General features: G+C 72.2%; 50 protein-coding genes and 2 riboswitches (1 of these 52 only partly in view). Of the genes, 24 read left to right on the top strand and 26 right to left on the bottom strand.

The genetic code is table 11. The annotated features are described in order from the left end of the window. A protein-coding gene (locus ACIF6F_RS21580) for an FG-GAP-like repeat-containing protein (protein ID WP_399948853.1) crosses the window boundary here: on the top strand, positions 1-1427 show its 3' portion. Its footprint begins 16 nt before the window's first position; 1427 of the gene's 1443 nt are visible here — the last part of the coding sequence; its start codon lies beyond the left edge, outside the window; its stop codon occupies positions 1425-1427. Between the two features lie 84 nt (positions 1428-1511). Here the strand turns inward: ACIF6F_RS21580 and ACIF6F_RS21575 are convergent, their stop codons facing one another. Further along, entirely contained in the window at positions 1512-4892 is a 3381-nt protein-coding gene (locus tag ACIF6F_RS21575) for a S8 family peptidase (RefSeq protein WP_399948851.1), read from the bottom strand. Between the two features lie 187 nt (positions 4893-5079). Between ACIF6F_RS21575 and ACIF6F_RS21570 the strand changes: the two genes are divergently transcribed. Continuing rightward, on the top strand, positions 5080-5985 hold the full coding sequence (locus ACIF6F_RS21570; protein WP_399948849.1) for a TIGR04222 domain-containing membrane protein: 906 nt from the start codon (positions 5080-5082) through the stop codon (positions 5983-5985). A 25-nt stretch (positions 5986-6010) separates the two neighbouring features. Here the strand turns inward: ACIF6F_RS21570 and ACIF6F_RS21565 are convergent, their stop codons facing one another. Further along, a complete protein-coding gene (locus ACIF6F_RS21565; RefSeq protein WP_399948847.1) occupies positions 6011-6994 on the bottom strand; it encodes a GlxA family transcriptional regulator in 984 nt (327 codons plus the stop codon). Between the two features lie 125 nt (positions 6995-7119). On the opposite strand from ACIF6F_RS21565, the gene ACIF6F_RS21560 reads away from it, so the two are divergent. Further along, on the top strand, positions 7120-8043 hold the full coding sequence (locus tag ACIF6F_RS21560) for an NADP-dependent oxidoreductase (RefSeq protein WP_399948845.1): 924 nt from the start codon (positions 7120-7122) through the stop codon (positions 8041-8043). A gap of 8 nt (positions 8044-8051) precedes the next feature. Here the strand turns inward: ACIF6F_RS21560 and mnmA are convergent, their stop codons facing one another. Then, on the bottom strand, positions 8052-9179 hold the full coding sequence (gene mnmA / locus ACIF6F_RS21555) for a tRNA 2-thiouridine(34) synthase MnmA (protein ID WP_399948843.1): 1128 nt from the start codon (positions 9177-9179) through the stop codon (positions 8052-8054). Positions 9180-9245: 66 nt separating this feature from the next. On the opposite strand from mnmA, the gene ACIF6F_RS21550 reads away from it, so the two are divergent. Continuing rightward, complete coding sequence (locus ACIF6F_RS21550; protein ID WP_399949003.1) at positions 9246-9902, top strand: N-acetylmuramoyl-L-alanine amidase; 657 nt, start codon at positions 9246-9248, stop codon at positions 9900-9902. A 35-nt stretch (positions 9903-9937) separates the two neighbouring features. On the opposite strand, the gene ACIF6F_RS21545 is transcribed toward ACIF6F_RS21550, so the two are convergent. From ACIF6F_RS21545 to ACIF6F_RS21495, 11 genes are all read right to left on the bottom strand, one after another. Continuing rightward, positions 9938-11101 carry a cysteine desulfurase family protein gene (locus ACIF6F_RS21545; protein ID WP_399948841.1) on the bottom strand — a complete coding sequence of 388 codons (1164 nt, stop codon included), beginning with the start codon at positions 11099-11101 and terminating at the stop codon, positions 9938-9940. A 110-nt stretch (positions 11102-11211) separates the two neighbouring features. Further along, positions 11212-12069: a thioesterase family protein gene (locus ACIF6F_RS21540; RefSeq protein ID WP_399948839.1), complete on the bottom strand. Its 858-nt coding sequence runs from the start codon at positions 12067-12069 to the stop codon at positions 11212-11214. A 45-nt stretch (positions 12070-12114) separates the two neighbouring features. After that, positions 12115-12819, bottom strand: coding sequence for a trimeric intracellular cation channel family protein (locus ACIF6F_RS21535; protein ID WP_399949001.1), 705 nt, complete (start codon positions 12817-12819; stop codon positions 12115-12117). A gap of 57 nt (positions 12820-12876) precedes the next feature. Beyond that, positions 12877-13968 carry an ABC transporter ATP-binding protein gene (locus ACIF6F_RS21530; RefSeq protein WP_399948837.1) on the bottom strand — a complete coding sequence of 364 codons (1092 nt, stop codon included), beginning with the start codon at positions 13966-13968 and terminating at the stop codon, positions 12877-12879. Beyond that, a complete protein-coding gene (locus ACIF6F_RS21525; RefSeq protein ID WP_399948999.1) occupies positions 13965-15023 on the bottom strand; it encodes an ABC transporter ATP-binding protein in 1059 nt (352 codons plus the stop codon). Before ACIF6F_RS21525 ends, ACIF6F_RS21530 begins: the two co-directional genes overlap by 4 nt. Before the next feature lie 62 nt (positions 15024-15085). Continuing rightward, the gene (locus ACIF6F_RS21520) at positions 15086-16087 is read right to left on the bottom strand and encodes an ABC transporter permease (protein ID WP_399948835.1); all 1002 of its coding nucleotides are present in this window, start codon (positions 16085-16087) and stop codon (positions 15086-15088) included. Between the two features lie 117 nt (positions 16088-16204). Next, positions 16205-17971, bottom strand: coding sequence for an ABC transporter substrate-binding protein (locus tag ACIF6F_RS21515; RefSeq protein WP_399948833.1), 1767 nt, complete (start codon positions 17969-17971; stop codon positions 16205-16207). Positions 17972-18019: 48 nt separating this feature from the next. After that, positions 18020-19009, bottom strand: a complete 990-nt coding sequence (locus ACIF6F_RS21510) for an ABC transporter permease (protein ID WP_399948831.1) — start codon at positions 19007-19009, stop codon at positions 18020-18022. Positions 19010-19508: 499 nt separating this feature from the next. After that, on the bottom strand, positions 19509-20249 hold the full coding sequence (locus ACIF6F_RS21505; RefSeq protein ID WP_399948830.1) for an enhanced serine sensitivity protein SseB C-terminal domain-containing protein: 741 nt from the start codon (positions 20247-20249) through the stop codon (positions 19509-19511). Positions 20250-20347: 98 nt separating this feature from the next. Continuing rightward, positions 20348-21124 (bottom strand): enhanced serine sensitivity protein SseB, encoded by a 777-nt coding sequence (locus ACIF6F_RS21500; protein WP_399948997.1) that lies wholly within the window; start codon positions 21122-21124, stop codon positions 20348-20350. Positions 21125-21192: 68 nt separating this feature from the next. After that, entirely contained in the window at positions 21193-21879 is a 687-nt protein-coding gene (locus ACIF6F_RS21495; protein WP_399948995.1) for an AAA family ATPase, read from the bottom strand. 509 nt (positions 21880-22388) lie between these two features. Further along, positions 22389-22500: riboswitch (glycine riboswitch) on the top strand. 188 nt (positions 22501-22688) lie between these two features. On the opposite strand from ACIF6F_RS21495, the gene gcvT reads away from it, so the two are divergent. The 10 genes from gcvT to ACIF6F_RS21445 all read left to right on the top strand — a co-directional run bounded on the left by gcvT (position 22689) and on the right by ACIF6F_RS21445 (position 32673). Next, positions 22689-23804, top strand: a complete 1116-nt coding sequence (gcvT, locus tag ACIF6F_RS21490) for a glycine cleavage system aminomethyltransferase GcvT (RefSeq protein WP_399948828.1) — start codon at positions 22689-22691, stop codon at positions 23802-23804. Between the two features lie 91 nt (positions 23805-23895). Continuing rightward, positions 23896-24270: a glycine cleavage system protein GcvH gene (gene gcvH, locus ACIF6F_RS21485; protein ID WP_399948826.1), complete on the top strand. Its 375-nt coding sequence runs from the start codon at positions 23896-23898 to the stop codon at positions 24268-24270. A gap of 18 nt (positions 24271-24288) precedes the next feature. After that, positions 24289-25545 carry a serine hydroxymethyltransferase gene (gene glyA / locus ACIF6F_RS21480; protein ID WP_399948824.1) on the top strand — a complete coding sequence of 419 codons (1257 nt, stop codon included), beginning with the start codon at positions 24289-24291 and terminating at the stop codon, positions 25543-25545. A 176-nt stretch (positions 25546-25721) separates the two neighbouring features. After that, positions 25722-27383 (top strand): APC family permease, encoded by a 1662-nt coding sequence (locus ACIF6F_RS21475; protein ID WP_399948822.1) that lies wholly within the window; start codon positions 25722-25724, stop codon positions 27381-27383. Positions 27384-27505: 122 nt separating this feature from the next. Next, on the top strand, positions 27506-28888 hold the full coding sequence (locus tag ACIF6F_RS21470) for an L-serine ammonia-lyase (protein WP_399948820.1): 1383 nt from the start codon (positions 27506-27508) through the stop codon (positions 28886-28888). A 167-nt stretch (positions 28889-29055) separates the two neighbouring features. Next, positions 29056-29595 carry a hypothetical protein gene (locus tag ACIF6F_RS21465; protein ID WP_399948818.1) on the top strand — a complete coding sequence of 180 codons (540 nt, stop codon included), beginning with the start codon at positions 29056-29058 and terminating at the stop codon, positions 29593-29595. A 101-nt stretch (positions 29596-29696) separates the two neighbouring features. Beyond that, a riboswitch (cobalamin riboswitch) is annotated at positions 29697-29895 on the top strand. Positions 29896-29924: 29 nt separating this feature from the next. Next, positions 29925-30635, top strand: coding sequence for an energy-coupling factor ABC transporter permease (locus ACIF6F_RS21460; RefSeq protein WP_399948993.1), 711 nt, complete (start codon positions 29925-29927; stop codon positions 30633-30635). Beyond that, on the top strand, positions 30632-31099 hold the full coding sequence (locus tag ACIF6F_RS21455; RefSeq protein WP_399948816.1) for an energy-coupling factor ABC transporter substrate-binding protein: 468 nt from the start codon (positions 30632-30634) through the stop codon (positions 31097-31099). The genes ACIF6F_RS21460 and ACIF6F_RS21455 overlap by 4 nt, the downstream gene beginning before the upstream one ends. 3 nt (positions 31100-31102) lie before the next feature. Then, entirely contained in the window at positions 31103-31852 is a 750-nt protein-coding gene (cbiQ, locus tag ACIF6F_RS21450; protein ID WP_399948813.1) for a cobalt ECF transporter T component CbiQ, read from the top strand. Continuing rightward, complete coding sequence (locus ACIF6F_RS21445) at positions 31843-32673, top strand: energy-coupling factor ABC transporter ATP-binding protein (protein WP_399948812.1); 831 nt, start codon at positions 31843-31845, stop codon at positions 32671-32673. The genes cbiQ and ACIF6F_RS21445 overlap by 10 nt, the downstream gene beginning before the upstream one ends. Before the next feature lie 364 nt (positions 32674-33037). Here ACIF6F_RS21445 and ACIF6F_RS21440 read toward each other — a convergent pair whose 3' ends face one another. Beyond that, positions 33038-33517 (bottom strand): ATP-binding protein, encoded by a 480-nt coding sequence (locus tag ACIF6F_RS21440; RefSeq protein WP_399948810.1) that lies wholly within the window; start codon positions 33515-33517, stop codon positions 33038-33040. A gap of 130 nt (positions 33518-33647) precedes the next feature. Here ACIF6F_RS21440 and ACIF6F_RS21435 point away from each other — a divergent pair, with 130 nt between their 5' ends. From ACIF6F_RS21435 to ACIF6F_RS21425, 3 genes are read left to right on the top strand one after another with little or no spacing between them, the layout of a single operon-like run. Beyond that, a complete protein-coding gene (locus tag ACIF6F_RS21435; protein WP_399948808.1) occupies positions 33648-34484 on the top strand; it encodes a Scr1 family TA system antitoxin-like transcriptional regulator in 837 nt (278 codons plus the stop codon). Between the two features lie 5 nt (positions 34485-34489). Continuing rightward, positions 34490-34747 carry a DUF397 domain-containing protein gene (locus ACIF6F_RS21430; protein WP_399948806.1) on the top strand — a complete coding sequence of 86 codons (258 nt, stop codon included), beginning with the start codon at positions 34490-34492 and terminating at the stop codon, positions 34745-34747. Further along, positions 34747-35298, top strand: a complete 552-nt coding sequence (locus ACIF6F_RS21425; protein WP_399948804.1) for a PadR family transcriptional regulator — start codon at positions 34747-34749, stop codon at positions 35296-35298. The genes ACIF6F_RS21430 and ACIF6F_RS21425 overlap by 1 nt, the downstream gene beginning before the upstream one ends. Before the next feature lie 150 nt (positions 35299-35448). On the opposite strand, the gene ACIF6F_RS21420 is transcribed toward ACIF6F_RS21425, so the two are convergent. From ACIF6F_RS21420 to ACIF6F_RS21410, 3 genes are all read right to left on the bottom strand, one after another. Further along, a complete protein-coding gene (locus ACIF6F_RS21420) occupies positions 35449-35661 on the bottom strand; it encodes an EF-hand domain-containing protein (RefSeq protein WP_399948802.1) in 213 nt (70 codons plus the stop codon). Between the two features lie 99 nt (positions 35662-35760). Continuing rightward, the gene (locus tag ACIF6F_RS21415; protein WP_399948800.1) at positions 35761-36948 is read right to left on the bottom strand and encodes a YncE family protein; all 1188 of its coding nucleotides are present in this window, start codon (positions 36946-36948) and stop codon (positions 35761-35763) included. Next, complete coding sequence (locus tag ACIF6F_RS21410; protein ID WP_399948798.1) at positions 36945-37724, bottom strand: polysaccharide deacetylase family protein; 780 nt, start codon at positions 37722-37724, stop codon at positions 36945-36947. The genes ACIF6F_RS21415 and ACIF6F_RS21410 overlap by 4 nt, the downstream gene beginning before the upstream one ends. A gap of 416 nt (positions 37725-38140) precedes the next feature. Between ACIF6F_RS21410 and ACIF6F_RS21405 the strand changes: the two genes are divergently transcribed. Beyond that, on the top strand, positions 38141-38908 hold the full coding sequence (locus ACIF6F_RS21405) for an ATP-grasp domain-containing protein (RefSeq protein ID WP_399948796.1): 768 nt from the start codon (positions 38141-38143) through the stop codon (positions 38906-38908). 161 nt (positions 38909-39069) lie between these two features. Here ACIF6F_RS21405 and ACIF6F_RS21400 read toward each other — a convergent pair whose 3' ends face one another. The 6 genes from ACIF6F_RS21400 to ACIF6F_RS21375 form a co-directional block, all read right to left on the bottom strand. Then, entirely contained in the window at positions 39070-39582 is a 513-nt protein-coding gene (locus ACIF6F_RS21400) for an ATP-binding protein (protein ID WP_399948793.1), read from the bottom strand. A gap of 240 nt (positions 39583-39822) precedes the next feature. Beyond that, entirely contained in the window at positions 39823-40590 is a 768-nt protein-coding gene (locus ACIF6F_RS21395; protein WP_399948791.1) for an enoyl-CoA hydratase/isomerase family protein, read from the bottom strand. A gap of 50 nt (positions 40591-40640) precedes the next feature. Next, a complete protein-coding gene (locus ACIF6F_RS21390) occupies positions 40641-41885 on the bottom strand; it encodes an Ig-like domain-containing protein (RefSeq protein ID WP_399948789.1) in 1245 nt (414 codons plus the stop codon). A 161-nt stretch (positions 41886-42046) separates the two neighbouring features. Beyond that, positions 42047-42763: a L,D-transpeptidase family protein gene (locus tag ACIF6F_RS21385; protein ID WP_399948787.1), complete on the bottom strand. Its 717-nt coding sequence runs from the start codon at positions 42761-42763 to the stop codon at positions 42047-42049. 131 nt (positions 42764-42894) lie between these two features. After that, positions 42895-43587, bottom strand: a complete 693-nt coding sequence (locus ACIF6F_RS21380) for a SpaA isopeptide-forming pilin-related protein (protein WP_399948785.1) — start codon at positions 43585-43587, stop codon at positions 42895-42897. A 114-nt stretch (positions 43588-43701) separates the two neighbouring features. Further along, positions 43702-44901 carry an Ig-like domain-containing protein gene (locus tag ACIF6F_RS21375; protein WP_399948783.1) on the bottom strand — a complete coding sequence of 400 codons (1200 nt, stop codon included), beginning with the start codon at positions 44899-44901 and terminating at the stop codon, positions 43702-43704. Between the two features lie 181 nt (positions 44902-45082). Here ACIF6F_RS21375 and glgX point away from each other — a divergent pair, with 181 nt between their 5' ends. The 3 genes from glgX to ACIF6F_RS21360 are packed head-to-tail and all read left to right on the top strand — an operon-like array spanning position 45083 to position 51162. Continuing rightward, the gene (gene glgX, locus ACIF6F_RS21370) at positions 45083-47437 is read left to right on the top strand and encodes a glycogen debranching protein GlgX (RefSeq protein WP_399948780.1); all 2355 of its coding nucleotides are present in this window, start codon (positions 45083-45085) and stop codon (positions 47435-47437) included. Between the two features lie 51 nt (positions 47438-47488). After that, entirely contained in the window at positions 47489-49357 is a 1869-nt protein-coding gene (locus ACIF6F_RS21365) for an ABC transporter ATP-binding protein (protein WP_399948778.1), read from the top strand. Next, positions 49354-51162, top strand: coding sequence for an ABC transporter ATP-binding protein (locus tag ACIF6F_RS21360; protein WP_399948776.1), 1809 nt, complete (start codon positions 49354-49356; stop codon positions 51160-51162). The genes ACIF6F_RS21365 and ACIF6F_RS21360 overlap by 4 nt, the downstream gene beginning before the upstream one ends. 195 nt (positions 51163-51357) lie before the next feature. On the opposite strand, the gene ACIF6F_RS21355 is transcribed toward ACIF6F_RS21360, so the two are convergent. After that, positions 51358-52575, bottom strand: coding sequence for an RNA-guided endonuclease InsQ/TnpB family protein (locus tag ACIF6F_RS21355; RefSeq protein WP_399948774.1), 1218 nt, complete (start codon positions 52573-52575; stop codon positions 51358-51360). A gap of 116 nt (positions 52576-52691) precedes the next feature. Here ACIF6F_RS21355 and ACIF6F_RS21350 point away from each other — a divergent pair, with 116 nt between their 5' ends. After that, positions 52692-53012: an RICIN domain-containing protein gene (locus ACIF6F_RS21350; RefSeq protein ID WP_399948772.1), complete on the top strand. Its 321-nt coding sequence runs from the start codon at positions 52692-52694 to the stop codon at positions 53010-53012. A 121-nt stretch (positions 53013-53133) separates the two neighbouring features. On the opposite strand, the gene ACIF6F_RS21345 is transcribed toward ACIF6F_RS21350, so the two are convergent. After that, positions 53134-53640 carry a MarR family winged helix-turn-helix transcriptional regulator gene (locus tag ACIF6F_RS21345; protein WP_399948770.1) on the bottom strand — a complete coding sequence of 169 codons (507 nt, stop codon included), beginning with the start codon at positions 53638-53640 and terminating at the stop codon, positions 53134-53136. A 90-nt stretch (positions 53641-53730) separates the two neighbouring features. On the opposite strand from ACIF6F_RS21345, the gene ACIF6F_RS21340 reads away from it, so the two are divergent. After that, positions 53731-54942 carry an MFS transporter gene (locus ACIF6F_RS21340; RefSeq protein WP_399948768.1) on the top strand — a complete coding sequence of 404 codons (1212 nt, stop codon included), beginning with the start codon at positions 53731-53733 and terminating at the stop codon, positions 54940-54942. A 54-nt stretch (positions 54943-54996) separates the two neighbouring features. Beyond that, on the top strand, positions 54997-55728 hold the full coding sequence (locus ACIF6F_RS21335; RefSeq protein ID WP_399948766.1) for a CDP-alcohol phosphatidyltransferase family protein: 732 nt from the start codon (positions 54997-54999) through the stop codon (positions 55726-55728). The last annotated feature ends 24 nt before the right edge of the window (positions 55729-55752 follow it).

Below are 55752 nucleotides of genomic sequence, written 5' to 3'. Positions count from 1 at the left end.
CGGCACTGGCGGTCGCGGTGGCGGCGGTGGCCGGTTCCGTGGTGACGGCGGGGCCCGCCGCGGCGGCGAGTGCGTCGGGGGTGCACACGGCCGATTTCAACGGGGACGGGTACAACGACCTGGTCATCGCTGCCCCCGCGGCGACGGTCGGCGCCAAGTCGGGCGCGGGCTACGTGGCCGTCGTGCCGGGCGGCGCGAACGGTCCGGTCACGGCCCAGCGCAGGGTGATCAGCCAGGCGACGGAGGGCGTGCCGGGCGATCCGGGGAACGAGGACTGGTTCGGCTACTCGCTGGCGACCGGTGACTTCAACGCCGACGGGTTCTCCGACCTGGCGGTGGGTGCTCCGTACGACCGGACGGGCACGGTGGCCGTCAACCAGGCCCCCGGTTCGGTGACCGTGCTGTACGGCAGCCCTGCGGGCCTGGTGAAGGCGGCGCGGATCATGGGCACGACCAAGCAGTTGGGCCTCGCGGTCACCGCGGCCGACATGGACGGCAACGGCCGCCCGGAGGTCGTCGCCAGCGAGTACCGGCTCTACCCGGAGGGCGGTCTGCGTCGCTTCACGGTCGCCAAGGGCGGCACCACCCTGACGCGGACGGCCGACTACACGACCTTCGGCGTGTACGGGCTGGCGGCGGGCGACGTGGACGGCGACGGGCGCGACGAGGTGGTGGCGCAGTTCGGCAGCCTGGGCGACGTGCCGATGCTCGGCGTCTTCCACGGCGGGAAGCTGTCCGACAGCTCCGCGTGGTGGCCCGAGTCCCCCGGTGAGGGCGGCTCCGACGCCGTCGTGGGCGACCTCGACAAGGACGGCAGGGCGGAGATCGTCGTCGGCCGCCGGAACGCAGCCTGGTACGCGCCCGGCGGAGACGTGGCGATCTGGAAGGGCCGTACCGGCGGCATCGCCGACGAGCCCGACCGGGTCATCACCCAGGCCACCGCCGGTGTGCCCGGGACCGCGGAGGACGGCGACGGCTTCGGCACCTCCGTCGCGCTGGGCGACCTCGACGGCGACGGCCACCTCGACCTGGCCGTCGGGGCCGGGCGGGAGGACAACGGCACCGTGGTGGACGGCGGTTCGGTCACCGTGCTGCGCGGCAGCGCGACCGGGATCGTCACCGCGACCGGCGGTGTGGTGCTGACCCAGAACTCCACGGGCGTCCCGGGCACCACCGAGGCGCGGGACCAGTTCGGCTCGGCCGTGTCGCTGATGGACTTCACCAAGGACGGGAAGGCCGAGCTGACGGTGTCCTCGCACGGCGAGGACAACAGCGCCGCCGAGTGGCCCTACTACGGCGACGGCGTCGTCAACGTGCTGCGCGGCACGGCCACCGGGGTCGGCACGACCGGCGGGCTGTCCCTCAGGGCGGCCACCTTCGGGTCCACCCCCGGCGGCAGCCCCTTCGGCTGGGCGATCGACCGCTAGCGGCAGCACCCGGTAAAACGAGGCGGTGGCCCGCCGGGGCGTCGAGACGCTCCGGCGGGCCACCGTCGTTCCGCGGGTGGGGACTTACCGGGTGGTGTACGCCCGGAAGACCTTCACCTCGGCGGTGTTGCCCTGCTTGTCGGCGACGACGGCGCGCAGCGAGACCGCCTTGCCCTTCGCCGGGTTCTTGACGCTGACCGCGCCGTCCTTGACGGTCAGCTTCTTCCAGGTGGTGCCGTTGTCGAAGCTGACGTACACGGCCAGGGACTTGAGGTTCGAGCCCTTGGCGCTGCCCTGGACGGTGACCGGCACCCGGAGGGTGCGGCCGGCCGGGGCGGTGCTGTCGAGCGCCAGCTCCGGGGTGAAGCGGACCACCGAGGCGGGCAGCTTGGTGAACTCCGCGGTCTTCTTGGACCGGAAGGTCCAGGAGGCCTCGACCCTGCCGGTGGTGCGGGCGATGGCCTGGCCGCGGTCCAGCGTGGTGGTCAGGCGGTAGTCCGCGCTGCCGGCGGGCAGCTCGAACGGCTCCGAGTAGCCGAACGGCGCCTTGGTGCGGAAGATCTCCTTGCCGTCGCGCAGCAGGACCGTGGAGCCCTTGGTGAACGCGGTGTCGCCCTGGTGGCCGGCGCCGTCGGTCAGCAGCGGGAAGTAGCCCATCAGCTGGTTGCCGTCGCGGTAGATGCCGGTCTCGTCGCTCATGCTCGGGCCGAAGACGCCGGTGTTGAAGGTCTCGCGGTAGGTCTTGCCCGCCTTGTAAACCTTCGGCGTGCCCCACCAGCCGCCCTCGCGGATCGGGAAGCCCTGCTCGTCACGGCCGCCCAGCTGGTCGAAGTCGACCTCCCACTTGACGTCGCCGATGACGGCGAGGCGCAGGGTGGCGGTGGCCGGCAGGCGGCGCGGGATGGAGATGGAGGTGGAGCCGGAGCTGCCGGGCAGGGTGCCGAAGGCGCTGAGCGCGCCCTGCTTGCCGGGCAGCGAGGTGCCCTGGGCGACCTTCACCGTGGCGAGCTCGGAGGCCTTGATGTGCCGGGTGAAGCCGTCGGCCAGGCGCTTGACCTTGCCGCCGACCGTCATGTGGTACTCGGTCGTCGGGCCCTCGGTCCAGTGGGAGTCCCAGGTCTGGACGACCGTGGTGCCCGCCGGGACGGCGCCACCGCGGTGGGCGGTGCGGAAGCCCTTGTACGAGTCGAGCCACCAGCCGAAGCCCCAGCCGGAGTCGCCGGCGGACACCTCGAAGCCGGGGGCGGCGAACTCGCTGGTCGCCACGGAGGACGGGACGGTGACGTCGACCGGCTTCGCCGTGCGGGCGTCGACCGTGACGGTGCCGTTCTTCCCGATCTTCAGGACGGGCTGGGCGACCCAGCTGACGCCCTTCGAGAAGTCGCGCGGGTCGTGCACGAAGGAGCTGCTGAGGATGTAGTCGCCCTTCGGCAGGCGGACCTCGGAGGTGCCTGAGGGGTCGAAGAGGTTCACGAACTGGTCCGCGGCGAGCCCGGAGGTGCCGGCCAGCATGGTGTTGAAGTCCTTGGCGGGCTTGCCGTCCCGCGCCAGGTGCTTGAACTTCACGTCGTACGACTCGACTTCGCGGTCCACGGCCGCGGCCGTGCGCACGGTGGTGCCGCCGCCGGTCGCGACGACGTACGCGGAGTACGAGCCGTCCAGGGTGCCGCCGATCCGCGTGTCCGCGGTGAGGTCGACGGAGGCGGTGCCGCCCGCGGGGACGGTGACCTGCCGGGCGCCGAGGGCGAAGAAGCCCGCGGGGGCCGGCTTGCCGTCGGGGCCGGTCGCGGTGGCCTTGAGGTCCAGCGTGACGGGCTGGGTGCCGAGGTTGCGGTAGGTGACCTTCTTGGTGACCGGCTTGTCGTCGGTGTGGGGCCACTGCTGGCGGCCGAAGCTCACCGACACGGGCTCGGCGATCACGTTCTGCCTGATGGCGCTGCCGACGGCGATGCGGCCGCTGCCCTGCTGGAACGGGGTGTACTTGCCGGGCTTGGTGGAGGCGGTCAGCACGCCCTTGAGCTCGGCGCCCTTCCACTCCGGGTGCTGCTGCTTGAGCAGCGCGGCGGCGCCCGCGACGTGCGGGGTCGCCATGGAGGTGCCGGAGATGGTCAGGTAGCCCTTGGGCTTCTGGCCGACCTCCTTGTCGATGACGCTGCCGGGCGCGGCGGCCGCGGTGATGTCGACGCCGGGGGCGGTGACGTCCGGCTTGACGGCTCCGTCGCCGACGCGGGGACCCTGGCTGGAGAAGCCGGCCAGGCGGTCCTTGTCGTCGACGGCGCCGACGGTGAGCGCGGCGTCGGCGCTGCCCGGGGAGCCGACGCTGGACGGGGCGCCGTCGTTGCCGGCCGCGATGGCGAAGAGGATGCCCTTGTCGGCGCTGAGCTTGTTGACGGCCGCTTCGAGCGGGTCGATACCGGGCTGGTCGGTGCCGCCGAGGCTGAGGTTGACGACGTCGGCGCCCTGCGCGGCCGCCCACTCCATGCCGGCGAGGATGCCGGAGTCGTCGCCGTAGCCGCTGTCGTCGAGGACCTTGCCGTTGAGCAGCTTGGCGCCCGGCGCGACGCCCTTGAACCTGCCGGCGGATCCGGCGCCGGTGCCGGCCGCGATGGAGGCGACGTGCGTGCCGTGGCCGAAGCGGTCCCCGGCGTCGGCCGCGGCGGTGAAGTTCTTCTCCGCGACGACCTGTCCGGCGAGGTCGGAGTGGGTGGCGTCTACACCGGTGTCGAGCACCGCGATCTTGACGCCCTTGCCGTCGTAGCCGGCGGCCCAGGCGGTCGGGGCGCCGATCTGCCGGGTGCTCTTGTCGAGGCTGGCCTTGCGGACGCCGTCGAGCCACACCTTGGCGATGCCGGAGGCGGTGGTGCGGTACGCGGTGCCGGCCTGCGGGTCGGTCAGGGCCTCCCAGACCGCGGCGGTGCCGCGCTGCGGGGCGGTGACGGCCTCGGCGTTGAGGGAGGTGAAGGTGCGGCGCACCTCGCTGCCGGGGGCCTGGCGGAGCTGCCCCTTCGCGGCCGGGGCGGTGCCGTTGTACTGGACGATCAGCCGGATGCCGGCGCGGCGGGCGGCCTGGTACTCGGGGCGGCTCAGCTCGGTGACGTCGAAGAGCCGGGCGTCCAGCTTCCCGCTGTCGATGAGGCGCTGGGCGTCGTACGGCACGACGCGGACGTGGCCGTTCACCCGCTGCACCGAAACCGGCACGTGCTCGCGGCCCTTGGCGCGCTCGATGCCGACCGGCTTGCCCTTGGCGTCGACGACGACCTTGTCGCCGGTGAGCAGCGCGATGCGGGTGGTCGCCTGGACGGGAGCGCCGCTCGGGGCGGCGAGGTCCCCGGCCCCGGCCGGCACGGCGGCGGCCGGGGTGGTCAGCCCCGCCGCGAGTGCCACGGTGGCGGCGGCGGCCACGAAGGCCGCTCCCGCCCGGTTGAGTTGACTGCGCACGTCATCCCCCCTGGATGATGAGGTCATCTCACGGGGGAACGGAATGGCCCCCCGGCATACGCAGTATGTGCGTAAGCGATCAGATTGCTCAACAGAGTGGCCTGATTAGGCGGTTGGGACGACTGAGGTGACGCCACTCTGGCGCGATCGTCTTGTTTGGACCGTCCGACGAAGGTGACAATCGAGGTGAAGCGCCAGTAACCGGGGGGTACTTGTGTGGATCACCTGTTTCTCCGTCGCCGTCGTCGTGCAGACCGTCCTGTGCGTCCGGCACCTCAGGGCGTACCGCCGGCTCCACCCGCGGCCGACACGTCCGCGTCCTGAAAGCCCGCCGACCGTCTACGAGTTCGCCTACCTGAAGGGCGGACCGTCCCGGGTCGCGGAGACGGCGATCGGGGCGCTGTTCCTGACCGGCCGGGTGACGGTGACTGCCCCGCGGTGGCTGGACATCGCGAGCGAGCCGAGGCCCGGCGACCCGGTGCAGTGCGCGGCCGTCGACAGCCGCGGTACGAGCAGCGCGACCGGCCGGGCGGGCCGGGCCCTGCACGCGGTGACCGGGGACGTCGCCGGGTCGGCGGCGGTGGCGGCGGTGGCCGAACGGCTGGTGGCCCAGGGGCTGGCACAGGACCAGAAGGCCCTCCCGGCGGCCAAGAACACGGCCGGCCTGCACGCCGCGGCGCTGGTGGGCACTGCGCTGCTGGGCATCGCCGCCGTCACCCACGAGGCGGTGTCACGGCGCCCCGCGGGGCTCCCCGTGGTGGCCTTCACCACACTGCTGGTGGCGGGGATCGTCGTGGCGGCCATGAGCGCGCCCCTGCGGAGCAGCTGGTCCACGCACCGGGGCCGGCTGTGGCTGAAGCGGTACACGATCCACACGTTCACGCCGGACCCGGGGATGGTGCGCGTCAGCACGGACGTGCTCTCCCTGGTCACGGTGGCGTTGGCCGGGCTGGTGATGATGCGGGGCCTGTCGGCGCTGTTCGCATCCGAGACGCCGGTGTCACACACCGCCGCTGCCGCGGACGGCTCGTCCGGTGGGGGCGGGGGCGGCTGCGGAGGCGGGGACGGCGGAGGCTGCGGGAGCGGCTGCGGAGGCGGCTGCGGCGGCTGCGGCGGGTGACGCGCCGATCCTGCGCCCGCTGCGCTCAGACGCCCATCGCCTCCCTGGCCTGGAAGGTGCGCCGGTAGGCGATCGGCGAGACGCCGAAGGCCGCCCGCATGTGCTGCCGCAGGGAGTTGCCCGAGCCGAAGCCGGACCGGTGGGCCACCAGGTCGACCGGGAGGTCACTGGTCTCCAGCAGCTGGCGGGCCAGTTCCAGCCGCTGGGCGGTGAGCCACTGCACCGGCGTCATGCCCACCTCGTCGCGGAACCGTCGGGTGAAGGTGCGCAGGCTCATCCCGGCCTGCGCGGACAGCTCGGCGAGGGTCAGCGGGGTGTCCAGCCGGTCCATCGCCCAGGCACGGGCCGCGGAGGTGGTGGCCACGGTCGGCTCGGGCACCGGCCGCTCGATGTACTGGGCCTGTCCGCCGTCCCGCCAGGGCGGCACCACGCACAGCCGGGCGGTGAGGTTGGCGACGGCGCTGCCGTGGTCGTTGCGGATCAGGTGGAGGCAGAGGTCCACGCCCGCGGCCACCCCGGCGGAGGTCAGCAGGTCGCCGTCGTCGACGAAGAGCACGTCCTCGTCCAGCTGCACGCGCGGGAAGGCCCGCCGGAACCTCTCCGCGTCCACCCAGTGCGTGGTGGCGGGCCGTCCGTCCAGCAGCCCGGCGGCGGCCAGGACGTGCGAGCCGGTGCAGATGGACACCAGCCGGGTGCCGGGCCTGATCCGGGCCAGCGCCGCGCGCAGGTGCTCCGGCAGCGGCGCGCCCGCCAGCAGCTCGTCCATGGCGTGGGTGGGCGGGACGATCACGGTGTCGGCGGTCTCCAGCGCCTCGGGCCCGGCCGCGACGCCGACGGTGAAGCCCGCGTCGCTGGTGACCGGCTGCCCGTCGGCGGTGCACACGACGACGTCGTACAGCTTGCGGCCGCCCGGTCCGTAGGCGTTGCCGAAGACCCGGGAGGGGATCCCGAGCTCGAAGGGGGGCACGCCCTCCAGGGCGAGGACGGCGACGCGGTGCCTGGTCTCCATGGCCAGATTCTGTCACATCATGGCTATCCGGCCATCACCACACGGGTCCCCGCCGCCCCATGCTGAAGTCACGCCGCCGGACGAGCGGCCCCCCGACCAGGGTCTTTCTTTCCAAGGAGCAAGCAATGCGCGCAGTCGTCGTCAGCCAGTGGGGCGGTCCCGAGGTCCTCACCGAGGTCGAGCTGGCCAAGCCCGAGCCCGGTCTGGGCGAGGTCCTCGTCCGGGTCCACGCCGCTGGCGTCAACCCGGTCGACTGGAAGACCCGGGCCTCCGGCGCCCTGATCGCCTGGGGCCAGACCCCGATCATCGGCTGGGACGTCTCCGGCACGGTCGAGGCCGTGGGGCCGGGCGTGACCCTCTTCCAGCCGGGCGACGAGGTCTTCGGCATGCCGCGCTTCCCCTCCCAGGCGGGCGGTTACGCGGAGTACGTCACGGCCCCGGCCCGGCAGTTCGCCCGCAAGCCCGCCTCCCTCACCCACCAGCAGGCCGCCGCGCTGCCGCTGGCCGCACTGACCGCCTGGCAGGCGCTGAACGACACCGCGGGGCTGCGGGCCGGCCAGCGGGTGCTGGTGCACGCCGCCGCCGGCGGTGTGGGCCACTTCGCGGTCCAGATCGCCAAGGCCCTGGGCGCGTACGTGATCGGCACGGCCAGCGCCGGCAAGCACGGGTTCGTACGCTCCCTCGGCGCCGACGAGGTGGTCGACTACCGCAGCACCGCCTTCGAGGAGGCCGTGGCGGAGGTCGACGTGGTGATCGACTCGATCGGTGGCGACTACGGCACCCGCTCGCTGAAGGTCCTCAAGCCCGGCGGCACGCTGATCACCCTCAACGGCCCGGACGACATCCCGGCCGGCGCCGAGGGCTTCCGCACCGGCTGGACGCTCGTCGAGCCCGACTTCGCGGGCCTGCAGGCCATCGCCGCGATGGCCGAGGAGGGCAGCCTGCGCCCCGAGATCGACACCGTCCTGCCGCTCTCGGAGGCCGCGAAGGCCCACGAGATCGGCGAGCGCGGCCGCACCACCGGCAAGATCGTCCTGTCCGTGGTGTGAGCCCCGGCTCAGACGCCCGCGGTGGCCCTGGTCGTGGCGGCGATGGTCGCGGAGCCGACCACGCGCGTACCGTCGTACAGCACGATCGCCTGGCCCGGGGCCACGCCGCGGACCGGCTCGGTGAAGGTCACCCGCAGCTCGCCGTCCACGACCTCGGCGAAGACCTCGGTCTCGCCGCCGTGGGCGCGCAGCTGCGCGGTGTACGTGCCGGGGGCGGCCTCGCGGGCACCGCACCAGCGCGGCTTGATCGCCGTCAGCGCGGAGACGTCCAGGGACTCCTTGGGCCCGACGGTGACCGTGTTGTCCACCGGGGAGATGTCCAGGACGTAGCGCGGCTTGCCGTCCGGGGCCGGGTGGCCGATCCGCAGGCCCTTGCGCTGGCCGATGGTGAAGCCGTACGCGCCGTCGTGGGTGCCGACCTTCTCTCCGGACTCGTCGACGATGTCGCCCTCGGCCTTCCCCAGCCGCTTCGCGAGGAAGCCCTGGGTGTCGCCGTCGGCGATGAAGCAGATGTCGTGGCTGTCGGGCTTCTTGGCCACGGCCAGGCCCCGGCGCTCGGCCTCGGCGCGGATCTCGCCCTTCGTCGTGACCGTGTCGCCGAGCGGGAAGAGCGCGTGGGCCAGCTGCTTCTCGTCCAGCACGCCGAGGACGTACGACTGGTCCTTGGCCATGTCGGAGGCGCGGTGCAGCTCACGGCTGCCGTCGGGCAGCTCGACGATGGTGGCGTAGTGGCCGGTGCACACCGCGTCGAAACCGAGGGCGAGCGCCTTGTCGAGCAGCGCGGCGAACTTGATCTTCTCGTTGCAGCGCAGGCAGGGGTTGGGGGTGCGTCCGGCCTCGTACTCCGCGACGAAGTCCTCGACCACGTCCTCGCGGAAGCGCTCGGCCAGGTCCCAGCAGTAGAAGGGGATGCCGATCACGTCCGCGGCGCGGCGGGCGTCGCGGGAGTCCTCGATGGTGCAGCAGCCGCGGGCCCCGGTCCTGAAGGACTGCGGGTTCGCGGAGAGTGCGAGGTGGACACCGGTCACGTCGTGGCCCGCCTCGACGGCGCGGGCGGCGGCGACGGCGGAGTCCACGCCGCCGGACATGGCGGCGAGAACGCGGAGGGGACGGCGCGGCTGCGGGTTCTGAGTCATAGCACCCACCAGAGTACGGGGGGAACCGGACCCGGGGCACGGGCGTTCTTCTTCCCCGAGGGGGTGGTGCGGGTGGCACGCAGGAAGCGCGGGCCGGCGCGCAGGGCGTTGCTGGTCACGGCCCTGGGTGTGCTGGTGGGGGCCGGCGTGGCCGGTCGTGACGAGATCTCCCGCGGTTACTGGCTGCTCCCCGGGGTGTCCAAGCCCCGCAAGGAGGGCGAGCTGGACCACAAGGGGGCGCGCTGGACGGCGGCCTCCCCCGCGAACTGGCGCATGGCGGACCGGCCGGCCGACTACCCGGTGGACCGGATCGTGGTGCATGTCACGCAGGGCGGCTTCGAGGGCTCCGTCAGCGCCTTCCGCAACCCGTGGCACAAGGCGTCGGCGCACTACATCGTGCGCGGGGACGGGCACGTCGAGCAGATGGTGCGCGAGCTGGACGTCGCGTTCCACGCCAACAACCGCTCGGTGAACGAGCGCAGCGTGGGCATCGAGCACGTGGGCTTCGTGGACCGCCCCAAGGACTTCACGCCGGCGATGTACGCGGCCTCCGCGCGGCTGGCCGCCGACATCTGCGCGCGCTACGACTTCCCGGCGGACCGCCGCCACATCATCGGCCACAACGAGGTGCCGGGCGCCGACCACACGGACCCGGGCCCCCACTGGGACTGGGACCGCTACATCAGGCTGGTCCGGGCCGAGCTGAAGCGGCGCGCCGGCTGAAGCGGCGCGCCGGCTGAGTCGACCGGGCCGCCGCGTCAGCTGAGGCCGGCCGTCCGGGCGCGGGCCACGGCGGGGCCGATGGCCGCGGCGAGGGCGGCCACGTCCTCCTTGGTCGAGGTGTGGCCCAGCGAGAAGCGGAGCGTGCCGCGGGCCAGGTCCGGCGGGGTGCCGGTGGCCAGCAGGACGTGGCTGGGCTGGGCGACGCCGGCCGTGCAGGCGGAGCCGGTGGAGCACTCGATGCCCTGGGCGTCGAGCAGGAGGAGCAGGGAGTCGCCCTCGCAGCCGGGGAAGCTGAAGTGGGCGTTGGCCGGCAGCCGGTCGGCGGGGTCGCCGCTCGGCACCGCGTCGGGCACGGCGTCCAGCACGGCCGCGACGAGCTCGTCCCGCAGCGCGCCGATCTCGGCGGCGAACTGCTCGCGCCGTTCGGCGGCGAGCCGGGCGGCCACCGCGAAGGCGGCGATCGCGGGTACGTCGAGGGTGCCGGAGCGGACGTGCCGCTCCTGGCCGCCGCCGTGCAGGACGGGTACGGGCGTCTGGTCGCGGCCCAGCAGCAGCGCGCCGATGCCGTAGGGGCCGCCGATCTTGTGGCCGCTGACGGTCAGCGCGGCGAGCCCCGACGCGGCGAAGTCCACGTCCAGCTGCCCGACGGCCTGGACCGCGTCGGAGTGCATCGGTACACCGAACTCGCGCGCCACCGCCGCCAGTTCGGCGACCGGCAGCACCGTGCCGATCTCGTTGTTGGCCCACATCACGGTGGCGAGGGCCACGTCGTCCGGGTCGCGCTCGATGGCCTCGCGCAGGGCTTCGGGGTGCACCCGGCCGTACCGGTCGACGGGCAGGTACTCGACGCGGGCGCCCTCGTGCTCGCCGAGCCAGTGCACCGCGTCCAGCACCGCATGGTGCTCGACCGGGCTGGTCAGCACGCGGGTGCGGGCGGGGTCGGCGTCGCGGCGGGCCCAGTACAGGCCCTTGACCGCGAGGTTGTCGGCCTCGGTGCCGCCAGCGGTGAAGACGACCTCGCTCGGCCGTGCTCCGAGCGCCTCCGCCAGGGCCTCGCGGGCCTCCTCGACGGCGCGGCGGGCCCGGCGGCCCGCCGCGTGCAGCGAGGAGGCGTTGCCGGTGACGGTGAACTGGGCGGTCATCGCCTCGGCGGCCTCCGGGAGCATCGGAGTGGTCGCGGCGTGGTCGAGGTAGGCCATGGTTCCCCGATTCTACGAGGGCCCGGCGGCCGCCTTGACCCAGGTGCGCGGCGTACGGACGGGACGCCGGTACGCCGGTACGCCGCACGCAGCGCCGGGCCCGGCCCGCCTCAGCCGCGCGGGGCGCGGGCCAGCTGCCGCGACTGGGCCACCAGGCGGTCCGTACTGTCCCAGACCTCGGCGTCCTCCTCCAGGAATCCACCGGCCATGTTCCGCGTCGTGATCGAGACGCGGAGCGGGCCGGGCGCGGGGCGGCACCGGATGTGGGTGGTGAGCTCGACGGTGGGCGCCCAGCCGATCAGGCCGAGGTCGAAGGCGGTGGGCGGCAGCGCGTCCACGGCCAGCAGCAGGGAGAGCGGGTCGGCGTCGCGGCCGTCGGCCAGGCCGAACCAGGCCCGCATCTCGCCCTTGCCCGAGGGGGCGCCCAGGGCCCAGCCCGCGGTGGCCGGATCCAGCCGCAGCGCGAGCCGGTCGACGATGGCGGAGCTGCCCGGGATGGGAGCCGGGCCCATCTCGGGGCCGAGGCAGTGCTCGTACGGGGGCATGGCCGGCGGCTTCGCGCTCGTGCGGACGTCGTCGGTGAGCGCGCCGAGGTCGCCGTAGGAGGCGAGGACGCGGATGCGCTCGACCTCGGCGCCGCTCTCGTCGTACTGGAAGAGGGAGGCCTGGCCGGTGGAGAGGGTGTTGCCGGTGCGGACCTGCTGGGTGCGGATCACGGCGGGGCCGGGGACCGAGGAGGTGAGGTAGTGCGCCGAGACCGTGACGGGGTCGCGGTGCGGGAGGGCCTCGGAGAGCGCCCTTCCCACCAGGGCCAGCAGGTAGCCGCCGTTGACGGCGCTGATGATGGTCCACCCGGCGGAGAGTTCCGCGTCGAAGACGCCCGGTTCGGCCGCGCCGCGGGGCGTGAGCCGGGTGTCCCGGTCGAACTCGCTGTCGCCGATCGTTGCCTGAGCTGCTGCCTGTGCCATACATCCAGCGTACCGCCGGTAGCTACTAAGCGGTAGCTTTTCTTGTTACGGCTTGGCGTGCTCCTCCTCGGCCACCTCCGAGCGGCGGTTCCAGGCGCGCGGGGCCTGCCAGTGGAAGCGCATCGCCAGCAGCCGGAAGACGAAGGCGGTCACGGCGGCGATGGTGCTGGTCACCGCGTTGAGGGCGTCGAAGTTGAGGAAGAGGGCGACCATGCCGGCGCCCACCATCGCGGGCACGGCGTACATCTCGCGGTCGCGCAGCAGCGAGGGCACCTCGTTGGCCAGCACGTCGCGCAGCACACCGCCGCCGACGGCGGTGGCGAGGCCGAGGGCGGCGGACTGGGTCAGGCCGAGGCCGTACTCGTAGGCCTTGGTCGTGCCCGTGACGCAGAAGAGACCGAGGCCGGCCGCGTCGAGGACGCTGACCAGCCGGTTGATCCGGGCCACCTCGGGGTGGAGGAAGAAGACGAAGGCGGCGGCGACCAGCGGCGTGACGAAGTAGCCGAAGTCGGTGAAGGCGGCGGGCGGGATCGCGCCGATCATCAGGTCACGGAAGAGGCCGCCGCCGAGGGCGGTGACCATCGCGAGCATCGCGATGCCGAAGATGTCGAAGTTCTTGCGGACCGCGAGCAGAGCGCCGGCCAGGGCGAAGACGAAGATGCCGACCAGATCCAGGGCGTGCTGGAGGGTCGGGTTGAACAGATCGTGGTACAGGGACACGGACACATTCTGCCGGTCGGTTCCGGCCATGCCCGTGCCGAGGTGCGGGGGACCCGGGGCCGCGCCCAGGGTCCCCCGCACCCCCGTCTACTCGGCGGCCTCCGCCGCCTCCGGCAGCGCCGGGTCGCCCGGGGCCTGGTCCGGGGCGTTCTCCGGGTGGTGGCAGGCGACCTGGTGACCGGTCTTGAGCGCCAGCAGCGGCGGCTCGATGGTCTTGCAGATCTGCGTGGCCTTCCAGCACCGGGTGTGGAACCGGCAGCCGCTCGGCGGCGAGATCGGCGAGGGCACGTCGCCCTTGAGCAGGATGCGGCCGGTCTTGGCCCCGCGGCGCTTCGGGTCCGGCACCGGCACGGCCGACAGCAGCGCCTTGGTGTACGGGTGCATCGGCGCCTCGTACAGCGACTTGCGGTCGGTCAGCTCGACCATCTTGCCGAGGTACATGACCGCGATGCGGTCCGAGACGTGCCGGATGACCGACAGGTCGTGCGCGATGATCACGTACGTGAGGCCCAGCTCGTCCTGGAGGTCGTCCAGCAGGTTGACCACCTGCGCCTGGATCGACACGTCGAGGGCCGAGACCGGCTCGTCCGCGACCACGAGCTTCGGCTTGAGCGCGAGCGCACGGGCGATGCCGATGCGCTGGCGCTGGCCGCCGGAGAACTCGTGCGGGTAGCGGTTGTAGTGCTCGGGGTTCAGGCCCACGAGGCTGAGCAGGCGCTGGACCTCCTGCTTCAGGCCGCCCTCGGGCTCGATGCCCTGGAGCTTGAAGGGGGCGCTGATGATCGTGCCGACCGTGTGGCGCGGGTTCAGCGAGCCGTACGGGTCCTGGAAGATCATCTGCACGTCACGGCGGAGCGGGCGCATGCCCGAGACGCCCAGGTGCGTGATGTCCTTGCCCTCGAACTCGACCTTTCCGCCGGTCGGTTCGAGCAGCCGCGTGATCAGCCGGCCCATGGTGGACTTGCCGCAGCCGGACTCGCCGACCACGCCGAGGGTCTCACCCGGGTAGACCTCGAAGTCGAGGCCGTCGACGGCCTTGACCGCGCCGACCTGGCGCCGCAGCAGCCCCTTGTTGATGGGGAAGTGCTTGGTCAGGCCGGAGACCCTCAGCAGCGGCTCGGGCGAGGCGGTGGCCTGCGCGGGGACGGTGGCCGCGTCCGTCTTCTTCATGTCGGTCACAGCTTCGGCGCAATCTCTTCGGTCCAGATCCGGGTCCGCTCCTCCTGCGACATGTGGCAGGCGGACCAGTGCTTCGTCCCGTCGTCCGTCAGCTCCGGCCGCACGGTGCGGGTGACCCCGCCCTTGGGCACGTCGGCGTACGGGCAGCGCGGGTTGAAGGCACAGCCGCTGGGGATGTTGATGAGGCTGGGCGGCGAGCCCTTGACCGGGATGAGCCGCTCGGTCTGGTCGCGGTCGATGCGCGGCATGGAGCCCAGCAGACCCCAGGTGTAGGGGTGCCGCGGCTCGTAGAAGACCTTCTCGGCCGTGCCGCGCTCGACGCACCGGCCGCCGTACATCACGAGGATGTCGTCGGCCATCTCGGCGACCACGCCGAGGTCGTGCGTGATCATGATGACCGCCGAGCCGAACTCCTTCTGGAGGTCCCGGATGAGGTCGAGGATCTGCGCCTGGACGGTGACGTCCAGGGCGGTCGTCGGCTCGTCCGCGATCAGCAGCTCGGGGTTGTTGACCAGACCCATGGCGATCATGGCGCGCTGGCGCATGCCGCCGGAGAACTCGTGCGGGTACGCGTCGACGCGCTTGCCCGGCTCGGGGATGCCGACCCGGTCGAGCATCTCGATCGCGCGCTTGCGCGCGGTCTTCTTGTCGACGTCGTTGTGGTTCCGGTACGCCTCGACGATCTGGGAGCCCACCGAGTAGTACGGGTGCATCGCGGACAGCGGGTCCTGGAAGACCATTGCCATCTTGCGGCCGCGCAGCTGCCGTACGTCGTCGGCGTCGGCGCGCAGCAGCTCCTGGCCGTCCAGCCAGATCTCGCCGGAGATCTGCGGGCGGTTGCGGCTGTGGCCGGTCCGGTGCAGGCCCATGACGGCGAGCGAGGTGACCGACTTGCCGGAGCCGGACTCGCCCACGATGCCGAGGGTCTTGCCGCGCTCCAGGTCGAAGGAGAGGCCGTCGACGGACTTGACGATGCCGTCGTCGGTCGGGAAGTGGACCTTGAGGTCGCGGACCGAGAGGAAGGCCTCCGGGCGGGGGCCGGCCTGCTCGGGGATGCCGACCGGGCCGGTGGCGGTTCCCGCGACCTGGGCGCCTTCGTTGTTCAGCGGGGTCTCGGTCACGTCAGCCTCACGCGCGGGTCTACGACGGAGTACATGATGTCCACGATCAGGTTGGCCATCACGATGAAGAAGGCGGCGACCAGGGTCACGCCCATGATCACGGGCAGGTCGCCCTGGCTGATCGCGCCGACCGCGGCGGTGCCGAGGCCGGGGAAGTTGAAGGTCGACTCGGTGAGGACGGCGCCGCCGAGCAGGCCGCCCAGGTCGAGGCCGACGAGGGTGAGGACGGGGGTCAGGGTGGAGCGCAGCGCGTGCTTCCCGATGACCACGTTCTCCTTGAGGCCCTTGGCGCGGGCCGTCCGGATGTAGTCCTCGCCCAGGACTTCGAGCATGGTGGCCCGGGTGATGCGGGCGTACGTCGCGGCGAACAGGAAGGCCAGCGTGATCCAGGGCAGCAGCATGCTGTTGAACCAGGCCGCCGGATCGTCGACGAGCGGCGCGTACTCACTCGCGTCCAGCCACTGGAGGGAGTAGACGAAGATCGCCGTCGCCAGCATGCCCGTGAAGTAGATGGGCAGGGACACGCCGGCCAGGGCACCGATCATGGTGAACCGGTCCCAGATCGTGCCTCTCCTCAGTGCGGAGATCACGCCGGTGAGCACACCGCCGATGACCCAGAGGATCACCGCTCCGCTCGCGAGGGAGAGGGTGACGGGAATGCGGTCGAGCAGCATCTCCCACACCGGCTGCTCGGCCTTGAACGAGTAGCCGAAGCACGGTGCGGGGCAGTGCGTTACCTCCGTGCCCTGGTTGTAGTCGCGGCCGGCGACGATGCCCTTGAGGAAGATTCCGTACTGCTCAGGGATGGACTTGTCGAAGCCCATCTTGACGCGGATGCCCTGAAGAGCCGTTTCGTTGGTCTCGCGGCCGGCGTACATGAGAGCCGGGTCGCTGCCGGTGATTTTCGGCACCGCGAAGAAGATGCCGAAGGTGACCGCGGAGACCACCAGCAGCGTGGCGACGACATTGAAGAGCCGCCGAATGAGGTAGACGAGCACTGCAGTCGGCCGCTCGGGCGGGCGGCCGCCGTCCCTTGTGGGGACGGCAGCCGCCGCCTGCGGCCTTCACCTGCCCTTCGAACTAGCGCATGTGTGGTGAAGGCACATGTCCTGCTGTTACTTGACGACACCCACGGTGGCGAGGTCGATCTTGCCCATCGACTCGTTGAAGTAGACGTTCGTCAGGCGCGGGTTGTGGTAGACGAAGGCCTTGTCGAAGTTGATCGGCAGGTAGAGCGCCTTCTCCATGACCTTCTTGTTGATGTCCGTGTAGAACGGGGCGGCCTCTTCCGGGGTGGCGGCGTCGGCGGCCTTGTCGAACAGCCCGTTGACCTCGGGGTCGTTCAGCATGGAGTAGTTGTTGTTGCCGTTCGGCAGGATGAAGCTGCCGTCGACCAGCGGCTGCAGGAAGCCGGAGCCGGAGTTGTAGTCGGCACCCCAGCCCATGACGATGATGCCGTAGCCCTTCTTCTTCACGTTCTCGGGCGAGCCGATCGTGGAGGAGGAGAGCTTGCCGTCGTACTGGTCGATGGAGGCCTCGATGCCGACGGCCTTCAGCGACTCCTGGAGCGACTCGGCGGTCTTGACCTCGGCGGCGCGGTTGTTGCGGACCGCGATCGTGGTCTTGAAGCCGTTCGGCTGGCCACAGGCGGCCAGGGCGGCCTTGGCCTTGTCGACCTGCGGGGCGCCACCGGCCAGGCCGTACGGGTCGTACGACTTGTCGGAGCCCGGGATGCCCGGAGGCAGCATGTTCGCGCCGAGGTCACCCGAGGTCGGGCCGCCGCGGGCGGTCTGCAGGGACTTCGGGTTGGCCGCGTAGATGACGGCCTTGCGGCACTCGATGTTGTCGAACGGCTTGACCGTCTGCGGGAAGACGAAGTAGCGGATGTAGCCCGTGAACGGGTTGTCCGCGTTCTTCTTCAGCTTCGGGTCCTGCAGGATCTTGATCTTGGCGGCCTGCTGGACACCGGTGCCGTCGACCGCGAGGTCGATGTCGCCGTTGAGCAGGCGCGCGTCCATGTCCTCGGCGTTGGTGGTCACCGTGAACGAGACCTTGTCCGGCAGACCCTTGCGGATCGTGTCGGTCTTCGGGTCCCAGTTCGGGTTGCGCTCGAAGGTGGCGCCCTTGCTCGCGGTGAAGCTGGTGACCTTGTACGGGCCCGTGGAGATCGGGGCGTTGGTGTACTTGGCGCCCGTGTCCTTCGCGGCCGGGACCGGCGAGGAGGACGGCATGGCCAGGAGGTAGGAGAAGTCGGAGTTCGGCTTCGCCAGGTTGAAGACGATGGTCTTGTCGTCCGGCGTCTGGACCGACTTCAGACCCATCTTGTTGGGGTCCTTGTCCTTGTACGGGCCGGGGTACTTCTGGCCCTGGTCAAGGATGTCGATCAGGTAGGTCGGACCGCCGGAGAGGACGTCCTGCGCGAAGACGCGCTCGATGCCGTACTTGATGTCCTTCGAGGTGATCGGCGTACCGTCCTCGAACTTCACGCCGTCCTTGAGCTTCAGCGTGTAGGTCTTGCCGCCGTTGCTCAGGACCGGCAGGGCCTCGGCGAGGTCCGGGACCAGCTTGGTGCCGTCCTTGCCCGGCTTGCTGTCGTACGCGAGCAGCTGGCGGATGTAGAGGCGCTGCAGGTTCCAGACGAAGCCGTAGTAGGCGCGCGCCGGGTCGAGGTAGTCGACGTCCTGGGGCGACCAGAGCTTGAGCTCGCCGCCCTTCTTGTCGGACGGGTTCACGACACCGGTGGTCGCGGCGTTGAACGCGGCGTTGGAGGAGCCGCCTTCCTTGCCCTTGCCTTCATCCGAGCCGCCGCCGCACGCGGTGGCCGTGAGGGACAGCGCGGCCACCGTGGCGGCGATCGCGACTGCCTGCTTTCTGCGGATCACTGTGTTCCAACCTCCAGGAATGGATTCAGGTGAATCAGGTGAAACGGTTCAGCTGCCCTTGGGGTCGAGTGCGTCACGCAGCCCGTCCCCGAAGAGGTTGAACGCCAGGACGGTGAGGAAGATCGCGACACCGGGGACCACCATCGACATGGGGTCCGCCTGGTAGAGCGGCAGCGCATCGGAGAGCATCTTTCCCCAGGAAGGGGTGGGGGGCTTGACGCCCGCGCCCAGGAAGCTCAGGGCCGCCTCGGTGAGGATGTTGGTCGGGATGATCAGCGTCGTGTAGACGAGGATCGGGGCGACCAGGTTGGGGAGCAGTTCCTTGAAGAGGATGTAGCCGCGGCCGGCGCCCAGGGAGCGGGCGGCCTCGACGTACTCCCGCTCGCGGAGCGAGATGGTCTGGCCGCGGACGATGCGCCCGATGTACGGCCAGCCGAAGAAGCCGATGACCACGATCAGTACGCCCATGCGGACGCCCGTACCGGTCAGGCCCCACAGCTCGTTGGGGACCACCGAGACCAGCGCGATGGTGAACAGCAGCTGCGGGAAGGCGAGCAGCAGGTCCATCGTGCGGCTGATGGCCGCGTCGACCCAGCCCCCGAGGAAGCCGGCCAGCGCTCCCAGGATGCTGCCCAGGACCACGGAGACGAACGCCGCGAGGAAGGCGACGAGCAGCGAGATGCGCGAGCCGTAGACGATGCGGCTGAAGACGTCGCGGCCGTTGGTGGGCTCGACGCCGAGCAGGAAGTCCGAACTGATGCCGCCGAAGGAGCCCTTCGGGATGCCCAGGTCCGGGTCGAGCATGTCCTCGTGGAACTCGTTCGGCGGGTGGCCGAGGAGGCTGACGATCTGCGGTGCGAACACCGCGACCAGGATCAGGAAGATCACGACGAATCCGCCGGTCAGGGCGACCTTGTCGCGCTTGAGGCGCATCCACGCGATCTTGCCGGGCGAACGACCTTCGATGGCCTTGGCAGGGACTTCGGCGGCGACGGCTGCGATCTCGTCCGCGGCTGTGTCGTGCAGTGGTGCCGTCATCGTGGTGGGGACCCCTCTCGGCCGACGGGTGGCCGGCCCATGCCCGCCGCTGTAGCGGCTTGGTTCACATCGGTGTCGCTGATGGTGCGATTGCTGGCTGATGTTGCTGCGTGTGCTGGCTGGAAAGAGCTGCTGAAGTGCACGTGAAGAGCTGGTGGTTGCAGGGTTCGCAGCTCTTGGTGGGGGGAGTCTTCAACGGTCGCGCGATCACCCGCCAGACCCGACGGGGATGTGATGCGCAACCGTGATGTGGCTCGATACCTTCCGTTATCCGGACCAAGCGCGCGGCTCAGCGGAGCAACACCGGCCGATCGGCGCGGATCGGACATCGAGCCCAACTGCCTCTTCGGGTGCGCTTTTTGGGCGGAACCAACCGCCCGGAGCCGGACATACGGCAAAGGCCGCACCGATGCGGATCGGTACGGCCTTCGAGATGCCCGTCTCACATTCCGGCCACCCGGCAGGCGGGGCACCGGACCGGCGCGGGGCCGGACGGGGGTCAGTACGCCGGGGCGTGCGCCTCGCGGTCGTAGAAGGGGCGGGCCTGCGCGCGCAGCCACATCGCCACCGGATCGTGCTCGTCGGCGAGCGCGACGGTCGACACGGGAAGCCCCTCCGGAACGGCGGAGACCGCCCGGCGCATCATGTCCCGCACCGACTCGACCGCCGGCGCGGAGGCGTCGTAGAGGTCGAGGCCGATGGCCAGGTACGGGGTCCCCAGCGCGGGCTGCACCCAGGCGCGCCGCAGCGAGCGGACGGCTGTGGTGCGGTGCGCGTGCTGGGTGAGCAGTGCGTAGAACTGCGGCAGTTCGATGGCGGGGTCGGAAATGCGCAACGGGCCGGCCGGCATCCGGTCCAGACCGGTGGCGATGCGCCGCAGGTCCGCCCACGGAACGCCGATGCCGCCGCCGGCGGCGTGCGGGTTGAGCCAGATCCCCCAGCGCTCGGGGTAGAGGGAGCGGGCCACCTCACGGCCGCTGACCACCTCGTACGCGCGGTTCCAGCCGCTGGCGGCGAGTTCCGCGGCGGAGGTCACGCAGGGCGCGTAGCCCAGGCCCTCGACCTCCATGCCGCCGTACTGGGCGTCGGGCGACCCGGGCCGGCCGTGCCAGAGCAGCATCCACAGCTGCCCGTCGGCCAGCGCCTGGAGCAGCGCCTCGTAGGTCTCGTAGCGCCCGGGCGTGACCTGGCGCAGCATGTGCTCGACCTGGCCTGCCGCGGCCGTGCCTGACGCACTCACCCGGTACCCCTCTTCGTCCGCCCGACGTCACGCGTGTCGGCCGCCCGGCAACCGGGTGCGGCCTGCAATGGAAAACAGCTTACGGTCCCCGGTGCCGCTCAGGGCAGGTAGAAGGGGCGTACGCGCTCCAGCATCCAGTCGCCGACCGGGTCCCGGGCCACGTCGAGGAGCAGCAGGTTCACCTGCCAGGCCGGATGGACCCGGGCCAGGGCACGGCCGAGGGCCTCCATGGGGGCGTTGCTGTCCGCCAGTTCCCAGTTGAGGAACTGCACCCCGATGAAGAGGACCGGGTCGCCGCCCTCGATGCTGGCCAGGCAGCGGCGGGCCGAGGCGACCACCCCGGTCGCGCGGAACTCCTCGCCGGCGGCGGCGAGGAAGTCGACCGGGTCCTCCTGCCAGTCCGGTTCGAAGAGCCGGACCCGGCCGCCGCTGGCGGGGCCGTCGAGCGCGGTGCGCCCGGCGCGGCAGAGCTCTGCGACGGCGGGGGGCGGCAGGGGGACGCCGACGGCGCCCTCGGGGTTCACGGCGATGCCGAGCTGCGGGGGCAGGCCGCGGGCGAACTCGACCGCGGGGGCCACGGTGAAGGGCATCTGGGGGCCGGCGCACTGCTCGAACTGCTGCTGGGAGCTGTAGACGGGCACGTAGGGGGCGCCGTCGAGCTCCATGGTGGGCAGCCGGAGGCTGGGGCTGTCGGGTCCGCCGCCCTCGGGCAGCGGGATCCAGAGCTGGCTGCGGCCGAGCACCTCGACGATGCGGCCGCCGGCGGCCGGGTTGCCGAGGGAGGCGCCGAGGGTCTCCTCAAGCTCGTTCGCGGGCCACCCGTGCCCGGCCAGGCCGGCGCCGCCGTAGGTGCCGTCGTGCGTGCCGCTGGTCATGTCCACCCCGGTCGTCCTCTCCGCGTGCCGCCCCGACCCTACCGGTCCCGGCCCCGGGCGGCCGTCGGTCATCCCCCGAAGTCCACCCGCGTGAGACGGGCCGCCGCGGGGCGGTCGAGGAGGGTCACCGAGGCGCAGCCGGCGGGCGGCCCGCCGCGCTCGGCGGTGGCGAGGAGGCGGGCGACCGTGCGGCGGTGGCGCAGGAAGGCATACGCGGAGACGCCGCGGCCCCGTGCCGCCTGGCCGGACAGGGCCTCCTCCGGGCTCGCGTCCAGCAGCAGCAGGTGCAGCCCCCGGCCGCGCCGCCCGGCGGCGCGGGCCAGCAGCCCGCGGACCCAGGCCTGCGTGCCGCAGTCGTGGACGACCAGGCTCTCGCCCGAGCGCAGCGCCCGCCAGAGGCCGGTGTAGTGGGCCGCCCTGACCAGGGGGCGGTAGACCGCGTACGGCAGGAGGGCCGGCATGCGCCGCTCCCAGCGCTCGCGCACGTCCTGGGAGTCGATGCCGCGCCCCGCGACGGCCCGCTTCATCAGCGTGCTCTTGCCGCTGCCCGGCAGCCCGGAGACCACCACCACGTCCCCGGCGGCGAACTCCAGCCGGACCGGGCCGCGCGTCCCGGCGCCCCGCAGGTCGCAGACGCCCTCGGGGCCCGGCCGGACCACCGCCCGCAACGGCAGCCCCCGGGACGCCTCACGCGCCCCCGGCTGGGCCGGTACGGCCGGGGCCGCGGCCGGGACCACGGAAACCGCCGGGACCACGGGAACCGCCGCAGGGACGGCAGGGACCGCCGACGGCACCGCCGCGACGCGTCCGGCCGCCTCCGGCGCCTCCCCGGGGCTCGCCGGTACGCGGCCCGGGACTCCCCCGGCGCCGCCGGGTCCGGGGCGCGAGGTGCCCTCGGGGCCGCCCGGTCCGGGGCGCGCCTCGTCCGGCAGCGCACGCGCGCCGCCCGCCACCGCTCCGAAGATCCGCACAGTGCTCGCCTCCCCTGGGGGCCCCTCCCGGCAGCGGCCGGAAGGAGGGTCACGGGACCCTTGCCCACTGAGTGTAAAGAGACGGTAATCCGACCGCCCCGGTTCCGTCCGGGACCCGCCCCCACACTCGCGCCGCGGTCCTTCCGCGGTCCCCCCACCCTCCCACCGCCGCCCGCTCCGGTCTCCCCCTTGTCCGCCCACTGGCCGCCCGCGCGCGATTCCGCCGGGCCCCGGGCCCCCCGTTCCCGGCGGACGCGTGCAATGATGTGCGCGCCAACTCCATACAGGCCGCTTGAATCCGCGCGGGAGAGTGCCGGGCACCGCTGTCGTACGACCGCCGCCCCGGACGCCGAAGGAGCAAGACCCTCCCTTGAATCTCTCAGGCCCCGATACCGCGCGGGCGAGGCACATCTGAAAAGCGAGCCCGGCAGGCACGTCCACCGCCTCCCGGCTCCACCCAAGGTGCAAGTCACCCCGCAGTCGCCTTACGTTCGTACGGGCGTGCGGTCGTGACGAACCTCTCAGGTTCCGATGACAGATGGGGAGGAACGTCCTTCAGTCACTCATGCGGGCCTGCCCTGGGAGCCACCCCTATGACGAACACCCCCCGTCTGACCGCCCTCGACGCCGTGCACCGCTCCCTCGGTGCCACGATGACCGACTTCGCGGGCTGGGACATGCCGCTGCGGTACGCGAGCGAGCGCGACGAGCACAACGCCGTGCGCACCAAGGCCGGCCTCTTCGACCTCTCCCACATGGGCGAGATCACCGTGACCGGTCCCGAGGCCGTGAAGGTCCTCGACTACGCGCTGGTCGGCAACATCTCCACGGTCGGCGTGGGCCGCGCGCGCTACACGCACATCTGCCAGGAGGACGGCGGCATCCTGGACGACCTGATCGTCTACCGCCTGGGCGAGACCGAGTACATGGTCGTCGCCAACGCCTCCAACGCCCAGGTCGTCCTCGACGCGATCACCGAGCGCGCCGCCGGCTTCGACGCCGAGGTCCGCGACGACCGCGACGCGTACGCGCTGGTCGCGGTCCAGGGCCCGGAGTCCCCCGGCATCCTGAAGTCGCTCACCGACGCCGACCTGGACAACCTGAAGTACTACGCGGGCCTGCCGGGCACCGTCGCCGGTGTCCCCGCGCTGATCGCCCGCACCGGCTACACCGGCGAGGACGGCTTCGAGCTGTTCGTCAAGCCCGAGCACGCGGTCGAGCTGTGGGACGCGCTGCTGAAGGCCGGCGAGGGTGCCGGCCTGGTCCCGGCGGGCCTGTCCTGCCGCGACACCCTGCGCCTGGAAGCGGGCATGCCGCTGTACGGGCACGAGCTGACCACCGCCCTGACCCCCTTCGACGCGGGTCTCGGCCGGGTGGTGAAGTTCGAGAAGGAGGGCGACTTCGTCGGCCGCGCCGCGCTGGAGGCCGCCGCCGAGCGCGCCGCGACCAACCCGCCGCGCAAGCTGGTCGGCCTGATCGCCGAGGGCCGCCGCGTCCCGCGCGCCGGCTTCTCCGTGGTCGCCGACGGCCAGGTCATCGGCGAGGTCACCTCCGGCGCCCCGTCCCCGACGCTGGGCAAGCCGATCGCCATGGCGTACGTGGACGCCGCGCACGCCGCGCCGGGCACCTCCGGCGTCGGCGTCGACATCCGCGGTACGCATGAGCCGTACGAGGTCGTGGCCCTGCCGTTCTACAAGCGGCAGAAGTGACGATCCCCGCCCGGGAATCCGTCGCGGCGTTCGTCTCACCCTCCAAGACATCCGTTCATCAGCAGTCCCCCGCATCCAGGAGAATCAGGTCATGAGCAACCCCCAGCAGCTGCGTTACACCAAGGAGCACGAGTGGCTGTCGGCCGCCGAGGACGGCGTCGCGACGGTCGGCATCACGGAGTTCGCGGCCAACGCGCTCGGTGACGTCGTCTACGCCCAGCTCCCCGAGGTGGGTTCCACCGTGACCGCGGGCGAGACCTGCGGTGAGCTGGAGTCCACCAAGTCGGTCAGCGACCTGTACTCCCCCGTCACCGGCGAGGTCGTCGAGGCCAACCAGGACGTCGTCGACGACCCGGCCCTGGTGAACAGCGCCCCCTTCGAGGGCGGCTGGCTGTTCAAGGTCCGCGTCTCCGAGGAGCCTGCCGACCTGCTCTCCGCCGACGAGTACACCGACTTCGCGGGCTGAACCGACCGAGGGATCCTGATGTCTGTTCTGAACACTCCCCTTCACGAGCTGGACCCGGACGTCGCCGCCGCCGTCGACGCCGAGCTCCACCGCCAGCAGTCCACCCTCGAGATGATCGCGTCGGAGAACTTCGCTCCGGTCGCCGTCATGGAGGCCCAGGGCTCGGTCCTGACCAACAAGTACGCCGAGGGCTACCCGGGCCGCCGCTACTACGGCGGCTGCGAGCACGTCGACGTGGTCGAGCAGATCGCGATCGACCGCATCAAGGCGCTGTTCGGCGCCGAGGCGGCCAACGTGCAGCCCCACTCGGGCGCGCAGGCCAACGCCGCCGCGATGTTCGCGCTGCTGAAGCCGGGCGACACGATCATGGGCCTGAACCTGGCCCACGGCGGTCACCTGACCCACGGGATGAAGATCAACTTCTCCGGCAAGCTCTACAACGTGGTCCCGTACCACGTCGGTGAGGACGGCCAGGTCGACATGGCCGAGGTCGAGCGCCTCGCCAAGGAGTCGAAGCCGCAGCTGATCGTCGCCGGCTGGTCCGCGTACCCGCGCCAGCTGGACTTCGCCGCCTTCCGCCGCATCGCGGACGAGGTCGGCGCGTACCTGATGGTCGACATGGCGCACTTCGCCGGCCTGGTGGCCGCGGGCCTGCACCCGAACCCGGTGCCGCACGCCCACGTCGTCACCACCACCACGCACAAGACCCTGGGCGGTCCGCGCGGCGGTGTCATCCTGTCGACGCAGGAGCTGGCCAAGAAGATCAACTCCGCGGTCTTCCCGGGTCAGCAGGGCGGCCCGCTGGAGCACGTGATCGCGGCCAAGGCGGTCTCCTTCAAGGTCGCCGCCTCGCCCGAGTTCAAGGAGCGCCAGGAGCGCACCCTGGCCGGCGCGAAGATCATCGCCGAGCGCCTGGTCCAGGACGACGCCAAGGCCGTCGGCGTGGACGTCCTCACCGGCGGCACCGACGTGCACCTGGTCCTGGTGGACCTGCGCAACTCGGAGCTGGACGGCCAGCAGGCCGAGGACCGCCTCCACGAGGTCGGCATCACGGTCAACCGGAACGCCATCCCGAACGACCCGCGGCCGCCGATGGTCACCTCGGGTCTGCGCATCGGCACGCCGGCGCTCGCCACCCGCGGCTTCCAGGCCGAGGACTTCACCGAGGTCGCCGACATCATCGCCGAGGCCCTGAAGCCCGCGTACGACGCCGAGGCCCTCAAGGCCCGCGTGTCGGCGCTGGCCGCGAAGCACCCGCTGTACCCCTCGCTGTAAGCGGACCCGCCGCCGCGTGCGGCACGTGAGCGGGCCCGGCCTTCGGTTTCCACAGGCCGGGCCCTTCTCATGACCAACGTCCCTGGTGGATGCGTCCTCTTGCCTCTGAAAACACCAAAAAACGGCAAATAGGCTCCGGATAAAGGCATCCCGTCAAGGACGACAGGCAGGCACCCATGGACATGAGCGCGGGGAACCGGAAGGGACTCAGTCTCTTCGCCCTGATCATGATCGGCATCGGATCGATCTTCGGCTCCGGCTGGCTGTTCGGCGCCGGTACGGCGGCCCAGGTGGCCGGCCCGGCCGCGCTGGCGGCCTGGGTGATCGGCGCGGTCTTCATCGGGATGATCGCCATGTCGTACGCCGAGGTGGGCGCCGCCTACCCGATCCCGGGCGGCATGGCCCGCTACGGCCACATCAGCCACGGTCCGGTCCTCGGCTTCATCACCGGCTGGGCGGTGTGGATCGCGGTGGCCTCGCTGATCCCGATCGAGTTGATCGCCGCCACCCAGTACATGTCCTCCTGGAGCTTCGGATGGGCGAAGGACCTCGTCGACGCACAGACCCATCAGCTGACCGCCTTCGGCATGGGCGTGGCCCTGGTGCTGACGGTGCTGCTGTGGCTGTCCTGCTACTGGTCCGTCCAGCTGCTCGCCAAGATCAACTCCCTGCTCACCCTGGTGAAGTTCGCCATCCCGGTCCTCGCGGTGGCCGCGCTCGTCGCCTCGGGCTTCCACACGGAGAACTTCTCCGCGCACGGCGGCTTCGCCCCCAACGGCTGGACGGCCGTCCTGACCGCGGTCACCACCTCGGGCGTGGTCTTCGCCTTCAACGGCTTCCAGGCCGTGGTCAACCTCGGGGGCGCCGCCAGGAACCCCGGCCGGGCCATCCCGGTCGCCCTGGTCGGCGCGCTCTCCCTGGGGCTGGTGATCTACCTCGCCCTCCAGGCCGCCTTCCTGGGCGCCGTACCGCCGGAGCACCTGGCGGAGGCCGGCGGCTGGGCCGGAGTCAACTTCAACTCGCCCTTCGCGGAACTGGCCCAGCTGCTGATGATCCACTGGGTGGTGGTGATGCTCCAGTTCGGCGCCTTCATCTCCCCCGCCGGCTCCAACATCGCGAACGTGGCCTCTGCCGCGTACATGGTCCAGAACCTCTCCGAGACGGGCTTCTTCCCGAAGAAGCTCAAGGAGACCCACCCCGTCTACGGCACGGCCCGCCCCGCCATGTGGACGAACCTGGGCTTCTCCGTGCTGCTGCTGGTCACCGTCGGCCACAGCTGGAAGACCCTGGCGCCGATCATCTCGGCCGCCATGGTCATCTCGTACCTGATCGGACCGGTCGCGGTCGGCGTCTTCCGCCGCACCAAGCCGGACCTCCCCCGTCCCTTCCGCCTCCCCTTCGCCCGGGTGCTGTGCCCGCTGACCTTCGTCTTCGCGGCCTGCGCGCTGTACTGGTCGAAGTGGCCCAACACCGGCATCGTCACCGCCCTGACCCTGGTCGCGGCACCCGTCGCCGCCGTGGTGCTCACCCGCAAGGGCCGCCGCGGCCTGACCGGGCAGTTCGCCCCGGCGTGGTGGATGGTCGGGTTCCTCGGCACCCTGTCCCTGCTGTCCTACCTGGGCAGCACCGAGTTCGGCGGCACCGGACGCATCCCGGGCGGTGTGGACATCGCCCTGGTCGCGGTCGCCGCACTCGGCCACTACCACTGGGCCGTCCACGCGGGCGTCAGGGCCCACCGCGCCGGGCTGCCGGGCCCGGACCCCGTCCTCGACGGCGACACCGCCTCCGGGGAGCCCCGGGCGACCGGGCAGCGCGAACGTGAGCTGTCCCACGCCTGACCCCCAGAGACCGTCCGGCAGGCGAGCCGTTCACCCACACGGGTTAGGCTCGTCTGTCGGACAAAATCCGCACACATCCCCCTCTCCTGCCCCCTCCACGAGCAGACAAAGGAGTCCGACCCGTGGCCATCTCCGTGTTCGACCTCTTCTCCATCGGCATCGGTCCGTCCTCCTCCCACACGGTCGGCCCCATGCGGGCGGCCCGGATGTTCGTGAACCGCCTGAAGAAGGACGGCGTCCTCGCCCAGACGGCGTCGGTGCGCGCGGAGCTCTACGGCTCGCTGGGCGCGACCGGGCACGGCCACGGCACCCCCAAGGCCGTCCTGCTCGGCCTGGAGGGCTACTCGCCCCGCACCGTCGACGTCGAGAAGGCCGACGACGAGGTCGAGCGCATCCGGCAGAACGGCCGGCTGCGGCTGCTGGGCGCCGAGATAGGGGACGTCCACGAGATCGCGTTCGACGAGCCGAACCAGCTGATCCTGCACCGCCGCCGCTCCCTGCCGTACCACGCGAACGGCATGACCCTCTTCGCGTACGACGAGTCCGGCGCCCCGCTGCTGGAGAAGACCTACTACTCGGTCGGCGGCGGCTTCGTCGTCGACGAGGACGCGGTCGGCGAGGACCGGATCAAGCTGGACGACACCGTGCTGAAGTACCCCTTCCGCACCGGCGACGAGATGCTCCGGCTGACCCGCGAGACGGGCCTGTCGATCTCCTCCCTGATGCTGGAGAACGAGAAGGCCTGGCGCACGGAGGAGGAGATCCGCGAGGGCCTCCTGGAGATCTGGCGGGTCATGCAGGCCTGCGTCCAGCGCGGCATGTCCCGCGAGGGCATCCTCCCCGGCGGCCTCCGGGTCAAGCGCCGGGCCGCCTCGACGGCGCGGCAGCTGCGCACCGAGGGCGACCCGATGATGCACCGCAGCGAGTGGACCACCATCTACGCGATGGCGGTGAACGAGGAGAACGCGGCCGGCGGCCGGGTCGTGACCGCCCCGACCAACGGAGCCGCGGGCGTCCTGCCGGCCGTCCTGCACTACTACATGAACTTCGTGCCGGGCGCGGACGAGGACGGCGTGGTCCGCTTCCTCCTCGCGGCGGGCGCGATCGGCATGCTGTTCAAGGAGAACGCCTCGATCTCCGGCGCCGAGGTCGGCTGCCAGGGCGAGGTCGGCTCGGCCTGCTCGATGGCGGCGGGCGCCCTCGCCGAGGTGCTGGGCGGCACCCCGGAGCAGGTGGAGAACGCGGCCGAGATCGGCATGGAGCACAACCTGGGCCTGACCTGCGACCCGGTCGGCGGCCTGGTCCAGATCCCGTGCATCGAGCGCAACGGCATGGCGGCCGTCAAGGCCGTCACGGCGGCCAAGATGGCGATGCGCGGCGACGGCAGCCACAAGGTCTCCCTGGACAAGGTCATCAAGACCATGAAGGAGACCGGCGCCGACATGAAGATCAAGTACAAGGAGACCGCACGCGGCGGCCTCGCGGTCAACGTCATCGAGTGCTGACCGGCCCGTCGCCACGACGGTAGGACGCCGGAGGGGCGGTACCCGGAACTTCCGGGTACCGCCCCTTCCTTTCTGCTTTCTGCCCGGACCGTGCAACCGGGCGGGGGGTGCGGGGTGTCTTACGTGGTGACACCACTGTCCCCACATCCGGAGAATCGGGGGACGCAATGCCCTACCGTCACTTCAACCGCCGGCGCCTCGTGGCCGTGGCCACGGGAGTCGTCCTCACCGCCGGGATCGGACTCGCCGTACCGGCTTCCGCGTTCGCGCAGTCCCGCGCGGCCGTTCCCGCCACGACCACCGCGACACAGACGCCGCTCGTGGTCAACGCCCGCTGGGGCGGGCACTGCACGTACGACCGGCTCGTCATCGACATCAAGGGGTACATCCCGACGACGACGGTGAAGCGGGTCTCCGAGCTGCGCTACGACGGCTCGGGCAAGCTGGTGCCGCTCGCCGGGCGGTACTTCCTGGAGGTCAAGCTGACGCCGGCCGCGGCGCACAACGACGCGGGCCAGTCCGTCTACAAGGGCCCGAAGCTGCAGAAGATCTATCTGCCGAAGCTCAAGGGCATCGCCCTGACCGGCGACTACGAGGGTGTCGTCACCTTCGGCGCCGCGTTCAACACCTATCCGAACTACAGCACGTTCAAGCTCCACAACCCGGAGCGCTTCGTGCTGGACGTCAAGCACTGGAACGTCTGCTGAGCGTTCCCGCACGACGGAGGAGAGAGGGGCCGGGCGCACGCGTCCGGCCCCTCTCGTGTCCGGCGGACCGGGGCCGGGTTGTGGGTGATCCACACGGGCGATTAGGGTCATTGGGCCTTGGTGTACGGGAAACCGGTGTGAAACCGGTGCGGCCCTCGCCACTGTGATCGGGAAGTCCGGCTCCACTCCGCGAGGAAGCCACTGGGCTGCCGCGGCTGACCGACCGCGCGGCCCGGGAAGGCGGAGCCCGGGCATCAGCACCCGTGAGCCAGGAGACCGGCCAGGGCGCGTTGTCCATCCACGAGGTGCTGGAGAGGTCTCCCCCACTCATGCATATAGCCGAGGGGTTTCTGCCCCCCTTGCACGCGGCCGCCTGGGGCGCCGCGTCCGCTCCCTTCGTCGTCCACGGCGTCCGCGCCCTGACCCGCGAGGTGAAGGCGAACCCCGAGAGCACGCTGCTGCTCGGCGCGTCCGGAGCATTCACTTTCGTCCTGTCCGCCCTGAAGATCCCTTCGGTGACGGGCAGTTGTTCCCACCCCACCGGCACCGGGCTCGGCGCCATCCTGTTCCGGCCGCCGGTGATGGCCGTGCTGGGCACGATCACCCTGCTGTTCCAGGCCCTGCTGCTGGCCCACGGCGGCCTGACCACGCTGGGCGCCAACGTCTTCTCGATGGCGATCTCGGGCCCCTGGGCCGGCTACGGGACGTACCTGCTGCTCCGCAGGACCGGCGCCCCGCTGATGGTGTCCGTGTTCTTCGGCGCCTTCGTCGCGGACCTGAGCACGTACTGCGTCACGAGCGTGCAGCTCGCCCTGGCGTTCCCCGACCCGGCCACCGGAGTCGCGGGCGCGCTCGCCAAGTTCGGCGGCATCTTCGCCCTCACCCAGATCCCGCTCGCCATCAGCGAGGGGCTGCTGACGGTGCTGGTGATGCGGCTGCTGTCGCAGTCGAGCAAGGCGGACCTGCTGCGCCTCGGGGTGCTCAAGGGCGCCCGCGCGGCCGGCACGCAGTCCGGTGCGGCCGCGGAGGTCGCGCGATGAGCCGCAACGCGAAGATCAACTCCCTGCTGCTGCTCCTGGTCGCGGCGCTGGCGGTGCTGCCGCTCGCGCTGGGGCTGGGCGAGGGCAAGGAGGAGCCGTTCACCGGCGCGGACGCGCAGGCCGAGGCGGCGATCACCGAGCTGGAGCCGGACTACGAGCCCTGGTTCTCGCCGTTGTACGAACCGCCGTCGGGCGAGATCGAGTCGGCGCTGTTCGCGCTCCAGGCGGCACTGGGTGCGGGCGTGCTCGCGTACTACTTCGGGCTGCGGCGGGGCCGGCGCCAGGGCGAGCTGAAGAGCGCCCTGCTGGCCGCGGGGATGCCGCGGGGTGGGGGTACGGGCGATTCGGCGGCGTCGGCCGGTCCGCTCGGCGCGGCGGGTCCGGCCGATGCGGCGGGTCCGGCCGATGCGAGTGGCCCGGCCGGCTCGGCCGGTGCCGCCGGCTCGGCCGGTTCGGACGCGTAGCCGGTGCTGCCCATCGACGCGGCGGCGCACGCGAGCCGCTGGCGCCGCCGCCACCCCCTGGAGAAGGCCGTGCTGGGGCTCGGGCTGACCGTATCGGCGGTCTGCCTGCCGCCCTGGCCCGGCGGCCCGGTCGTCGCGGCGGCCTCGCTCGCGGTGCTGCTCGGTCCGGCCGGGGTGGCGCCGCGCCGGCTGTGGCGGGCGTTCCGGATCCCGCTGGGGTTCTGTTTCACCGGCGCGGCCCCGCTGCTCTTCCAGGTGGGCGGGGACTCCGGCTGGGTGTCCCTGGCGCCGCACGGCCCGGTGGCCGCCACCGAGCTGCTGCTGCGCACCTCGGCGGCCTCGCTGGGGGTGCTGCTGTTCGCCTTCACCACCCCGGTCTCGGACGTGCTGCCGCGGCTGGTGCGGGCCGGTGTGCCCGCGCCCGTCGTGGACGTGGCGATGGTGATGTACCGGATCAGCTTCCTGCTGCTCGACTCGGTGGCCCGGATCCGGCAGGCCCAGGCCGCCCGGCTCGGGGCCACCGGTCGGGCGGCGGCCTGGCGTTCGCTGGCCGGGCTGGCGGCGACCTCGTTCGTCCGCGCCTTCGACCGGGCGGCCCGGCTCCAGTCCGGCCTGGCCGGGCGGGGCTACGACGGGACGCTGCGGGTGCTGGTGCCGGAGGCGGCCGTGTCGTGGCGCTTCCTGGGAACCACGGGTGTACTGCTGGGCGCGGTGGTCGCGCTCACCTTGGGTGTGGAGGGGCTGTGGCTGTGACGCCGGTCGTGGAGCTGGTGGCGGCGGGGTACGCGTACGAGGACGGGCCCGCTGTGCTGGCGGACGTCGGCTTCGGGATCCCGGCCGGCCGCGCGCTGGTACTGCTGGGCCGCAACGGCGCGGGGAAGACCACGCTGCTGCGGCTGCTGAGCGGGGGGCTGCGGCCGGGCTCGGGGGAACTGCGGCTGGACGGCGAGCGGGTGCGGCACGACCGCGCCGGGCTGACCCGGCTGCGGACCTCCGTACAGCTGGTGACGCAGGACCCGGACGACCAGCTCTTCGCCGCGTCGGTGGATCAGGACGTGTCGTTCGGCCCGATGAACCTGGGCCTGCCGGAGGAGGAGGTCAGGGCGCGGGTGGCGGAGGCGCTGACCGCACTCGACATCGAGGCCCTGCGGGACCGGCCCACCCACCTGCTGTCCTTCGGGCAGCGCAAGCGGGCCGCGATCGCCGGGGCGGTGGCCATGCGGCCGCGGGTGCTGATCCTGGACGAGCCGACGGCCGGGCTCGACCCGCACGGCCAGGAGCGGCTGCTGGCCGCGCTGGGGCGGCTGCGGGAACTGGGCACGACGGTGGTGATGGCCACCCACGACGTGGACCTGGCGCTGCGGTGGGCCGACGACGCGGCGGTGCTGGTGCCCGGCGGCGTGCGGACGGGACCGGTGGCCGAACTGCTGGCGGACGCGGAGCTGCTGGCCGCGGCCGGGCTGCGGCTGCCGTGGGCCACGGCGGTGGCCGGTCTGCTGCGGGAGCGGGGACTGCTGGCACCTGACGTGCCTGCCCCGCGCACCCCGGAGGAACTGGCCGCCTGGGCGACGTGACGGTGAGGCCGCTCGGCGGGGCGCCGCCGGGGCGGCTCCGCTCCTGCGCGGCGTAGGCGCCCTCGAACGGCACGGCGAGAGCGTCGCCGGCCCGACCGACCAGGTGGAGGGGCTGGTGCGCGACGCCCTCGCCCGCGACCCTCTGTCGGTACGCCGGCGGGAAGCGGTCTCGGCCTACCTGGCCGACTGGCGGGGGACCACGTCCCACGAGACCCCCGCCGAGGTGTTCACGGACACCGAGCACGTCCTCGAAGGGCTCCCCGAGCCGGTGTCCCGGCCCTCCCGGGAGGGGGTCCGGGAACTCGTCGCCCGCGTGCGCGCGCTCCACCCCCTCCGCACCGGCCTGCGCGAGCGGCGCAAGCCGTCATCCCGCCGAGCGGGGAGCCGCCCGGGGCCCGGGGCCGAGGCCGACGAGGGCCCACACGGTCTTCCCCGGCCCCCCGTCGGCCCGCGGCACGGTGCCCCATGCCTCGGCGAGCGCCCCGACGATGAGCAGCCCGCGCCCGCCCTCCTCGTACGGCCGCCCGGGCCCGGGCGCGGGAACCGGCAGGACCTCACCGCGCGTATCGGTCACCTCGATCCGCAGCCGCGGCCCGTCGACCGCCATGCGCAGCCGGAAACCACGCCCCTGGACCCGCCCATGGGTGGCCGCGTTCGCGGCCAGCTCCGCGACGACGGCAACGGCGGCCTCGGATTCCGCGCCGCCGTAGGGGATTCCCCAGGCGTCGAGCTGGCTGGCCGCCAGCCGTCGGGCCAGCCGGGCGCCGCGCGGCGTGGAGCTGAACCGCTGGGTGAACTCGGCACCGCAGAAGAGGAATCGGTCACTCTCAGTTGTGTAATTCACGCCACACAGCCTGGGGTCGTCACTTTACGCTTTCCAGGGAAGCGGCCAGTACAGCGCGCATCTGGACGGACGCGCTCCATGCTGTGTCCGGGTGTACGCGTACGTCACGGAACGAGGCGATGGGCACGCCATGCACGACGACGACCAGGAACTGGCCGTGGACTTCTTCCACTCGGTGGGGCGCCAGCTCAAGCTCCTGCGGGAGCGGGCCGAGCTGACCCAGGCCGAGCTGGGCAGCCGGCTCGGCTACAGCGAGGAGCTGATCAGCTCCGTGGAACGGGGGCGGCGGGCGCCGCAGGCGAAGTTCCTGGAGGAGGCGGACGAACTCCTGAACGCGGGCGGCCTGCTGAAGGCCGTCATCGAGGACGTGAACAAGGCGAAGGCCAAGAGCCGGGTGCAGCACCTGTCCTGGTTCCGCAAGTACGCGGCGCTGGAGCAGGAGGCGGAGGAGCTGAATACGTACAGCTCCCTCGTTGTGCACGGCCTGCTCCAGTGCGAGGCCTACGCGCGGGCGCTCTTCGCCTCGCGCTATCCGATGCTCGATCCGGAGACGGTGGACAAGCGGGTGGAGACGCGCCTCAGCCGCGCGGAGATACTGCGCAAATGGCCCCCGATGATCTACAGCTCCATTCTCGACGAGGCGGCGTTGAGGCAGCGGTTCGGCGGCCGCCAGGTCTGGCAGGAGCAGCTGCGCCATCTGCTGGAGATCGGCAGCCTGCGCAACGTGCAACTCCAGGTCATGCCGTTCAGCCGGGAGGAACACGCGGGCGATGCGGGCCCGTTCAATCTGATCACGCCCAAGGGGCGGTCGATGGTGGCCTACCTGGAGCAGCAGGGCTACCCCCGCTTGATCGTCGCCACGGACGAGGTCCGGACGCTCGCCACCCGCTATGGGATGATGCGATCGCAGGCTCTCACCCCGAGGGAGTCCCTGGCGTTCATCGAGAAGTTGCTCGGAGAGGAATGACTGCCATGGCACCCGGACACCCGGACAGCGGTCTGGTCTGGTTCACCTCCAGCTACAGCAGCAGCGAAGGTGGACAGTGCGTGGAGGTCGCCCTCGACTGGCGCACCTCCACGTACAGCAGCAGCGAAGGCGGCGACTGCGTCGAGGTCGCCACCTGCCCGCAGGCCGTCCACGTGCGCGACTCCAAGAACCGCAGCGGCGGGAGCCTCGCCCTCGCGCCCACCGCCTGGGCGGCCTTCGTCCGGCACGCCGCAGCCGCCTGATGTCACTGCCGCACGCCATCCTCACCGCCCTGCTGGAGAAGCCGTCTTCCGGGCTGGAGCTGACCCGGCGGTTCGACCGGTCGATCGGGTACTTCTGGTCCGCCACCCACCAGCAGATCTACCGCGAGCTGGGGAAGCTGGAGGAGGCGGGGCTGATCAGGGCACTGCCGTCCGAGGCGCCGACGCGCGGCCAGCGCAAGGAGTTCGAGGTGCTCCCGGCGGGCCGGGCGGAGCTGACCCGCTGGGTGGCGGAGACCCAGGACCCGAAACCGATCCGGGACCCGCTGCTGCTGCGGCTGCGGGCGGCGGGCGTGGTCGGGGTGGGCGGTCTGGAGGCCGAGCTGCGGCGCCATCTGGAGCTGCACGAGAAGCAGCTGGCGGTGTACGAGGCCATCGAGGAGCGGGACTTCCCGCCCGGGCGGCGCACGGCCGACGAGGACCGGCTGCGGCGGCTGGTCCTGCGGGGCGGCATCGAGCTGGAGACGTTCTGGCTGCGCTGGCTCTCGGAGGCGCTGCCGGAGGTCTCCGGCATGGGCGGCGAGGAGTCCTAGGCCGTCGGGCCGCGCCGGGAAGGGGCCGGCCGGGAAGGGCCCTGTCGGGAGAGCCCGGCCGGGAGGCGGCCGGACATGCGTGCGCCCCGCCCCGGGATTGGCGCCCGCGAAGGGGCCGCGGGCCCCGGGGGCGGGGCGCGACGGCTCGGGTCACTTGTTCAGGGCGCCCCAGAACTCGTCGAAGCTCATGCGGCCGTCTTGGTTGGCGTCCTTCGCGGCGATGACGGCCTCGGCGACCGGGCCGGTGACGAACGGGTCGCCCATCAGGGCCATGGCCTTCTTGAACTCCTCGGCCGTCACGAAGCCGTCGCCGTCCACGTCGAACTTGCCGAAGGTCTCGCGTGCGCTCTCGATGTCCGCCACTGGGATCCACCCCTTTGCTGGTGCTTGTTAGACCGGGCAAGGTTAGCGACCCCCCGCCCGGTCCCGGCACCCCGGGGGACGGCAGCGCCCGCGGGGGCCCTACCGGAAGATCCCGGTGTGGCCGAGCGAGTAGCGGCCGGGCTGCGGGTAGACCGCCAGGCCGTGGGGGCCGCCGCCGACCGGGATGCGGGCGAGCTGCTTGCCGGTGGTGGTGTCGACGGCGTAGACCTCGCCGTTGTACCGGCCGGAGAGCCACAGGACCTTGCCGTCCGCGGAGACGCCGCCCATGTCGGGGCTGCCGCCGTCGGGCAGCGTCCACTTCTTCGTGAGCCGGTTCTTCGGGAAGTCGAAGACCGAGATCGTGCCCTCGCCGCGGTTGGAGATGTACATCTCACGGGAGTCGCGGCTGACGTAGAGGCCGTGGCAGCCCTTGCCGGTGGGCAGCAGCGTGGGGGTGGTGAACTTCTCGCCGTCCAGGACCCACATGCCGTGCGCCATCATGTCGGCGACGTAGAAGGTCCTGCCGTCCGGGGAGATCTTCACGTCCTGGGGCATGGCGCCCTCGAAGGGGATCTTCTGCTGGCCGACGACCTCCATCTTCTCGGTGTCGACCTTGAGCAGCTCGCCGGAGAACTCGCAGGAGACGATGAAGTAGCGGCCGTCCGCCGAGAAGTCGGCGTGGTTGACCCCGTAGCAGCTCACGGGCACGGTCTTGACCCGGTCCATGGTGTGCGGGTCGCGGAAGACCAGCTCGCGGTCCATCGAGGCCATGACCACCGCGTACTTGCCGTTGGGCGTGAAGTAGAGGTTGTACGGGTCGTGCACCTCGACCGGCTTGCCGGCCTCGCCCGTCGCGGGGTTGATGGGGGTGAGGGTGTGGCCCCGGTTGTTGTTGACCCAGAGGGTCTTCAGGTCCCAGGAGGGCACCACGTGCTGCGGCTGGACGCCGACGGGGATGGTGTCGACGACCTTGTAGGTGACCGGGTCGATCACCGAGACCGTGTTGGAGGTGGTGTTCGGCACGTAGACCCGGGAGGGGAAGTCCTTGACCACCGGGGAGAGCTTGCCGGGCCGGTCGGCGGCGTAGACGTCGTTCGGGTCGAGCAGGGGCGGCATCCCGGGGAGTCCGGGGGGCACCGCGGGCACCGCCTTCGCGGGCCGGGCGGGGCCGTTGGAGCCGACCGCCTCGGGCCCGCCCTTCTCGGCCGGTGAGGCGCACCCGGCCAGGGCGGCGAGGGCGAGGCCGGCCAGGGCGGCGGCGGTCTTCCTGGTGAGGAGGGTGGTCATGGGGTCAGCAGCTCCGTGGTGGTCACCGCGCGCAGTCCCCGGCGCGCGAGTTCTTCGAGCAGGGCGGGCAGCGCGTCGACCGTGTCCGCGTAGCCGAGGTGCAGGCTCACCACCGATCCGTTGCGGACCGTCCCGATGACGTTGCGGATGACGGCCGCGGCACCGGGCGAGGTGAAGTCGAGGGAGTCCACGTCGTACGAGAGGACGTGCGGGTACCCGGCCCTGGCGGCCAGCCGCTGGACGAGGGGGGTGGCGTGGCGGGCGCGCGAGGGGCGGAACCAGCTTCCGATGGATCCGGTGAGGCGGCGGAGCCGGTCGGCGCAGGCGGTGATCTCGGCGTACGCCTCGGCCTCGGGCATGGCGCAGACGTCGAGGTGGCGCTGGGTGTGGTTGCCGAGTTCGTGGCCGCCGTCGAGGATCCGGCGGGCGAGTTCGGGATGGGCGTCCAGCCAGGTGCCGACGGCCAGTACGGTCAGCCGCGCGTCCACCCGCTCGGCCGCGCGCAGTACCGCGTGGGCGGTGGCGGGGTCGCCGTTGCCGTGGAAGGTGAGGGCGACGCGGGCGGTTCCGCGGGGGCCGTGCTCGATCTGGGCGGGCAGGCCGGGGAGGGAGCGGGGGGCGGGTGCGGGGGTGCTGCGGAGCTGGGGGGCGGCGGCCTGGCGGGCGCTCGGGCGGGCCGGGGCGGGGCGGCCGTCCCCGCAGGCGGTGAGGGCCCCCGCGGCGAGCGCGGCGGCGGCGGCCCGCAGGGCGTCGCGCCGGTCCGGTGATGAAACCACCAGCCCATTTAAGGGCCAATACGCACCAAAGATAACGATTGACCCAATTCAGGACGTCCGACGAGGCCTCTCGGCAGGGCGTGCAGACCCTAAAGAATCAAGGATTCACTCGGCCCTGTCGATACTTATTCATTGATTACGAGGCACGTGGTCCAACTCACCTAGGATTTAGAGAGAAACTCTTACTACTTACACACTTATGTCCCGTTTCGGGACTTTTGGCATCCGAGGCCTCTTCTGACATAGTCGGAGCCACGACTTCCCGTTGACCCGAGCGAGGTCGCCTGCCGCCGAGGACCACACCCCTTCCGGTCCTCGGCGCACTCACGAAGCCCCCGCAGCGCCCCACCCCGGCGACAGGGGGCTTCTGCGTATCCGAGGCCGGCCGTTGGGCGGGGCTCGGTAGGGTCGCCGGAATGGACGACCGCACCCGGCCCGTACTGCTGCTGGCCGCACCCCGCACCTCCACCGCCGCGCTCATCGCCACGGCGGCCGCCCGGCGCGGATACGACGTGACCGAGCGCGCGGCGAGCACGCAAGGGCGCAGAGCGCACTGGTACGGCGGCCCCCGTGCGGCCGCACGCCTCGCCGGCCCGCTGGGCCTCGGGCTGCTCGAACCGGCCGACGACTGGCTGACGCGCGTACCGGGCGCCCTCCTGCGGCGCACCATACGGCTCACCACCCTCGCCGAGGCCCGCGCGCTGCGGGGACGGCACTTCGTGAAGCCGCCCTCGGCCAAGATCTCCCGGCTGCCCGCGGCGGTCCACGACGACGGGACCAGCCTGCCCTCCGGGCTCGACGGCTCGACGCCGGTCCTGGTGAGCGACGTGGTGGAGTTCGTCGCGGAGTACCGGCTGTTCGTCCTCGACGGAGAAGCCGTCACCGGCAGCCGCTACGCCGTGTACGGGCGCCTCGACCCCGCGCCACTGGACGCCGCGAGCCGCGCGTTCGCCCGTACGGTCATCGACGCGACCGCCCCCGGCCTGCCCAGCGCGGTGTGCCTGGACATCGGCCGGCTCACCGACGGCGGCTGGGCGGTGGTCGAGGCGAACATGGCGTGGTTCGCCAACTGTTACGCCGCCGAGCCGGAACGCGTCCTGGACACGGTGCTCCGCGCAGCGGGCCCGATGACCGCGGTCACCGACCGGGGCAGACCGCACCTGAGCGGAGCTTGCCAGGTCTAGGGGGTGGTGCGAAAGTCCCGCACGGCGCCCACGGCGACCGGCACGCACTCTCGCCGCACCGGCCAAAGCCCCGAGTACGCCCAGTACGAGGGCCTTCGTCCGGCACGCCGAGAGCACGCACCGGACACCGCGGGCACCACACAGGACTTTCGCAACACCCCCTAGCCGGGGTGGCGGTCGGCCACGCGCATTTCGAACCAGGTGTTCTTGCCGCGGGGTAACAGGTCGGCGCCCCAGCGGTCGGAGAGCTTGTCGACCAGGAAGAGGCCGCGGCCGCTCTCGTCGAGTTCGTGCACCGGCATCAGGCACGGCAGGCCTCGCGAGGGGTCGCGGACCTCGATCCGGATCCAGCCGCGCCGCCGCAGCATCCGCAGGCCGAAGGAACGGGCCCCGGTGTGGCGGACGGCGTTGCCCACGAGTTCGGAGACCAGCAGCACCGCGTGCTCGGCCACCTGGGGCGAGAGCCCCCACTGGCGGACCACCACGCACTGGGTCAGCCGGCGGGCGGTCGACGCGGATTCCGCGCGGGACGGCAGTGTCACTTCCGCCTCGGTGGGATTGCCGTACAACTCCAGCGCCCGCAGACCCTGTTCGTCCTCCAGGGCCGCCGAAAGACGTACGGCGGAAGCGCTTTCGCGCTGCCGCGGCTGCTCCACACCCTCCAGGCCCGCCATGCACCCATCATGGAGGGCCGGACCCTTCCCGCGTGCCGTTCCCCGTGAAAAGACCCCCTCGGAACGACGCGTTCCGAGAGGGTCCCTGGCATGTGCCAAAGGCAAGCTTCACATCGGGAAACACGCCCCGACCTGCAATGACTCACCGTTCGGCGATCATCACCGTGAGTGGATCTCCACGAGTTCTTAAGGTTTCCTTAAGCCCTGGCTAATCCACCCTCAGGGGTGGCGCGGGGTGGCTCAGACGAACTTCGCCTTGCCGGGGCCCTCTTCGACGAAGCTGCGCATGCCGATCTCGCGGTCCTCGGTGGCGAACAGCGCGGAGAACCAGTTGCGTTCGATGGTCAGGCCGGTGTCGATGTCGGCCTCAAGACCGCCGTCCACCGACTCCTTGGCGGCACGCAGGGCGATGGCCGGACCCTGGGCCAGCTTCGCGGCCCAGGCGAACGCCTGCTCGTACACCTCGGCGGCCGGGACGACGCGGTCCACCAGGCCGAGGGCGAGCGCCTCGTCCGCCTTGACCATGCGGCCGGTGAAGATGAGGTCCTTGGCCTTGGACGGGCCGACGAGGCGGGCCAGGCGCTGGGTGCCGCCGGCGCCCGGGATCAGGCCGAGCAGGATCTCCGGCTGGCCGAGCTTGGCGTTGTCGGCGGCGATCCGGTAGTCGGCGCACAGGGTGAGCTCGCAGCCGCCGCCGAGCGCGTACCCGGTGATGGCCGCGACCACCGGCTTGGGGATCCGGGCCACGGCGGTGAAGGAGTCCTGCAGCGCGCGGGACCGGGCGACCATGGCCGCGTGGTCCATCGTCTGCATCTCCTTGATGTCCGCGCCGGCGGCGAACACCTTCTCGCCGCCGTAGAGCACGACGGCCCGGACGTCGGTCCGGGCCGTCGCCTCCTCGGCCAGCTCGCGCAGGGCGTCCTGCGTGGCGATGTCCAGCGCGTTCATCGGCGGGCGGTTCAGCAGGATGGTGCCGACGCCTTCGGAGACTTCGAGAGAGATGGTCATACGGGCAGGTTAGTGCCCGTTAACGGGGTGGGGGCAAGCGCCCGGGAGTGTCAGGAAACCCACTCCGACCACGGCATGTTCCAGCCGTTGAGGCCGTTCTCCGGGGCGATCTGCTTGTCCTCGGAGTTCTTCACGATCACCACGTCGCCGATGATCGAGTTGTCGAAGAACCAGGCCGCCGGGGCCTTCTCGTCCCAGGCGCCGCGCACGTCGCGCAGGCCCACGCAGCCGTGGCTGACGTTCTCGCTGCCGAAGGTGGACCCGGGGGCCCAGTAGTTGCCGTGCACGAAGGTGCCGGAGTTGGACAGCCGCATCGCGTGCGGGACGTCCTTGATGTCGTACTCGCCGCCGAAGCCCACGGTGGCGCCGTTCATCCGGGTCACCTTGTACTTCTCGCTGATCACCATCTGGCCGTTGTACGTGGTGGTGGACGGGGCGCCCGCGGTGATCGGGACGTTCTTCAGGACCTGGCCGTCGCGGACCACCGTCATGCGGTGGGACTTGGCGTCGACCGTCGAGACCTGGGAGCGGCCGATGGTGAACTTCACCGTGCGGGTCTGCTTGCCGTACACGCCCTTCCGGCCCTCGACGCCGTCGAGGTTGAGCTTGACGGTGACCTTGGTGCCCGCGGCCCAGTACTTCTCCGGGCGGAAGTCGAGCCGGTCGTTGCCGAACCAGTGGCCCTCGATCGGCACCGACGGCTCGGCGGTGACGGTGATGGCCTTCTCCACGGCCTCGGGGTTGGTGATGCCGCGGGTGAAGTTGATGGACACCGGCATGCCCACGCCGACGGTGGACCCGTCCTCGGGGGTGTAGTGGCCGACGAACGTGTTCTTCGGAGTGAGCGTCGTGAAGGTGATGTCCTTGGCGGACTCGCGGCCGGCGCTGTCCTTGGCGACCGCGTGCACCTTGTACTCGGTGGCGGCGCCCAGGTGGCGCTCGGGTTCCCAGCTCGCCCCGTCGGCGGCGAGCTTGCCCTCGACGGGGTTGCCCTTGGTGTCGGCCACGGTGACCGTGGTGAGCTTGCCGTTGGCCGCGGTGATCTTCAGGATGCCGCTGGTCGCGACCTCCTTGGCGCCGTCGGCCGGTGTGATGGTGACGACGGCCTGCGAGGCCTCCGTACCGCTCTTGCCGGCGCCGCCGCCCTTCGGGTCGTCACCGCCCTTGCCGCCCGCGGCTCCGCCGCTGCACGCCGAGGTGAGCAGCAGGGCCGCCCCCAGCACAAGGGCGGACAGTCCGGTGCGGGCACGGCCCCGCCGCGTGCGCGACTCCCCCGGTATCGGCTGCACGTTCACGCTGTTCTTCTCCCCAGGTCCCCTGTCCCCCGCGCGCGGACAGTCGCACGCTTGGCGCAAGGTAACCACACCGGAGGGTGACGATCGGACACGGCCGTGTCACCGTTCCGTCCCAACCGGTCGGGCGGGGAGGGGGCTCCGGGCGAGAACGGGGGCCCGGGTCAGTCCGCGGTGCCCGGTTTGGTGCCCCAGACGTAGATCCGGTCGCCGATGCCGAGCAGGTTCCACAGGGCCTTGGCGTCGGAGAGGAACAGGTTGACGCAGCCGGCGCTGCCGCCGCCGTCGTAGAGGTCGTCGAGCCGGCCGTGCAGCGCCTGACCGCCGTCGAAGAACTGGGCGTAGGGCATGGGGGCGTTGTCGTAGAGGCTGGACTTGTGGTCGATGTTGCGCCAGTACACCTCGTGCCAGCCGGAGCGGGTCTCCTGGGTGTCGCGTCCGGTGCGGATGGGCACGGGCGCGAAGACGACCTTCTTCCCGGTCTGCACCCACAGCAGCTGGCGGTCCATGTCGATGCAGGTGACGCGGTGCTCGCGGACCGGGCAGCGGCCCGCCGCGTTGGGGTCCTTGCGGGCCTTGAGGGCGGTCATGGTGCGGTAGGTGGCCAGGTCCGCGTAGCCGTCCGCGGGCTCAAGGCGCTGCTGCTGCTGGAAGGCCCTGATGGCCTCGCAGTCCGCCGGGCTCTGCCGGCCGTCGACGGTGCGGCCCAGGTAGGCCTCCATCGGCCGCTGGTACGGGCCGGTGCGCGCCGTGCAGGCGGCCGGGGCGGTGCCGGTGGCCGGGGCGGAACCGGTGGCCGGGTCCGCCAGGGCCGGGGCGGCCGGGATGAGGGTGAGTGCCGCGAGGGCCAGGGCCCCTGCCAGGGCTATCCGGGAAGTCAAGCCGTCCTCCTCGTCCCCCCTGCCGAACACGGAACGTGGTGTCCCGTCCAGTGTCGGCCGACCTCCGGCCGCGGCGCCGGGCGGGTGGTCCGAAGCGGTGACGGCCGAACCGGTGACGGTGTTCCGGCGGTTCAGCGGGCGGGGGTCCTGCGGGCGTCCTCGCCACCGCTCTCGATGGGTTCGGTGCGCGGGTGGGAGAAGTAGACCCGGACCAGAGTGGGCGGGGCGCTGCCGCTGCCGAGCCGCACCGGGCCCTTGACCGTCTGGTCGGGCAGTTCGTAGCCCTCGGAGATGTCGACGGAGCGGACGTAGTAGTCGCTCTTGGGGAGGCGGGTCCACTCGCAGATGCCGTTGTCGTCGGTGGCGCAGTCCGGCAGGACCTCCCGGTCCGGGCCCGGCTCGCGGGTCTGGAGGCCTGGCTTGCCGTTGGTCTCGACCCACAGCTCGAAGACGGAGCCGGGCACGCGGCTGCCGTTCTTGGCGTCGCTGGCGACCACGCGGACGGTGCCGGAGAAGGGGGCCTGGCCGACGGGCTGTCCGGCAGGCTGCCCCGCCGGCTGTCCTGCCGGCTGTCCTGCGGGCTGGACACCCGGTCGGCCGGCAGGCTGGGCCTCGGGCCCGCCGCCCGGTTGCCGGCCCGGGGACGGGACGGCGGCCGGGGCCACCGCCGGGGCGGGGCCGGCGGTGCCGGGCCCGTCCGGCACCGGGCAGGCCGCGAGCGCCGGGGGCGCGGCGGCCAGCAGGGCCCCGGCCGCGAGGCCGAGGGCCCGCAGCCGCGCCGTCCGTGCGGCGGCTGTCCTTCCGGGGACCGTCCTCGGGGTCATGGCTCTCCGTCCGTTGCCTGCGGCTCGTCCCGTCCTGGGTCAGGGTGGACGGGAGGCGGCGCGGGCGGCCGGACGACACTCCCCCGCTACGGCATTCCGGTCAGACAATCACTCTCAGGTGAGGGCCGATCCGGCGACCCAGTCCGCCCAGGACAGGTTCCAGCCTCCCAGGCCGTTGTCCGGGGCGACGGTCTTGTCCTTGGAGTTGACGACCTCGACCACGTCACCGATCAGGGTGCGGTCGAAGAACCAGCCGGCCGGGGTGTCGGAGCCGCCGCCCTTGTCGTCCCGCAGGCCCACGCAGCCGTGGCTCGTGTTCAGCGAGCCGAAGGTGTCCGGGGAGGCCCAGTAGTTGCCGTGCAGGAAGGTGCCGGACGTGGTCAGCCGCATGGCGTGCGGGACGTCGGGGATGTCGTACTCGCCGCCGAACCCGACGGTCTGCCCGTTCATCCGGGTCACGTCGAACATCTCCATCACGACCATCTTCCCGTTGTAGGTGGTCGTCTTGGGGGCTCCGGCGCTGATCGGGACGGTCGACAGCACCTCGCCGCCGCGCCGCACCACCATCGTGTGCGCGGCCGCGTCCACGGTGGAGATCTGGGAGCGGCCCACGGTGAAGCGGACGGTCTTGTTCTGGATGCCGTACGAGCCGGGCGCGCCCTCGACGTCCCGCAGCGCCATCTCCACGGTCACCTGCGTGCCGGGCTTCCAGTACTCGCGGGGCCGGAAGTCCAGCCGGTCGTCGCCGAACCAGTGCCCGGTCACCTCGACCGGCGGCTCGGAGGTGACGGTGATGGCGCGCTCGACCTCGGCCCGGTTCTCGATGGAGCGGCTGAAGTTGAAGGAGACGATCATCCCGGTGCCGACGGTGGAGCGGTTCTCGGGCTTGAAGTAGCCGATGAAGCGCTCCTCGGGCACGTAGGTGGTGAAGCTGGTGTGCCGGGCCTGGCGCCGGTTGTGGCCGTCGAGGGCCACGGCGTCCACGGTGTACTTGGCGGCCAGCGCGAGCCGTCCGGCCGAGGGGTCCGGGCTCCAGCTCAGCCCGTCCGCCGCGATGGCGCCGCGTACGGGCTCCTCCTGCGCGTCCTCCACCTTGGTGACCACCACCCGCTCCAGCCGTCCCTCGGGCACGGTGACGGTCAGCGGACCGTCGGCCGGCACCCCCTTGGCCCCGTCCGCCGGGGTGACCCGGATGGCCTCGTGCGGCGCCAGGGCCTTGCCCGGCAGCTCGACCTCGACGCCCCCGGCCCCCGTGGCACCCGAACACCCGGCCAGTACGGCCACCAACCCCGCCCAGGCCACCACGGCGGCCAAGCCCGCCCCTGCCCGCCTCTTCGCATCTCTCACGACCGTCCCAACGACCGCGGCCCTCCGGGGGAAACGTGAGTGCGGGGCGAGTTGCGGGCATGACTGGGAGAAGGACCAGACGGGGGCGGGACGCGGCCGGGACGCCGCGTCCCCTCCGCGGGTACCCAGAGCCGCGGGAGGCCGGAGAGTGTCGAGCGCAGCGGAGCGGGAGGCGGCATCGGCGGCGCGGGGCGGACAGTCCTCGCCCGTGCCGCGGGTGAACGGAGCGGTACGGGAGGAGGTGCGGGACGGCCGCCGCGACGACGGACGGCCCGAGGAACGGCGGCCCGGGGAGCGGCGGCGTGCGGAGCCGGGGCCCCGGCGCGCGGCGCCCGCCGTGCCGGGGCCCGCGGTGTGGCCGGGGGCCCCGACCCCGCTGGGGGCGCGGTACCGGGTGGGCCCGGACGGGGTGGCGGGCACCAACTTCGCGCTGTGGGCGGGGGGCGGCGCGGAGGCGGTGGAGCTGTGCCTCTTCGACGAGCAGGGCGGTGTGGTCACCGAGACGCGCTGCGCGCTGCCCGAGCTGACGCACGAGATCTGGCACGGCTTCGTGCCGGGCGTGCGGCCGGGCCAGCGGTACGGCTTCCGGGTGCACGGGCGCTGGGACCCGTGGACCGGGGCCCGGTTCAATCCGGCGAAGCTGCTGCTCGATCCGTACGCCCGTGCGGTGGACGGCGACTTCTCACTGCCGCCCGAGGTGTACGGACACGTCCGCGACTGGCCCCAGCAGTACATCGCCGACACCGTACGCGACGACCGGGACTCGGCCCCGTACGTCCCGAAGGGCGTGGTGGTCCATGACGACGACGACTGGTCGGACGACGTGCGGCCCAAGACGCCGTGGGCCGATTCGGTCATCTACGAGCTGCACGTACGCGGCTTCACCATGCGGCACCCGGAGATCCCGCCCGAGCTGCGCGGCACGTACGCCGGGCTGGCGCACCCCGCGGCCGTGGCCCATCTGACGCGGCTGGGGGTGACGGCGGTGGAGCTGCTGCCGGTGCACCAGTTCGCGCACGAGGACCACCTGCTGCGCCGGGGCCTGCGCAACTACTGGGGCTACAACTCGATCGGCTACTTCGCCCCGCACGCGGGCTACTCGGCCTCCGGGACGGCCGGGCAGCAGGTGGGCGAGTTCAAGCGGATGGTGCGGGCGCTGCACGCGGCCGGCATCGAGGTGATCCTCGACGTGGTCTACAACCACACGGCGGAGGCCGGGGAACTGGGCCCCACCCTCTCGCTGCGCGGCATCGACAACCGCGGCTACTACCGGCTCCAGTCCGACCAGCGCCGCTACGCCGACTACACCGGCTGCGGGAACACCCTGCACGCGGGCCGTCCGCACGTGCTGCGGCTGATCACCGACTCCCTGCGGTACTGGGTGACCGAGATGGGGGTGGACGGCTTCCGCTTCGACCTGGCGGCGGCCCTCGCCCGGTCCATGCACGACGTGGACATGCTCTCGCCGTTCCTCGCGGTGATCGCCCAGGACCCGGTGCTGCGCCGGGTGAAGCTGATCGCGGAGCCCTGGGACGTGGGTTCGGGCGGCTACCAGGTGGGGGCCTTCCCGCCGCTGTGGACCGAGTGGAACGACCGGTACCGCGACGCGGTGCGCGACTTCTGGCGGGGCGCGCTGCCCGACGTGCGGGACCTCGGGTACCGGCTGTCCGGCTCCAGCGACCTGTACGCGTGGGGCGGCCGCCGCCCGTACGCGTCGGTCAACTTCGTCACCGCCCACGACGGCTTCACCCTGCGCGACCTGGTGAGCTACGAGCACAAGCACAACGAGGCGAACGGCGAGGACAACCGGGACGGCACGCACGACAACCGGTCCTGGAACTCCGGCGCGGAAGGCGAGACGGACGACGCTCGGATCGCCGCGCTGCGCCGCCGCCGGCTGCGCGCCCTGGTCACCACCCTCCTGCTGTCGACGGGCGTGCCGATGCTGACGGCGGGCGACGAGATGGGCCGTACCCAGGGCGGCAACAACAACGCGTACTGCCAGGACAACGCGGTGAGCTGGGTGGACTGGTCGCTGCTGGAGGACCCGGGCTGGCGGGAGCTGTGCGCGCTGACCGCCCGGCTCACCGGGCTGCGCCGGGCCCACCCGGTGCTGCGGCGGCGGGCCTTCTTCTCCGGGCGGCCGCAGGAGGCGGACGGGCTGCGGGACCTGGCCTGGTTCACGCCCGCGGGTACGGAGATGACGGAGCGGGACTGGTACGCGCCGGCGGCGGCGGTGGGCCTGTTCCTGTCCGGCCGGGACATCCCCGGACGGGACGCGCGGGGCCGGAAGGTGACGGACGACAGCTTCCTCGCCCTGCTGCACTCGGGTGACCGGCCGCTGTCCTGGACCCTGCCCGGGCCGCCCTGGGCCTCGGGGTACGAACTGGTGGTGGACACCTCGCGGGAGGACCAGGCGGAGGCCCCGGGCGACCGCCACCGGGGCGGTGCGGCGGTGACGGTTCCGGCGCGGTCGGTGCTGCTGTGGCGGGTGACCGGGTGAGGCCCGATATTCGCTGTCCCCTGTCAGGAGCGAACCGTAGGCTCGCCCCTGATGTCTGCCCTCGATGCCTCCCCAGCAGCCCCGTCCGACGCCCCGGCCGGGGCCGGTTCCCCTGACCCGACGCCGCCCGAGCGGTCGGCGGTCCGCACGCTGCTGCGCCTGTGGCCGTACGTGCGACCGGTCAGGGCGCGCTGGCTGCTGGCCGTGTTCATCGCGATCGTCGCCTCGTGTGTCGGGCTCGTCATCCCGCTCGTCCTCAAGTGGCTGGTCGACGGCCCGGTCGCGGCGGGCGACACCCGCGGGGTGTGGCTCGGCGCGCTGGCCGTGCTGGCGCTCGGGGTCGTCGAGGCGCTGCTGTTCGGCCTCCGGCGCTGGCTGGTGGCCCGGCCGCTGTCGCGCGTCGAGGCCGACATGCGGGCGGACCTGTACGCGCACCTCCAGCGGGTGCCGGTGGCGTTCCACGACCGGTGGGCGTCGGGGCAGCTGCTGTCGCGCGGGACCACGGACCTGATGCTGCTGCGGCTCTTCCTCGCCTTCCCGCTGACCTTCCTCGTCGTCAACGGGGTCACCGTGGCGGTGGGCTGCGCGATCCTGCTGGCGCAGGAGTGGACCCTGGGGCTGGTGCTGCTGACGCCGGTGGTGCCTCTGGTGCTGCTGTGCGGGATGTTCGAGGCGAGGTACTCGCTGGTGGCCCGCCGCTCCCAGGACCAGGTGGGCGACCTGACGACGGTGGTGGAGGAGAGCGTCCTCGGCATCCGGATCGTCAAGGGCTTCGGCCGGCACCGCAGCCAGGCGCGGGCCTTCCGCGAGCTGTCCGGGCAACTGCGCGGCACGGAACTGGCCAAGGCCCGGCTGCTGGCGAACATCTCCGGGGTCATCACGACCCTGCCCGAGCTGGCGATCGGCGCGGCCCTGGTGATCGGCACGGTCCGGGTCGCCGACGGGGACCTGACGGCCGGCACGCTGGTGGCCTTCCTCTCCACGGCGCTGGCGCTGCGCTGGCCGGTGGAGTCCATCGGCTACCTGCTCGCCATGAGCCAGGAGGCCGCGACCGCCACCGAGCGGTTCTTCGAGGCGATGGACGCGGAGCGCGAGGACGACACCGCGGGCCGGGACGAGGAGCCGACGGGCCGGGACGGGCGGGGCGAGGACGGCCTGGCCGGGAACGGCCCCCGCGGCGACGGGCTGCGCTTCGAGGGCGTCAGCTTCCGCTACCCGGATGCGGAGCCCGGCTCGCTGCCCGTGCTGGACGGCATCGACCTGCACATCCGGCCGGGCGAGACGATGGCGCTGGTCGGCGCCACGGGCAGCGGCAAGACCACGCTGACCGCGCTCGTACCGCGGCTGCACGAGGTGGACTCCGGGCGGATCACGCTGGACGGCGAGGACATCACCGCGATGCCACGCGAGCGGCTGCGGTCGCTGGTGTCGGTGGCCTTCGAGGAGCCCACCCTGTTCTCGGCGAGCGTCGCGGAGAACGTCCTGATGGGCGGGCCCGAGCTGACCCGCGCCCTGGAGACCGCACAGGCCGGCTTCGTCCACGAACTGCCGGAGGGGGCGCAGACGCAGGTCGGCGAGCAGGGCCTGAGCCTGTCCGGCGGCCAGCGGCAGCGGCTCGCGCTGGCCCGGGCGGTGGCCGGCAGCCCGCGCTTCCTGGTGCTGGACGACCCGTTGTCCGCGCTGGACGTGCACACCGAGGCACTGGTCGAGGCCGCGCTGCGGCAGGTGCTGGCGGACACGACCGCGCTGGTGGTGGCGCACCGCCCGTCGACGGTGCTGCTGGCCGACCGGGTGGCGCTGCTGTCCGGCGGCCGGGTCACCGCCGTGGGCACGCACCAGGAACTGCTGCGCGACAACGCCGAGTACGCCTGGCTGATGTCGGGTACGGGGCCCTTCGGGGCAGAGGGGGACGAACGATGACGGCGGTGCCGGAGGGCGACGCCTTCGACCGGGACGAGCTGGACGCGCCGCCGGGCGCGACGCGGGCGCTGCTGCGGGACCTGGTGGCCGCGCGGCGCGGGACGGTGGCGCTGGCCGGGCTGCTGCTGGTGCTCCAGCAGGCCGCGCGGCAGGCCGGGCCGCTGCTGGTCGCGTACGCGATCGACCGCGGGGTTCCCGCGGTGCGGGCCGGCGACCACGGTCCGCTGCTCGCGGTCGCCTCGGGCTACCTGGTGTGCGCGCTGGGCGCGGGGGCCTTCGAGTACGGCTTCATCCGCACCGCGGCCCGGGTCAACCAGGACGTGCTGCTCGACCTGCGGGGCCGGATCTTCCGCCACGCGCAGGCGCTGAGCGTCGACTTCCACGAGCGCTACACCTCGGGGCGGCTGATCTCCCGGTCCACCACGGACGTGGAGTCGCTGCGGGAGCTGCTCAGCGAGGGGCTCCAGGAACTTCTGTCGATGCTGCTGTCCTTCGTGTTCATCGGGTCGATGCTGCTCTGGCTGGACCTGGGGCTCGGCGCGGTCGCGGTGGCCAGCTTCGGACCGCTCGCCTTCTTCGTGCGCCGCTACCGGCGGCGCTCGCAGGTCATCTACTCGGCCCGGTCCACGGCCACCGCCTCGGTGATCGTGAAGTTCGCCGAGACGCTCAACGGCATCCGCCCGGTGCGGGTGTTCCGGCGCGAGCGGGCGAACGAGGAGGAGTTCCGTACGCTCAACCGCGACCTGGAGGTGCGGAACGGCGACGCGCTGGTGGAGATGGCCCGCTACGTGGTCCGTTCCCGGCTGACCGCCAACACCGCGGTGGCGGCGATCGTGCTGTGGGGCGGGTACCGGGTGGCGACCGGCTCGCTCGACCTGGGCGTGCTGGCGGCCTGCGTGCTGTACCTGCGGAGGCTGTACGAGCCGATCGACCAGCTCGCGATGTTCCTGAGCGCGTACCAGTCGGCCTACGCCTCGCTGGAGAAGATCGCCGGGCTGCTGGCGCAGGTGCCGTCGGTGCCCGAGCCGGCCGCGCCGCGGGAGCTGCCGGCACGGGACGGTGCCCGCCCGGGCCGCGAGGTGGTCTTCGACGGGGTGAGCTTCGGCTACCGCACGGGCGGCGAGGTGCTGCCGCGGTTCGGGCTGCGTCTGGCGGCCGGCAGCACGGTCGCCGTGGTCGGGTCGACGGGGGCGGGGAAGTCGACGCTGGCCAAGCTGCTGGCGCGGTTCTACGACCCTTCCGAGGGCCGGGTGCTGCTGGACGGCACGGACCTGAGGGAACTGTCCACCGCCGAACTGCGGCGCGGCGTGGTGATGGTGACGCAGGAGGCGTTCCTGTTCTCCGGGAGCGTCGCGGAGAACATCGCCATCGGCCGGCCGGACGCCACCCGGGCGGAGATCGAGCAGGCCGCGAAGGCGATCGGCGCCCACGACTTCATCAGCGCGCTGCCCGACGGGTACGACACCGACGTGCGCAAGCGGGGCGGCCGGATCTCGGCCGGGCAGCGGCAGCTCGTGGCGTTCGCGCGGGCGCTGCTCGCCGACCCGGCGGTGCTGATCCTCGACGAGGCGACCAGCTCGCTCGACGTGCCGGGCGAGCGGGCCGTCCAGCGGGCGATGCGCACCGTCCTGGAGGGCCGGACGGCCGTGGTCATCGCGCACCGGCTGTCGACGGTCGAGATCGCGGACCGGGTCCTGGTCATGGACGCGGGCCGGATCGTCGAGGACGGGACGCCCGCCGAACTGATCGCGGGCGCCGGCCGGTTCGCCGACCTGCACCGCGCCTGGCGCGACAGCCTGGTCTGACGAGGTGCCCGGCCGGGTGGGAGCCCTGGCCGGGCGGCCGTGTCCTTCGGATCGGGCCGGATCAGCGGGCCCGGCCTGATCCGAAGGACATGGCCGAGGTCTGCCGTCGTGGACCCCCGTGCCACGACGGTGGCGACGTCCGCCGGGGATCCCGCCCCGAGCCGGGATGCCCGTGTTTGACTTCCGCTCCCCTCCCTAAAGGGAGAGGATTCCTACCACGGTCGGCTGACCGTCTCGGTGGGTTCCTGTTTCATCGCGCTGTGCCGGGACGAGTCCCGGTCTTACCCGCGCTCCGCAGGCTGACACGGCCAGTCCGGCCGCCTTCGCGACGTTGACCGCCGCGTTGATGTCCCGATCGAGGACGGCCCCGCACGCCCCGCACTCCCATACGCGGATCCGGAGGGGCTTGGGGCCGTCCTTGACGCCGCACTGTGAGCACACCTGGGACGTGGGCTCGAAGCGTCCGATGCGTATAAAGGTGCGCCCGTACCGGGCGGCCTTGTACTCCAGCATCGTGGTGAACGCCGACCATCCGGCGTCGTGCACGGACTTGGCCATGCGTGTACGGGCGAGCCCCTTGACCGCCAGATCCTCAACGGCAACCGCTTGGTTCTCGCGGATGATCTTCGTGGAGAGCTGGTGGTGGAACTCGCGCCGCGCATCGGCAGTCCGTGCGTGGGCGCGTGCGACCTTCACGCGGGCCTTGGCCCGGTTGTTGCTGCCCTTGGCCTTCCGGCTCAGGGCCTGCTGCGCCTTCTTGAGCTTCCTCTCGGCCCGGCGCAGGAAGCGCGGGCTGTCGACCTTCGTGCCGTCCGAGAGGACCGCGAAGTGCGACAGACCCAGGTCGATGCCGACTTGACCGGTCGTCTCGGGAAGCGTCTCCGGGCCGGTCTCGACCACGAACGAGCAGAAGTACCGCCCAGCCGCGTCTTTGATCACGGTCACCGACGAAGGATCCGACGGCAGCGTACGGGACCACTTCACCCGCACCGCGCCGACCTTCGGCAGGTGCAGGTCACGACCGGGGGTGATCTTCCACCGGTCGGATCGGGTGTAGCGCACGGCCTGCCGGTTGTCCCGCTTCGACTTGAACCGGGGCGCACCCATGCGCGGACGCTTCCCCTTGAGCCCGTCGAAGAAGTTCTTGTAGGCGGCGTCCAGGTCTCGAAGGGATTGCTGGAGGACTCCGACCGGCGCGTTCGAAAGCCACTCCCGTTCGGGCGTCTTCTTCGCCTCGGTGATCAACATCTTGGACAGATCACCGGATCTCGGAAACGGTGAACCTGCGGAACGGGCGTCCTCACGCGCCCGTAGCGCATCGTTGTAGACCACCCGCGCACACCCGAACGCGCGTGCCAGCGCCGCCCGCTGAGGCCCGTTCGGGTACAGGCGGAATGAGTACCTGAGCTGCATGAGAACACCCCCCTTCAGCCGAGGGGGTCAACATAGTGAAGGCCACTGACAACCCAGCGAACTCCGCCGCTCCGCGCCTCCGCCCCGAGGACGCATTCCCTACCGGCCCAAAGCCGGTGCTCCACCCGCTGGGCGGGGACCTCTACGAGATCCAGTGGCACCACCCGGACTACGGCAAGGGCTGCCTGCGGGCGCTGACCGAGGCGGACGGCGCGGGCGGCACCGGGCTGCTGGAGCCGATGGACGACTGCTCGCGGGGCAGCCGCTTCCACGTCGAGCCGTCGGGGCCGCGCGGGGACGGGGTGTACGTGTTCCGCGTCGACGGCCAGGGCTGCGTCGGTATCAGGGGGTCGGGCCGGGAGGCCGGGACCGAGGCCGTGATGGAGCGCTGCACGGGCAAGGGCGGCCAGTTGTTCACCATCGAGGCGGTCAGCTGACCGCACCGCGTGCGGGCGGGGCGGGGCGGGCCGTGGCGACGGCAACGGCAACGGCAACGGCGACGGCAACGGCAACGGCAACGGACGGGGGGAGCCGGCCGCCCTGCGGCAGCGGCCGGGTTCAGCCGTTCTCGACGCGCAGCAGCATCCGCTTGAGCAGGGCCGACACGGCGGCCTGTTCGTCGGCGCCGAGGGGCTCGACCATCGCGTCCTCGGCCACGCCCCGCAGCCGCATCGCCTCGTCCCAGCGGGCGTGCCCCTCCACGGTCAGTTCCACGTCCACCCGGCGCCGGTCCTCCGTGCCGCGCAGCCGGCGGACCAGCCCGGCCTTCTCCAGGGTGTCCAGCCGCCCGCTCATCCCGGCCGGGGAGAGCAGGAGTTCGGCGGCGAGTTCGGAGGGCGTGGCCCGCCAGGGGGCGCCGCGGGAGGCGAGGCGGTGCAGGGTCTCGTACTCGAAGAGCTGGAGCCCGACCTCGGCGAGGGCGCGCTCCTTGGCCTGGTTCACGTGCTTGGCGAGCATCTGGATGCGGGTGACGATCTCCTCGACGCGCTCGTCGAAGGGCGCCTTGCCGCGCCAGCGGGCGATGTGCCGGTCGACCGAGTCCTCGCCCTGCGGCTCCTCTTCCATGCGGCCCATTATCGGGGCGGGGGTCCCGGCCTCGTCCGGCAGCCTTTATTTCGTTGACGAATGATTCGCTGCCGAAATAACTTCCGTGTCATGACCACGATGACCCCGCGCACCTGGCGGCTGCTCACGGGCCGCACCTTCGCCTCCTTCGCCACCGCGCTGATCCCCACCACCCTCACCCTGGCGGTGGTCCGCACCGGCTCGGCCGGCGACCTCGGTCTGGTGCTGGCCTGCGAGCTGCTGCCGATGCTGCTCCTGCTGCCCGTCGCGGGCGTGGCGGCCGACCGGTTCCCGGCCCAGCGGGTGGTGCTCGCCGCCGACCTGGTGCGGGCCGCCGCCCAGTTCGCCACCGGCGCGCTGCTGCTGGCCGGGCCCGTCCGGGTGGCCGAACTGGCCGCGCTGGCCGCGGTGACCGGAGCCGCCGTGGCCTTCGGCACGCCCTCCACCCACACGCTGGTGGTGGCCGTGGTGACCGAGCCCGAGCGGCTGCTGCGGGTCAACGCCCGGCTCGGGGTGGCCACCGGGCTGGCCCAGATCGCCGGTCCCGCCTCGGCGGGCGCCCTGATGCTCGCCGTCGGGCCGGGCTGGTCCTCCCTGCTGACCGGCGCCCTGTTCACCCTCTCCGCGCTCACCCTCGGGGGGCTGCGCACCGCGCGTGCCGCGCGCCCTGCCGTACGTACCGGCTTCGTCGCGGAGTTGCGCGAGGGATGGGCCGAGACCCGGCGGCACCCGTGGTTCCTGGCCAATGTGCTGGCCCACGGGGTCTGGCACCTGGCGGCCGGGCTGCTGCTCACCCTGGGCCCGCTGATCGCGGTGGAGTCCCTGGGCGGCGCGGCCTCCTGGGTGATCGTCGCCCAGGTCGGCACCGTGGGCATGCTCGCCGGCGTGTGGGCCGCCGGGCGGCTCCCGGTCCGCAACCCGCTGGCCTCGGTGGCCGTGGGCGCCGCGGTGTACGCGCTGCCGCTCGTCGCCCTGGCGCTGCGGCTGCCCGTGCCGGTCACCGCGACCGCCTACTGCCTGGGGATGTTCGGGCTCGGCGTGCTCAGCCCGCTGTGGGAGACCGAGATGCAGCGCCGGATACCGGGCGAGGCCCTGGGCCGGGTGGGCTCCTTCGACGCCCTGATCTCCTTCGCCTCGCGGCCGTTGGGGCTCGCCGTGGCCGCGCCGCTGGCCGCCGTGACGGGGACCGCCGCGCCGCTGCTGGTCGCCGCCGTCCTCGTGGCCGCCGCCAACCTGTCCGTCCTGCTGCTTCCGGACGTTCGTGAACATCCCGTGAAGGAAAGCGGACTCGTCCTGCGATGATGTGCGCCGAAGCGGGCGGTTCGGACCCGCGTTCTACCGAGGAGATCGGGTGCGATGGGCAGAGTCGGGACCGCGCTGCACGAACTGCGCGGAGCGCAGAAGTCCGCGAAGGGAGTGTCGCTCTACTCCCGGTTCGTGAACCGGCCGGCCGGGCGCTACCTGGCCGCGGGCTCGTACGCGCTGGGGCTCACCCCGAACCAGGTGACGCTGGTGAGTGCCGCGTTCAGCTTCGCGGCGGTGGCCGCGGTCGCACTGAGCGCGCCCTCGTGGGGGCTGGGCGTCGCGGTCTGGGCGGCGCTGGCGGTGGGCTTCGCCTTCGACTCGGCCGACGGGCAGCTCGCCCGGCTGCGCGGCAGCGGGAGCGCCGCGGGCGAGTGGCTGGACCACGTGGTGGACTGCGCCAAGCTCACCGCGCTGCACACCTGCGTGCTGATCGCCTTCTACCGCTTCCCCGGGGCGTACGGCATATCCGGGGACGGCGGCGAGGCCTGGCTGCTGGTCCCGCTGGGCTTCCAGTTCGCCGCGATCGTCACCTTCTTCGGCGGCCTGCTGACCGAGAAGCTCAAGCCGAAGCCCGCCCCGGGCAGCGCTGCGGCTGCGCCGTCCACGCTGCGCGCGGTCGCGCTGCTGCCGGTGGACTACGGGGTGTTCTGCCTGGTGTTCCTGCTGCTCGGCGGCGGCGGGCTGTTCCGCTGGGCGTACGCGGCGCTCGGCGCGGTGGCCGCACTGTTCCTGGTCACGTTCCTCGCCAAGTGGTTCCGGGAGCTGAGCGCCGTCAAGCGCTGAGCCGGGGCCGGGAGCGGGCCACCG

The sequence above is a fragment of the Streptomyces sp. NPDC086023 genome (assembly GCF_044540325.1).
Lineage (GTDB): Bacteria > Actinomycetota > Actinomycetes > Streptomycetales > Streptomycetaceae > Streptomyces.
Note: the sequence above shows the minus strand (reverse complement) of the source record. Positions and strands in the feature narration are given on the sequence as shown.

Excerpts from the sequence above, each read along its gene's own strand:
- ACIF6F_RS21575 (WP_399948851.1), bottom strand. The coding sequence starts at position 4,892 with ATGACCTCATCATCCAGGGGGGATGACGTGCGCAGTCAACTCAACCGG.
- ACIF6F_RS21565 (WP_399948847.1), bottom strand. The coding sequence starts at position 6,994 with ATGGAGACCAGGCACCGCGTCGCCGTCCTCGCCCTGGAGGGCGTGCCC.
- ACIF6F_RS21560 (WP_399948845.1), top strand. The coding sequence starts at position 7,120 with ATGCGCGCAGTCGTCGTCAGCCAGTGGGGCGGTCCCGAGGTCCTCACC.
- mnmA (WP_399948843.1), bottom strand. The coding sequence starts at position 9,179 with ATGACTCAGAACCCGCAGCCGCGCCGTCCCCTCCGCGTTCTCGCCGCC.
- ACIF6F_RS21545 (WP_399948841.1), bottom strand. The coding sequence starts at position 11,101 with ATGGCCTACCTCGACCACGCCGCGACCACTCCGATGCTCCCGGAGGCC.
- ACIF6F_RS21540 (WP_399948839.1), bottom strand. The coding sequence starts at position 12,069 with ATGGCACAGGCAGCAGCTCAGGCAACGATCGGCGACAGCGAGTTCGAC.
- ACIF6F_RS21535 (WP_399949001.1), bottom strand. The coding sequence starts at position 12,819 with ATGGCCGGAACCGACCGGCAGAATGTGTCCGTGTCCCTGTACCACGAT.
- ACIF6F_RS21510 (WP_399948831.1), bottom strand. The coding sequence starts at position 19,009 with ATGACGGCACCACTGCACGACACAGCCGCGGACGAGATCGCAGCCGTC.
- ACIF6F_RS21500 (WP_399948997.1), bottom strand. The coding sequence starts at position 21,124 with ATGACCAGCGGCACGCACGACGGCACCTACGGCGGCGCCGGCCTGGCC.
- gcvT (WP_399948828.1), top strand. The coding sequence starts at position 22,689 with ATGACGAACACCCCCCGTCTGACCGCCCTCGACGCCGTGCACCGCTCC.
- gcvH (WP_399948826.1), top strand. The coding sequence starts at position 23,896 with ATGAGCAACCCCCAGCAGCTGCGTTACACCAAGGAGCACGAGTGGCTG.
- glyA (WP_399948824.1), top strand. The coding sequence starts at position 24,289 with ATGTCTGTTCTGAACACTCCCCTTCACGAGCTGGACCCGGACGTCGCC.
- ACIF6F_RS21475 (WP_399948822.1), top strand. The coding sequence starts at position 25,722 with ATGGACATGAGCGCGGGGAACCGGAAGGGACTCAGTCTCTTCGCCCTG.
- ACIF6F_RS21465 (WP_399948818.1), top strand. The coding sequence starts at position 29,056 with ATGCCCTACCGTCACTTCAACCGCCGGCGCCTCGTGGCCGTGGCCACG.
- ACIF6F_RS21460 (WP_399948993.1), top strand. The coding sequence starts at position 29,925 with ATGCATATAGCCGAGGGGTTTCTGCCCCCCTTGCACGCGGCCGCCTGG.
- ACIF6F_RS21455 (WP_399948816.1), top strand. The coding sequence starts at position 30,632 with ATGAGCCGCAACGCGAAGATCAACTCCCTGCTGCTGCTCCTGGTCGCG.
- ACIF6F_RS21435 (WP_399948808.1), top strand. The coding sequence starts at position 33,648 with ATGCACGACGACGACCAGGAACTGGCCGTGGACTTCTTCCACTCGGTG.
- ACIF6F_RS21430 (WP_399948806.1), top strand. The coding sequence starts at position 34,490 with ATGGCACCCGGACACCCGGACAGCGGTCTGGTCTGGTTCACCTCCAGC.
- ACIF6F_RS21425 (WP_399948804.1), top strand. The coding sequence starts at position 34,747 with ATGTCACTGCCGCACGCCATCCTCACCGCCCTGCTGGAGAAGCCGTCT.
- ACIF6F_RS21415 (WP_399948800.1), bottom strand. The coding sequence starts at position 36,948 with ATGACCACCCTCCTCACCAGGAAGACCGCCGCCGCCCTGGCCGGCCTC.
- ACIF6F_RS21405 (WP_399948796.1), top strand. The coding sequence starts at position 38,141 with ATGGACGACCGCACCCGGCCCGTACTGCTGCTGGCCGCACCCCGCACC.
- ACIF6F_RS21400 (WP_399948793.1), bottom strand. The coding sequence starts at position 39,582 with ATGGCGGGCCTGGAGGGTGTGGAGCAGCCGCGGCAGCGCGAAAGCGCT.
- ACIF6F_RS21395 (WP_399948791.1), bottom strand. The coding sequence starts at position 40,590 with ATGACCATCTCTCTCGAAGTCTCCGAAGGCGTCGGCACCATCCTGCTG.
- ACIF6F_RS21380 (WP_399948785.1), bottom strand. The coding sequence starts at position 43,587 with ATGACCCCGAGGACGGTCCCCGGAAGGACAGCCGCCGCACGGACGGCG.
- ACIF6F_RS21365 (WP_399948778.1), top strand. The coding sequence starts at position 47,489 with ATGTCTGCCCTCGATGCCTCCCCAGCAGCCCCGTCCGACGCCCCGGCC.
- ACIF6F_RS21360 (WP_399948776.1), top strand. The coding sequence starts at position 49,354 with ATGACGGCGGTGCCGGAGGGCGACGCCTTCGACCGGGACGAGCTGGAC.
- ACIF6F_RS21355 (WP_399948774.1), bottom strand. The coding sequence starts at position 52,575 with ATGCAGCTCAGGTACTCATTCCGCCTGTACCCGAACGGGCCTCAGCGG.
- ACIF6F_RS21345 (WP_399948770.1), bottom strand. The coding sequence starts at position 53,640 with ATGGAAGAGGAGCCGCAGGGCGAGGACTCGGTCGACCGGCACATCGCC.
- ACIF6F_RS21340 (WP_399948768.1), top strand. The coding sequence starts at position 53,731 with ATGACCACGATGACCCCGCGCACCTGGCGGCTGCTCACGGGCCGCACC.
- ACIF6F_RS21335 (WP_399948766.1), top strand. The coding sequence starts at position 54,997 with ATGGGCAGAGTCGGGACCGCGCTGCACGAACTGCGCGGAGCGCAGAAG.